Here is a 57671-nt window from a genome sequence, read left to right as displayed (position 1 = left end):
AACTGATCAATCGCAGAGAATTTGACCTTCGCACCTGCTTTGGCGATCACTTCCACTACGATATTGCCAGACAGTTTTTTCGCTTGGTCGCCTTTGGTTTGGAAACGTTCCAAGTAGCTGAACTCACTGTGCTCATCAGCAACGATCAAAATGTGTTTGAAGAAATGCGCTTGGCTATTGCCATTGTGATAGAAAATCGCTTCAAGGGGTTCTTCGATCACCACGTTTTTTGGTACATACAAGAACATGCCGCTATTCATAAACGCCGCATGTGCTGCGGTCATTTTGTCTTCATCCATTGGTACTGCTTTGGTCATGTAGTATTGATTGACCAACTCTGGTACTTCTTTCATTGCTGTAAACAAGTCGGTGAAGATCACGCCTTTGTCGATCAACTCTTGCGGTAATTGCTCAAAGATGGTGGTGTCATCAAACTGAACGAGAGTCGGATGGTTATCCATCGCGTCAAAGGCGGGAACCAAGCCAGCACCTGTCTCCTTAGATTCACTTGCAGGTAAGGTTGGATCGATGAAGCCTGCAAATTCTTTTTCACCAGCAAGTGCTTGTTCGTCGATATTGAACAATGGCCAACGCTCGTAACGCACCCGCTCGATTTTTGGAAACGCAAGTTCATCCACTTTCGCAAGGGCTGCTTGGCGTAATTCCAACATCCATTCAGGCTCTTCTTTTAACGCTGAAAAAACGTTGACTTGTTCAAGATAATCCTGTAATTTTGCCATTTACCTTGCCTCCTTACGCTTCTTCTTCTTTGTAGTCGATCCCTAACTCTTTACTGATCCCAGCATAGCCTTCTGCTTCTAGGCGTTTGGCTAAATCTGCCGAACCGGTCATCACGACACGGCCTTCCATCATGATATGAACCACGTCTGGTGTGATGTAGTTTAACAGACGTTGGTAATGGGTGATGATCAAAGCGCCAAAGCCTTCGCCGCGCATTTCATTGACGCCTTTTGCTACGACTTTCAAGGCATCAATATCTAGACCAGAGTCGATCTCATCCAAAATCGCAAAGGTTGGATCTAGCATCAACAATTGTAAGATTTCATTTCGTTTCTTTTCTCCACCAGAGAAGCCTTCATTCAAATAGCGTTCCGCCATTTCTTCTGGCATATTCAATAAATCCATTTTTTCATCTAATTTTTTCAAGAAATCCATGACAGAGATTTTGTCGTCTTCGTCACGTTTGGCATTGATCGCTGCCCGCATGAATTCCGCATTGGTGATGCCTGGAATTTCACTTGGGTATTGCATCGCCAAGAACAGACCTAAACGAGCTCGCTCATCCACTTCCATTTCCAAGACGTTTTCGCCGTCGAACAAAATTTCCCCTTCTGTCACTTCATAATTCGGGTTGCCCATGATGGCAGCGGACAAGGTTGATTTCCCTGTACCGTTTGGTCCCATGATGGCATGGATCTCTCCAGTTTTTAACACTAAGTCAACGCCTTTTAAGATCTTTTTATCTTCGATTTGGACGTGTAGATTTTTAATTTCTAAAACTGACATTTCTTTCCCTCCAGTATCTTTTCTTTCTCACTATTTTAGACTAATTGAGAATGAACTTCAAACGCTATTCCCGACTTTTTTAAAATATTTCTAATCTGTACATTGGAATTATTATAAAGTATTACATAGAGATAGTACATGGTTATTGTCTGTAATGCTAGAAATTTTTTTGATTTGTTGTAAAAGAGAAAAAGGAATACGACATTGGCTGCCGCATCCCCTACCTTCACTTCTGCTGTGCCCATTCTTCTCGCAAGATGCCATACTTGATGGAATCATAATAGGTGCCTTCCCAGAAACGGACTTTGCGGATCTGGGCTTCTTTGGTCATCCCTAGCTTTTCTCCTAGTTTCATCATGCGGTGATTGCCCGACCACGTGGTATAACCCACACGCTGGATATGAGGCTGTGATTCAAACAACTCATTGATCCACTGGCGAATTGCTTGGCTGCCAATGCCTTGATTCCAAAGGGAAGCATCATAGATGGCTATCCCGAATTCCAACCACTGCTGCAAGGTATTGTCTTCCCAATAAGCGGTCGCGATCCCTACGATTCTTCCTTGATAGCTGATCGCTTTACGTAACGGGTTGTCGATACAGCTAGCGCCAAACCCCGTTCGAAATTCTTCCCACGTCAACACGGGGTCTTGGAAATACGGTCCGTCCCATTTTTTCCATTCTAAATCTGCCTTAGGCCCATAGCTGATCGACCAAAGTTCAGCAATCATTTCTTCCGTAATCGGTTGAAGTGTGACTGTTTCTGCCATCTTCAAGCCCCCCTTTCTCCTAGAAAAGTCGTCTCCTTAAACGGTTCTTCACGCATTGTGGAGAACCGTTTGAGATACAAGTACACGTATTGTGATCGACGATCAGTGCTTATTTCCCGAAAAGCTTTTGGAGAAACCCTTTTTTCTCAGGGACTTCCTTTGTCTCAGTCACCTGAAGCGGTCCAGTTTCCTTCACGACTTGCTGAAAACCACGATTGTCTTGCAGCAACAGACCGTTTAGTTCCAAAATCCCAGTCAGACTGCCAATCATCCGCCGCACCTCTCCCTCACTTTTGCCAAAAAAGCGCTGGTCGTCATTTGCTTCGGCTTCTTCCAAAATGACCAGCAGCTGCTGGATGCTTTGATTTTGTTCACCTAAGACGTACGACAACTGGTCAACTTCCACTGTTGTAGTTGCCGCTGACGGTACTAAATCCGTTACGAGCTTTAAGCTATCTAAATAATCCTTTAAGTCAAAAATGAACGTTTTTGTCGCTTCATTATTCATTAATTGGCTTTGACTCAATTTCCTTTGTAGCGCTTCCAATTCGCTTGAACGTTTAGAAAGTTCGCTTACGATCGTTTCTGTATCCATACGCCACCTCCTAATGACATTGTCCCGTTTTCTCTTGCATCCGTCAAGAATTCGTCGGACTTTTTTCTGTGTTTTACCGATCAGACCTGCCTATTGCTCCTGTTGGTACTTTGTCGGTGCACAGCCATAGCGCTTCGCAAAGAGCCGATTAAAATGGTTGATGTTTTGGAACCCAGATTGAAACGCCGCCTCTCGAATCGTCAGTGTTTCGTTGCTGCGTAAATAAAAAAACTTTTGAAACCGAGCTTGCAATAAATCTTCTTTGGGCGTGGTATGAAAAAACTGTTGATAGAGCTTATAGAATTGGCTTTTACCGATGGAAAGCTCTCGGCTAAACTGGTAAAAATCCCATTGCTGTTCGCAATTGACTAACATTTTCAACCGCATCGCTTGAAACAGTTGATAGTGTTCGTTTTGTGGTTGCGGGATGCTTTCTTCAAAATTGCGTTCAAGTAAGACCAATAGGTTTGTCATATACGCCGCGATCAATTCTTTCGTGTGCCGTTGCGGCAACAAGGATTCATGATTGATCTTTTGGATCAATTTGTTGATTTGTTGAATATTTTTCGGCTGGAACAGTTGGTTACAAGGGATCGCATAGGTTTCTTCGATCACCTGATCCGTTTGAAACTCAACAAAGCTATTAAAAAAATCTTCTTTGCCACGATAATCTTGATAGACGGTTGGAGGAAAAAGAATGCAGCTACCTTTTTCACTAGTTTCTTGATGACCATCTTCAAAAGTGAAAACCATTGGAGACAACGTCAACACGAAAAGATAATGCTTTAAGCCAGAGGGGCGATAAATATGATCGGAAACAGCATTGTGCATTTGAAATCCTGAATAGGTTACGTTCAACTTCTCACTCCTTCCTCCTTGCCTTTAGTATAAAGAAAACGGACAAAACGTCAATAGAATAAGACAGAATGTAGTGTTTATTTTCATGGACTATCGCTACAATGAAAGAAAAGAAAGGGGTTGCAAAATTGAAGAAAACTACGATGTATTTAGACAAACACTTTATTTTGGCACCAGTCGACGAACGGATCTACGGCTCTTTTGTGGAGCACTTAGGGCGCTGTGTGTACAAAGGGATCTATCAACCAGAAAGTCCTTTTGCCGATGAGCAAGGCTTTCGTCAAGATGTCGCTGCCTTGATCAAGCAGTTGAATGTGCCGATCGTCCGTTACCCAGGAGGCAATTTCGTCTCTGGGTATAAATGGGAAGATAGCGTCGGCCCTAAAGAGCAACGGCCAGCAAAAATCGATTTGGCCTGGCGGGTAATCGAAAGCAATCAGTTCGGCTTAAACGAATTTATGGATTGGACCAAGCAAGTCAATACGGCACCGATGATGGCGATCAATCTTGGGACACGAGGAATCGAAGCAGCGAAAAACTTGATCGAATATACCAATTTAAAAGGCGGCAGCTATTATAGTGACCTCCGGCGTGCCCATGGGGTGGCCGATCCTCATGACATCAAACTTTGGTGTCTAGGCAATGAAATGGACGGTCCTTGGCAAGAAGGACATAAGACAGCCGATGAATATGGCCGTCTCGCAGAAGAAGCTGGCAAAGCGATGCGTCTGGTGGACCCAACGATCGAAACCGTCGCTTGTGGTAGTTCTTCTCTCACGATGCCGACCTTTGGCATGTGGGAAGATACAGTATTAAGTCATTGTTACGACCAAGTCGACTACATTTCCATGCACCAATATTATGGCAACCGTAACGGCGATAGCCAAGACTATCTAGCAAGCAATGTCGCAATGGATCAGTTCATCAGTCAAGTCGCAGCAATCTGTGATGCAGTAAAAGCCAAACGCCGAAGCAAGAAGACGATCAATATTTCCTTCGACGAATGGAACGTCTGGTATCACTCAAATGAACAGGATCAAAAAATTGAACCTTGGAGCCAACACCCACCACAATTAGAAGACGTCTATCACTTTGAAGATGCGTTACTCGTCGCAAGCATGATGATCACGATGCTTCATCACGCAGATCGCGTCAAAATCGCCTGCATGGCACAGCTGGTCAACGTGATCGCACCGATCATGACTTCCGATACTGCCGCTTGGAAACAAACGATTTTTTATCCCTATGAAATGATCAGCAACTACGGTCGCGGTCACGTGTTGCATAGCATCCTTCGAGGGGCTGATTTCGATAGCAGCCACGGAAAAGCTTCTTATGTGGATGCCATTGCGATCGAAAACGAAGATGACTATTTGACCTTTTTCTTGGTGAATAAGGATTTGCAGGATGCCAACGAATTCACTTGCGACTTGCGTCAATATGATTCATTGCAAATCGCTACCCATCAAGTCTTGCACCACCCAGACTTGCATGCTGTCAATACCGAAGCAACCCCGAACAACGTTGTGCCCGTCAATGGAAAAACAGCGGAATTGAATGACGGCATTTTGCGTGTCGTCTTGGAAAAACAAAGCTTCCAGATGCTACGCTTGAAGAAAAACGTCAGCAAGTAACGAGCGTATCTGTTTGAGCAAAAAAAAGCAGCAGCCTTGGTGACATCCTGAAAAAACGAGACTTTTAGGAAGTGGAGAAATCCACTCCTTTTTTATGATCCCCCCTGTTCAATTGCTATTTTTCGCATTCTTAACTGATCTGGGCAAAAAGGCGGCAACTGCCAGCTTGTTTTTCAAAAAAAGAGACGACAAAAGAACACCCTGCGGCAGCTAAGATACCGCAGGGTATTCTTGATTCATTGTTTAGCCGTTATAGGCATCAACGATGATTTGTTTCAATTCAGAGATTAGTGGTTCTTTTGGATTTGCTGTTGTACATTGGTCTTCGTAAGCCAATTCAGCCATGCGATCAACTGTTGTATCTAGTGTTTGTTGAGTGACGCCTTGCGCTTTCAAGCTCATGTCGATACCAACAGATTGTCCTAATTCGTAAACAGCTGTTGCCAAGGCTTCAACCAATTCAGCCGTTGTTTTGCCTTTAAGGCCTAAGAATTTCGCAATGTCTGCGTAATCTGTATCGGCACGGAAGAAGTCATATTTAGGGAACATTGCATGTTTTTGTGGGTCTTTGGCATTGTAACGGATAATGTGCGGTAAAAGAATCGCATTTGTACGTCCGTGAGGAATACCATATTCACCACCGATTTTGTGAGCTACAGAGTGACAAATACCAAGGAATGCATTGGCGAAGGCCATACCTGCCATTGTTGAGGCATTATGCATTTTTTCGCGAGATTCCATATCAGGTGTTTTCACTGATTTTTCTAAGTAGTCAAAGACTAATTTGATTGCTTGTAAGCTCAATCCACGAGTGTAATCAGATGCCATTACGGACACATAAGATTCGATCGCATGAGTCAAGACGTCCATTCCAGTGTCTGCTGTAACAGAAGCAGGTACTGACATTACGAATTGAGGGTCAACGATTGCAACATCTGGTGTCAATGCGTAATCAGCTAATGGGTACTTCACGTGTGTTTCACTATCAGTGATAACCGCAAATGGGGTTACTTCAGAACCAGTACCAGACGTTGTTGGGATACAAACGAATTGTGTTTTTTCTGGTTTGTCGATCTTGTATGTCCGTTTACGGATATCTAAGAATTTTTGTTTCGCGCCGAAGAATGAAGTATCTGGGTGCTCATAGAACATCCACATGCCTTTGGCAGCATCCATTGCTGATCCACCACCAAGGGCGATCACTGTATCTGGTTTGAAATCAACCATCATTTTTGTTCCAGCGTAAACGGTGTTTGTTGATGGGTTTGGTTCTACGTCAGAGAAGACTTCGATTTTCACGTCATTTTTACGACGAGCAAGTACTTCACGAACCGTATCGCAATAGCCGAATTGAACCATACCAGGGTCACAAACGATCATGACACGTTCAACGTTTTCCATTTTCTCCAAGTACATTAGAGAGTTCTTTTCAAAGAAGATTTTTGGTGGCAATTTAAACCATTGCATATTATTTCTCCGTTTCGCTACAGTTTTCACGTTGATCAAGTTCACAGCAGAAACATTTCGTGATACAGAGTTTTTCCCGTATGAACCACAACCAAGTGTCAATGATGGAATCATTTCGTTGTAGATATTTCCGATACCACCTTCTGCAGATGGTGTGTTAACTAAGATACGGCAAGCTTTCATGCGTAGGCCGAATGCTAATTGCAAGTCTTCGTTTTCAGTGTGGATCACCGCTGTATGGCCTAATCCGCCTAAATCAAGCATTGCTTCACATTTTTCGAACGCGTCTTCTGTGTTGTTTGCTTTGATCATTGCTAAAACTGGGGAAAGTTTTTCTCTTGATAGTGGGTAATCAGCACCGACACCGTCAAGTTCAGCGATCAATAATTTTGTTCCTTCTGGTACGTTGATGCCTGCTAATTTCGCGATTTCCATTGCTGAATGTCCAACGATTGCTGGATTTACGGCATATTTTCCTTCGTTCATCACGGCATCTTCAAGTTTTTGTAATTCTTTTGCTTTTACAACATAGACTTGATGTGCTTCAAATTCTGCTTTCACAGAGGCATAGACTTCTTTATCAACGATCACTGCTTGTTCAGAGGCACAGATCATTCCGTTATCAAAAGTTTTTGATACGATCAAGTCATTGACTGCTCGTTTCACTTTCGCTGTTTTTTCGATATATGCAGGTACGTTCCCTGGTCCAACACCTAATGCAGGTTTACCAGTTGAGTATGCTGCTTTGACCATGCCTGCCCCACCAGTTGCTAATACGATCGCAATTCCTGGGTGGTTCATCAATAAGCCAGTCGCTTCGATTGATGGATGCTCGATCCATTGCACACAGTTTTCAGGTGCCCCAGCAGCGATGGCTGCATCACGAACGATACGTGCAGCTTCTGCTGAACATTTTTGTGCAGATGGGTGGAAAGCAAAAACGATTGGGTTACGTGTTTTCAAAGCGATCATTGCTTTAAAGATCGTTGTAGATGTTGGGTTGGTTGTTGGTGTTACCCCACAAACGACACCAACTGGTTCAGCGATTTCGATCAAGCCTTTTTGTTTGTCTTCATTGATCACGCCGACTGTTTTGTCATGTTTGATACTGTTCCAAATATATTCTGAAGCGTACATGTTTTTGATCGCTTTATCTTCATAGATACCACGGCCAGTTTCTTCTACTGCCATTTTAGCTAAAGGCATGTGTTTGTCTAATGCTGCCATTGCCATTTCATGAACAATGTGGTCCACTTTTTCTTGATCAAAGTTTTCCATTTCTTTTAACGCCACATTTGCCTTCGTTGCTAAATCGTCGATCATTGCTTGTACGTCGATCGTCACTTCTTTTTCCAATGTCTTAGCCATTGTTTGTCCTCCTAGTTTTTAAACAAGTTTTGTTTGTTAACTACTTCACATACAGATCATACAACATCTTTTTTCGTTTGTAAATAGTTTTTGTGATTTTTTTCACAGTTTTATTAAACTCCATTTAAATTAAGCGTTTTCAAGAGTTTTCAAGGAAAAGAAGTGGACAAAAGTTTTGGTTTTTCTTAAGAAAAATGTCATGTGTTAAGTTGAACAATAGAGAGGTTTACGAAAACACCTTATCCTTATTAAATATAATCATCTGCTCTTTTCACTTTTTCTGTCAAACGTCTTACGATCTGAAAGGATTACTCATAAGAAGGGGCTTCTAATACATCCCATTTCATTAGGCGTTGGCTTTTTGCCGTAAATGTCTCCTGTTTAAACACCTCACAAGCTTTTATTACAAGAGGTGATGCATTTTGTTCATTTAGCTGCTCGATGGGGAAGAAAACTGCTCCCAATGAATCTTGGCCTGTAAATTGGTGAACGTTTTTTTCAAGTTTTCCAACGATTGCTCGAATCTCATAAAAAACACAGATATGATTGTTCATTGTTGTCTCTTTGTATCGCCAAGGATAGAGAAAATTAATTGTTCCTAATTGATGATAGCTAGTGACGGTCATGCCGGTTTCTTCTTTAAATTCTCGGCACAGCGTGTCTTCCAGCAATTCACCTGCCTCCATGCTGCCGCCTGGCAAATCATAGCGGTTTTGATAAGGTCCCGCCTTCTTTTTGATGACGGCCAAGCAGTTGCCTTGAAACAAAATTCCATATACTCCAAATGCGGTATGGTACAACCGAATCCCTCCTAACTTGTATCTATTCTACGTAAATCAAAACAAATCATCAACAGGCTTAGTCGATTTATGTCTTACATCGAACATGCTTGGCTTGATTCATAAAAAAACGACCAGCCAACGCTGATCGTCTTTCTCTTTAAAACAAATCGTCTTGGTCTGCTTCTGTTAGAGGCTTTCCGTGGGCAAGCTGGGAAACAACGTGCGCCATCTTTTTGTAGGAATCATTCAATCCAATCCCGCCTTTTTTCGGCATCTTCAAGATATAGATGTCTTTGGCATAGATTGCCACTGCTGGGTTTTCCTCTGACATCGCTGCAGCCCCTGGAATTCCTTGCGCATTGAATACTTTCGTCAATCCTGCTGCCATTTCGCCAAAATTAGGATAATGCATCGCAGGTCCGCAAAGAACGGCATCGGCATCAAATTTTTTAGCAAACCCCACAAATTTTTTGTTCACCTCTTCTTGATGCTCGTGATAATATTGGTCACCACAATAGAGTGTTGCAACGATTTGTGCGTCTTGCTCTTGAAAAAGTGGATTCAAGGTTCGACCTGGACCAAGGGCAGCTTTTTTGCCGCTTGGCGGCAACTGAGCATTTTCATCACTTCCCATCCCTGCAGTGACATGATTAAGAATCAAAATTATTTTTTTCATGAGCGGTGCCTCTTTTCTTACAGATCATCAAAATCGAAATCATCAAAATTGATTTCCTCTTCTTCTTGTTCAACGGCATCCGCTTCTTCTTTTAGATATTGATTATCTAAGACTTTGATAAACGGATAATAAATAGCCATACCTAAGAGGATCAACAAGACTTGTAAAACAGACGCTTGCCAACCACTGACTAAGAAACCAGAAATAATCGGTGGCGTGGTCCAGGGCAGTTGAATTCCATTGGTATAGTTGACTAACCCAAGATCCATACAGAAGTAAGAGATAATAATATTGATCGTTGGCACTAAAGCAAAAGGAATCAGCAGAACTGGATTCAAGACGATCGGTAACCCAAAGATGATTGGTTCATTGATCCCAAAGATACCTGGTATCAACGATAACTGTGATAGTTTTTTGACCCTTTGGCTTTTACAGACTAAGATCATGACTAAAATCAAAGACAATGTCGAACCGCCCCCGCCAAAGGTCGCGAACATGTCTTGAAATTGACCGGTGATGATGTTAGGAATTTCTGCGCCATTCTTGAAAGCATCTAAGTTTTCAATAGATAATGCCCGTAAGATAGGGTTGAAGACAGCGCCGACCACACTGGAACCATTGATCCCAAAGAACCAGAAAAAATGCAAAAATAGGTAGGCTATGATCATGGCACCTAAAGTATTTCCTAAACTTAACAACGGTGTCTGTAAGAACTTAAAGAGGATCTCTTGCAGATTGCCATAAGACGTTAAGTTGGCTAACCAGTTGGCGATCATAAAAACCGTCACGATCACAAAGCTGGGAATCAATGCCTCAAAGGATTTCACCACGGTTGGGGGAACACCGTCAGGCATTTTGATCGTCCACCCTTTGCGTAATAACGCAACGAACATTCTGGTGGAAATCAAGGCAACGACCATCCCTAAGAACAAACCGCTAGAACCCATCCATCGTAATGGCAGGCTGCCAACTTCATATACTTCCGTAGAGCCTTCTGGTGTGAAAACGGTCGTAAATGGTGTCACGATAAAAAAAGAAACGAGTGAAATAATGGCTGCTTGCATGGCATCAACTTTAAACTGTTTTGCCAAACTATACCCGATCCCACCAACGGCTAAAATCGTCATAATGTCAAAGCTGGCTGTTGCTGGCATATTCAACATCGTTGCCCAGTTGTCTCCCAGCAAACTGCTCATCATCTCGTTCCAATTTGGAATCGGAAAATTGGTCAAGACTAAAAAGAGTGACCCCACGATCAACAACGGTGTGGATAATAAGAAACCATCACGAATTGCAATCAAGTATTTGTTTTCACCGATCGTCTTTGCCATCGGTGTTAACACTTTTTCTAACCAGTTTAAAAATTTCTGCATTTTTCTTCCTCCCATCTGCGTGCTAACTAGCAGATAACACGTAGTCCCCTGTTACTCCAACACTTTTATTACTTTGCTTTGGCTTTTTTGATCAAGCTTAAGGCATCTTTCAATGCTCGTTCGCCATCCATCATGCCGTATGCTTCTGTCGCGATCGTGCCGACTGGAATCCCCATTGGCTCGAAAGTTGCTTTCATTTTGCTATCTAAGTGTCGTACTTGTGGACCTAACAAAATAGCGACGGGTTTTTCTTGTTCGACTTTTTCTTCTGCGTGGATCGCAGGGAATGCTTCGATCGTCAAAGGCATGTTGTGCTTTTTGACGACTTCCATCATTTTATTGACCATGATACTCGTTGACATTCCAGCTTCACAAAACAAATAGATTTTTTTCGTTGCCATATCCATTCCTCCAATGTTTGTTTTTCTCAATCGCGGTTGTTAGACCGGCGCTTTGATTCGTTTTTCATAAGCCTCCAACCATTCTTGCGTGATGGGTTCGATCACGGTTGTCTGCTCAGGACCTGGCGTTGCCATAAAAATAGCAGGCTCTTGCTTGGTGGTTGCGACACTAAAGGTAAATTCTACATTGGTTGCCACGCCCCAGCGCCCCTGTTTATCTAAGGCGATCAGCGAGAAGGCGCCGGCTTTGCCGTAGCGCTTCTTCAATCGCGCTTCAAAGTCGTAAACGGCTTGATCACATGCTTCTTGCGGTGCTAGCCCTGCTCCCATCAAACGGACGATCTCGTAGGAAAGGCAGCCTTTCATCAAGTCTTCCCCTAACCCTGTGGCAGCGGCACCGCCGATTTCACTATCCACATAAAAACCAGATCCAGATAAAGGTGAATCGCCAACACGACCGCTTTTTTTCATAAATAAACCAGAACTAGAGGTTCCTGCTGCCATGCTTTGGTGTTCATCCAGCGCAACTACTCCCACTGTATCGTGGCCGTCATAGGGATTGAGGTTGTTGGCAGCGATCTCTGCTTTGCGCTTTTCCCAAATGGTTTTGGCTCGCGGTGTCAACATCTCTTTGGGCTGGAATCCTTCGGCAAGCGCATAAGCGACCGCTCCTTGGCCGATCCGAAAACTATTGAATTTTTCCTCACTTAGGCGGCGTGCCACGGAAATAGGATTTTCCACATCGACGATCCCAGCGACGGCACCAATTTTGAAGGTATCACCATCCATAAAGGCAGCGTCCATTTCCAACACGCCTTCTTCGTTGGGCAGTCCGCCATACCCCACCGATTTATAAAATGGATAATCTTCCACTGCTTTAATGGCTGTTTCTACTGCATCTTGGCAGGAGCCTTGTTGCTCTAATAGTGCTTTAGCAGCGAGCACGCCATCGTGTGCCATCCGCCATGTAGCAATCATTCCCCACATAAATATCCCTCCATTTTTCATAGCGCTTTCAAGTATATTCTATACGGTATATACTACTATGTCTATACTAAAAAAAGAGTTTCTCAAAAAAAATGGAAAAACTCTTCTTCGTTCGTGTCTTCGCTTATTTTGTCAGTGCTTGTAAGCTGCGCAGATAAATTTCAAGATTCATCCGTAGATCGGCAACCGCCATGTACTCATCTTGGTTATGAGCGATCCCTTTTTGCCCTGGAAAAGACGGACCAAAAGCAAGGATGTTTGGCATCTTGCGGGCATAGGTTGCTCCTGTAGTCGTCACGGGGGTTGGATCATTGCCCGTTACTTGGTGATAGATCGTCGATAGCGTTTGGATTTCGGGGGCATCTTTTGATCGGCAGAACCCCGGAATGCTGCGAAGGATCGTAAGACTTGCCCCTTTTGGCAATGCCTTTTGCACCCCAGCGAGTACTTGTTCCTCCGTTACCGATACCGGATAGCGAAAGGCCACTTCTAACGCTAGTCCACTGGCGGATTTTTGGAGAACCACAGGGGTCAAGATCAACTTTCCTGAATCAGCATCTTCTAGTACCAAATCAATGCCTTCGCCATAGTGCTGCTGGTGAAAACTTTGGGCGATCCACTGCAAAGCTGCTTGCAAGGATGGTGTCGCTGCTAGTTGCGGTGCTGCTTGCTGGGCAAGCTTTGTAATGGCATTGTCCCCTAGCTCAGGGGCATTGCTAGGGGAACGTTTGCCTAGTGCTTCAAAGGACTGGCTGCCTACGGTTACCGATAGGTGGTCTGGTACATGATCGCGGAATTGATCGCCAGAAAACGCCGCTAACAGCTGCTGTTCTTGGGCGGGCAATGGAAAATCAAGTTGCACATTGACGACACCTCGTTCGCCGTAAACCACTGGATACTTGCAGTCTGGCGTAAAACCAAAACGCGGTGGCTGCTCAACCGCTAGAAAATGCGGGATATCCGACATGCCGCTTTCTTCATCTGTACCGAAAATGATCCGCAGCGGTAATTGCGGTTGATGACCAAGGTCTTTCAATAATTTCATGGCAAACAAACAGCTGATGATCGGGCCTTTGTTATCTAAGATCCCTCGGCCATAAAAGTTGCCGTCTTTTTCAGTTAGTGCAAAGGGTGGGTAGCTCCAGCCAGAACCTGCCGAGACGACATCCAAGTGTCCTAACACACCGATATAGTCGGTATCCGTTGGTCCCCAATGGGCATAGCCGATCGCATCATCAATGACCGTTGTTTGAAACCCGTATGCTGCGCTTTTTTCCATGACGTATGCTAACACTTCTCGTGGTCCTGTGCCATAAGGCGCATGAGGCGCCGGCTCACCTTTGACGCTTGCAATCTGCATCACCTCGCTCAAAAGTGTGAGAAATTCTGACCAATTGGCTTCAATACTTGCTGTGAGTGGATCCATTGTCTTCACCTCTAAAGGATTGATTTTATTTTTGACGCACTAATGTATTTTTGAAGGTATATTTGTCTGCTCGGTAATAGGATGTATCGTATAAGATCGGTTTGGCTGATGCGGAATAGGTCATCGAATGGACCAAAAGCATCGGTTCCTCTTGAGGCACCTGCAAAAGTTTCGCAATATCGGCAGGACTTTTCACAGCTTCCACCTCTTGATGGGAATAACCAATCTCGATGTTGGCTTCAATGACTTGATACAAAGACGACTCTAATTGAGCTTTCGTGAGTTCTGCGGTGTCTTCTTGCAGATAGCGTTTCAGTACGTAAAGATTTTCCACCGTCATCGGCTCATCATCAAAGTAACGCAAGCGCACCAAATAAACGATCGGTTCCTTGGCGTAATCGCCAAACAGCTGCCCAATCTCTATCGGGAGCTCTTTGACGGTTTCGATATGCAAAACTTCCGTACGGGTCTTTTTCCCTTGGATCTTTGCAGTTTCAGTAAAACTTTGGAGCCCGCCAGAGCCGCTTGGGATCTTGGGCTGTTTCATGACATAGGTTCCTTTGCCTTTTTCTTTCACTAACAAATTCTGGCCAATCAATAGATCGATGGCTTTGCGCACCGTTAAACGGCTGCACTGAAATTCCTCTGCTAAATCATAATCGGAAGGAAGCTTTTGGCTCGTCACGTACGTACCTTCATGAACCCGTTGCGCAATCTGCTGGGCAACTTCTTGAAATACTGCTTGTTTTTTCAACGTCTCTCCTACTTTCTTTCACTTTGCTACCATTCATAAAACGATCGATTGGCACTGACGCCAGAAGAAACACTGACAAACGCTTGTTCATCGATTCCTTGGATCATGCCTTCGACGGTCTTGAGTTCTCTATGGGAAATGACCAGTAATAATAGTTTTTTCTGTTGATGATCAAATCCACCTTCGACATCGTTGATGACCGTGATGCCTCGCTGCAAAGCACATTGCAACGTCGTAATGACGGGTTCTGCTTTTTCTGTAACGACCAGCAGCTGCACACGCCGCTGTTTCAGGTTGACGTAGTCGACCATCCGCCCACTGATGAAGAAGGAAATGGCACTATAAAAAGCATAGGGCCAGCCAAAGATCAGCCCAGCTGCTAGCTGCAAACTGACATTGAAGCCGATAAAGAAACTGCCGATACTTCTACCAGTGGCTTTTTTCACTAAAATCCCTAAAATATCAAGCCCACCCGTTGAAAAATCGTCGTTCAATGTCAAGCCCACCGACACCCCGTGCAGCAATCCGCCGAACACGGCACAGATCACCGGATCGGTCGTTAAAGCAATGACCGGTACCACCTTCATCATAACAGAAGACAGGACGACGGTACAAACCGTCATGATGGTAAATTCTCGATCGATTTTGACCCAAGCAACCGCTAACAATGGCGCATTAAAAAAAAGCACCAAAAGCGGGATCGAAAGCTGCAGGTTCAACTGCTCGTCTAAAAGCTGCGACAACAATTGCGACAAACCAGTGATCCCACTCGCATAAATATTTCCCGGCAGCCAAAAGAGATTTAAAGCAATCGACGACAACAATGCATAGATCAAAGCAACAAGCATTCGTTTTCTATAACGTGCCATGTTTTTCCTCCTCCACTTCGATTTTAGTATATATCATTAAGTATATACTGTCACGCAAAAAAAGCAGGCGAAATGAGGGGAAAAGCAGGAACGAAGCAATGTAAAAAAAAGCCAAAACCAAGGAGTAAAACGTTGGTACCAAAGGTTTTTTAAGATTTTTTTAAAGCGAGTAAATCACTTGAAATTCGCTAAAAAATGAATAAAATAAAAAGTGTAAAAACAAAAGAATAAAGAAAGGATGATTCTTATGACACATGAGATTGTGCCACGCCGCTCAGATTCATACAGTATGACACCTTTTGATTTCTTTGAAGATTTTGGCCGCAGTTTTTTTGATGGGTTTACATCGAATCTGATCAAAACCGATATTCACGAGAATGACAAGGAATTTCTCGTTGAAGCAGAACTGCCTGGCATCCCTAAGGAAAATATTCAAGTAACCTATGAGAATGGGGTTTTAACGATTACGGGACAACACCAGACGGATCATGCGACCGAAGATGAAAAAGGACGTCTGGTTCGCAGCGAGCGCAGCTTGACAAGCGTTCGGCGACAATACCTGTTAGAAAACGTCAAAGAGGATGAAATCAAGGCCTCTTACGCTGAAGGAATTTTGAAATTGACGTTGCCAAAAGACCAAGGCAAACAAGCGTCAAAGAAACTGATTCCGATCGAGTAACGAAGGCAATCAAAGCACCGCAGCAAAACGAGCGATCTCTGTTTTGCTGCGGTGCTTGTTTTATTTTAGAAACTGTCCGACTACTAAAAAAACGCACCATCGCTTCTGAGAAAGCGACGGTGCGTTTGTGCTTATTCTTTGGTTTCGTCTTGGATGCTCGTTGCGTCTTCGACATCAGCTGGTTCGATTTGTGTTTCAACGGATGCAACAGTTCCAGGTTTCACTGTGCGGATCGCTGAACGATCAAACTCTAAGAAAATTCCTTCACAGTCGATGATCACGGTGCTTTTTTCTGTGTTGACTTCAGAAAGAACGCCGTGGAGTCCGCCGATGGTTACGACTTCATCGCCAGCTTTCATATTTTCTAAAAGATTTTTACGCTCTTGCTGTTGTTTCTTTTGTGAACGACTCATAAAGAACCACATTGCCACTAAAGCAACCAGCATAAAGAGCATTGGTAAAGATTGTGCCATTTTTTTCACCTCGATTTATTTTCTTTCCTATAAGATACTTTATCAGAATTCCTCTATTATTCCCACCATTTTAGTAGAGAATGTTAGAAATTCCTCGCATTTTCCTTGTTGAACCCATACTCTTCAATAAAATGCTCACGGAACTCCAACAAGTTGTCATCCATGATGGCTTGACGGACATTTTTCATCAGATTCAATAAGAAGTAGACATTGTGGTAAGACGTCAAACGCATACCAAAGGTTTCATCACATTTGATCAAGTGGCGGATGTACGCACGAGAATAGTTTTTACATGTATAGCAATCACACTTCTCGTCAATTGGTCGAAAGTCACGGGCATATTGCGCATTTTTCACGACTAAACGACCTTTTGAAGTCATACAGGTACCGTTTCTTGCGATCCGTGTTGGTAAAACGCAGTCGAACATATCGACACCGCGAATCACGCCATCGATCAAGGAGTCAGCTGCCCCAACGCCCATCAGGTAACGTGGTTTGTTTTCTGGAATGCAAGGAGTTGTAAATTCCAACACGCGATTCATTTCCGCTTTTGGTTCGCCAACTGACAGGCCGCCGATGGAATACCCTGGGAAGTCCATACTGATCAAGTCTTGGGCACTTTGCTTGCGCAAGTCTTCAAATCCTGCACCTTGAATGATCCCAAACAAGCCTTGCCGATCTGGATTGGCATGGGCTTTCAAGCCACGCTCCGCCCAGCGAGACGTCCGTTCCACCGATTTTTTGACGTAGTCATAGCTTTCATCAAATGGCGGACACTCATCAAAACTCATCATGATATCTGACCCTAATTTGTTTTGGATATCAATCGCTTTTTCAGGAGATAAAAACATTTTCGATCCATTCAAATGGTTTTTGAAATGGACACCTTCTTCGACGATGTTGCGCATTTCGGCTAATGAAAAGACTTGGAAGCCACCTGAATCTGTTAAGATCGGTTGATCCCAATTCATAAATTTATGTAAGCCGCCTGCTTCTGCAACAATGTCTTCTCCTGGACGTAACCACAAGTGATAGGTATTGCTTAAAATGACGCCTGCACCCATTTCTTTCAACTCTTCAGGGGCAAGGGTTTTGACCGTTGCTAATGTGCCGACTGGCATGAACATTGGCGTTGGAAAGGTTCCGTGAGGCGTGATCAGTTCGCCTAAACGGGCACCGGTATGCTTTTCTTTCTTTATCAGACGATAACGAATGGCTGGTTCCGTCATTCATTTCCCTACTTTCTCTCTATACTCGATTAACTGTGCAACGCTATCTATGATAAGGGTTGCCCTTACATTTTGCAAGGAAGTTTAAAGAAACTAAGAGTATTTTCTCCTAGTCATGCGAAACATCTATTACTTTTTTTTGAAGATTTAGCGAAAGTTTGCTATCATGTTATTTATATTGAAGGGAGGTTTTTTGAAATGAAATCAAATAGAGAACTAAAAGCAGAAGCAAAAGCAATCCTGCGAGGACGCTGGAAAGACAGTGTTTTGATGTGTATTGTACCGACTTTGATCTCGATCGCTATCGCATTCGTCATTATCGTCCTTACTGTTATTCCATTGTATCAAAGCGGTATGTTCAATGATCTTGGTTCTACCGATGCAGTCAATTCCGCTAGCGGCAGTGGTGGCAGTGGCGGCGGCGGTTTGATCAGCGGTCTATTTTCTGCCTTATTCGGTGCTGGGATCTCTTGGACTTTCCTTGATCTTTTACGCGGTAAAAAACAGTCGATCCAACCCTTTTCTGATGTCTTTCGTGGCTTCAGTGGTGCTTTCGTGTTAGGGATCATCGTCATTTATATTTTGTCGACTATCTTCACGACGTTGTGGACATTCCTGTTTATCATTCCTGGGATCATTAAAGCTTATTCTTATTCTCAAGCATATTTTGTCTTTTATGATACCTATGAAGAAACGGGCATGCGGCCAGATTTTCTCAGCTGCATCACAGGTAGCCGTCATTTAATGAGAGGCTACAAAGGTCAACTGTTCATCCTTGATCTGAGCTTCATCGGCTGGCACATTTTGGCCATCATGACTGCAGGAATCGGCTACTTATGGCTGACACCTTACATCAGTGCAACCAAAGCAGCGTTTTATGACAATCTGCCTAAACGAGCACTTGCTTAAAAGATCGGTTCGCCGGTCTTTTTTTTGAGGAAAACGACCTTTTTCTTTTGCAAACGCTTTCGTTTCGTGTTATAGTATACGTGTAAGGAAGGTAGCAACTCTGTTGGTGGTTTTCGTAAATATCGCAAACTCAATCTACTAAAAGTTGTTGAACGTACAAGTTTCACCTAGTACCAAACGTGTAAAGTAACAAGAAGAAAAACGTAACAAGGATCGAACATTTCCATATCGAAAAATGATACGTCTCATTTTGTATCTGAATACACGAAACATGTGTAAGTTTGTAAATGAAAACAAATTTTCGAGAAACATTGCTTTGCATGGACCACAAAAAGCGACCACCACTTATACCTTCCTCTAGTAGTAAGCTGGGCGACAAAAAAGCAGTTCTAAAAGTTGAGAAATTGTTTCAACTTAAAGAGCCGCTTACGTCGCTCAGTTTTTTTTGTTTATTTTAAGAACATCGCATCGCCAAAGCTAAAGAAGCGATACCGCTCATCGATGGCATGTTGGTAGGCAGAAAGTGTTAGGTCGCGTCCTGCAAAGGCACTGACTAACATCACTAAGGTTGATTTTGGTAAATGGAAGTTGGTAGAAAAAGCTTCCACGATTTTAAACTGATAGCCTGGCGTGATAAAAATACTCGTCCACCCACTATCGGCTTTGATTTGCCCATCAAACTTGGTCCCAATGGTTTCTAGTGTACGGATCGAAGTCGTTCCGACTGCAACGATCTTGCCACCATTTGCCCGAACCTCGTTCAATTGCGCAGCAGCTTCTTCTGTCAAACGGTAAAATTCGCTGTGCATCTCATGATCAGCGATATTATCGACACTGACTGGACGAAACGTTCCTAAACCAACGTGCAAAGTCAGATAAACCAGCTTGACGCCTTTTGCGGCGATCTGCTCCAGCAATTCTGGGGTAAAATGCAAGCCGGCAGTTGGTGCGGCAGCTGAGCCGTTTTCTTTGGCATAAACCGTTTGATAGCGGTCTGGGTCTTCTAGCCGTTCTTTGATGTAAGGCGGTAACGGCATTTCGCCAAGTGATTCCAGAATCTCTAAAAAGATTCCTTTGTATTGAAAACGAATGATCCGGCCGCCGTGATCGAGCTCTTCTTCCACCACTGCCTCTAATCGTCCGTCGCCGAAGGTGATCTTCGTGCCGACTTTGGCTCTTTTGGCTGGCTTGATCAAGGTTTCCCACGTATCCCCTTCAATATTATTCAGTAAAAGGATTTCCAGATGGGCACCTGTTTCTTGTTTTTCGCCATAGATACGAGCTGGTAGCACCCGTGTATCATTCATCACCAAGGCATCGCCGGGTGCCAATTCATCAATGATGTTATAGAAGTGCTTGTCCTCAAATTTGCCAGTCTCACGGTCAACCACTAATAAACGGGAACTTGAGCGATCGCTTAATGGCGTTTGGGCGATCAGTTCTTCCGGTAATTCAAAATCAAAATCTTCAGTTGTAAGCATGTTGTTCCTCTCTTTCCCTAAATTCTTCTCTATTCTAGCATGTTTTTATAAAAATTGAAAAAACAGCTTTTAATTCTGCCCTTTCTTAGAAAAAATTAAAGAGACTGCTGCCAAGGCGTTCTACAAAAAAGCACCCCTTTTCCCAATGAAAAATAACGACATATTTTCGCCGTTTCTTTTCCCTATGCATCGCTCCTTAATTTGGACTTGCTTATGGCGCTATTTTCAGTTTTGTCTATACAATTATGAAAAAAATGGGCAGATTATTTGAATAACACGTGACTTTTCGGCATACTTATTACAGATTATAAGCCATTATTCAGATTGCTTAAATAAAAATAGAGGTGACATCATGATTGAGTTTCAGCAGGTATCCAAAATTTACAAAGGTGGTAAAGTCGCTGTTGAAGATGTGAATCTTTCCTTTGAAAAAGGCGAATTCATTTGCTTCATCGGGACAAGTGGTAGCGGAAAGACGACTTGTATGCGGATGATCAACCGTATGACGGATCCTTCTAAAGGAAAAATCTTGATCAATGGAAAAAGCGTTACAGAGATCAACCCAGTGGAATTACGCCGTCAAATCGGCTATGTGATCCAAAGCATCGGTTTAATGCCTCACATGACGATTCGGGAAAACATCACATTGGTTCAAAAATTGTTAAAAGTCAGCCAAGAAGAACGCAACAAAACTGCCGAGCGCATGATCGACTTAGTGGAATTGCCACGAGAAATGCTCGACCGTTACCCCAACGAATTGTCTGGAGGGCAACAGCAACGGATCGGTGTTGTCCGTGCCTTGGCAGCTGACCAAGATGTCATTTTAATGGATGAGCCTTTTGGCGCACTAGACCCAATCACTCGTGACTCCCTACAAGATTTGGTCAAAGACTTGCAAGAACGGCTTGGAAAAACTGTCGTCTTTGTTACCCATGATATGGACGAAGCATTGAAGCTTGCTAGCCGCATCGTGATCATGAGTGAAGGAAAAGTCATTCAATTTGATACACCAGAAAATATTCTGCAACACCCGGCAACACCGTTTGTGGAAGAATTGATCGGTGAAGACCGCTTGTTACAAGCAAAACCTGACACGACGCCAGTCAAAGACGTAATGTTAAATACCCCGATCGCTATCACACCAGAAAAATCCTTACAAGAAGCGATTCACTTGATGCGGGAAAAACGGGTCGATACCTTGCTGGTTACCGACAATAGCAACGTGCTAAAAGGCTACATCGATGTCGAATCCATCGACCGCAACCGTGGTAAAGTTACTAGTGTCGGCGATATTTTGAACAAAGATGTCTTTTTCGTTCGCGAAACCGCCTTGTTGCGGGATACCTTGCAACGTATCTTAAAACGCGGCTTAAAATATGTGCCGGTAGTAGATGCCGACAAACATTTAGTTGGGATTTTGACCCGTGCTTCCTTAGTTGATATCGTTTATGACGTGATTTGGGGCGATGAGCCATCGATCATGGAAGCCATTGAGTCGGCGAAACCTGAAGAAACTGAGGAGGTCTAGCGCATGCAAAGCTTCTTTAATGAATATGGCGGCCAATTGGTCACCAAAAGTCTTGAACATTTGTATATTTCCTTTGCGGCTTTGCTCTTAGGGATTCTTGTTGCCGTACCGATCGGTGTGATCTTGACCCGTTTCCCCAAAGCAGCAACGGTCGTGATCGGCATCACCAGTGCGCTGCAAACCGTGCCTTCTTTGGCACTATTGGCATTGATGATCCCGATTTTAGGTGTCGGAAAAGTCCCTGCTATCGTCGCTCTTTTCATTTATTCCTTGTTGCCGATTTTGCGAAATACCTACATTGGAATGAAAAAAGTCGATTGGAATTACCGCGATGTTGCCAAAGGGATGGGGATGACCAACTTACAGTCGATCATCAGCGTGGAATTACCCCTAGCGATCCCAACGATCATGGCAGGGATCCGCTTATCGGCCGTCTATGTTTTAGCCTGGGCTACCTTGGCTTCTTACATTGGTGCCGGTGGACTTGGTGATTTGATCTTTAGCGGACTAAACAATTACCAACCGCCTTTGATTTTTGCTGGGACGATTCCAGTGACGATCTTTGCTTTATTAGCTGACTGGTTACTGGGTTTGTTAGAAAACAAACTGACACCAGCTGCCTTAAGGGGGGATGCGTAATGAAAAAAACTTCAAAATTAGCGCTGTTGTTTTCCTTAGGTGTCGCTTTACTGTCCGGCTGTTCCTTTCCCGGTTTAGCCTCGACTTCTGATGAGAATACCGTGGCGATCACAGGTGGGATCACTTCCGAAGCCCAAATTCTTGGCGCGGTGGTTGCCGGTATGGTCGAACACTATACGGATAAAAACACAACCGTCATTAACAACTTAGCAACAACGACCATCAATCACCAAGCAATGATGAATGGCGATGCGTCGATCTCAGCTGCCCGCTACACAGGCACTGACTTGACCACGACGTTAGGGTTGGAGCCAGAATCTGATCCGCAAGCCGCCTTTGACAAAGTCAAATCAGAATTTGAGCAACGGTACCAACAGACTTGGTTCCCTTCTTATGGCTTTGATAACACGTATGTCTTTCTTGTCAGGAAAGACACTGCCGAAAAATACGGATTGGAAAAAGTCAGTGACTTGAAAGATGTCGCAGATCAATTGGTCGCAGGGGTCGATACCGCGTGGATCACACGGGTCGGCGATGGGTACGATGGCTTCCAGAAAGCCTATGGATTCTCTTTCCAAAATATCCTACCGATGCAGATCGGTCTTGTCTATGATGCTGTTGATAACGGAAAAATGGATATCGTTTTAGGGTACTCAACCGACGGCCGGATCGGCAGTTACGATCTCGTGATGCTAGAAGATGATCTAAACTTCTTCCCGCCTTATGATGCCGCACCGATCGTCGATGACAAATTATTGGAAGAAACACCTGAAATCGGCGATGCCCTGAACAAATTAGCAGGCAAAATCGATACCGAAAAAATGCAAGAATTGAATTATCAAGTGGATAATGACCTTCTAGAACCAACGGTAGTTGCCGAACGTTTCTTAGAAGAAAATAATTATTTCGAAGGAGAGTGACGAAATGGCAGACATGAATTTATTCCAACAATTTCTTTTCTATTTTCAAGAAAATGGCGGCTATGTTTTTGCCCAGTTCATTCGTCACTTCTTGATTTCAATCTACGGGGTACTTTTTGCCTCGATCGTCGGCATTCCAATCGGGATCTTGATTTCTAAAAAAATGCGTTTGGCAGATTGGGTGATTCGTTTCGCCAATATCATCCAGACGATTCCATCTTTAGCGATGATCTCGATTTTAATGATCGGCATGGGCTTAGGTGTGAATGTCGTGATTTTAACGATTTTCCTTTATTCTTTGTTACCGATCATCAAAAATACCTATACCGGCATGCGCCAAGTCGACCGCAATACGTTAGATGTCGGCAAAGGGATGGGGATGACTAGCTGGCAGCGATTGTATATGATCGAATTGCCATTGTCTGTTTCGGTGATCATGGCAGGGATTCGAAACGCCTTAGTCGTGGCGATCGGTATCACCGCCATTGGCGCTTTCGTTGGTGCTGGTGGACTGGGGGACATCATCATCCGCGGAACCAATGCGACAGATGGAGCATCGATCATCTTAGCCGGTGCTTTACCAACTGCCTTGATGGCAATCATTACGGATCTTGGGCTAAGCTTTATTGAACGCCGCTTAGATCCCGCCAGCCGTACGTCACGCTAAACTTATTGGGAAAAAGCAAAAGCCGTTGTGACCATTTATTGGTCGCAACGGCTTTTTTGGTTCGGTCATTTTTCAGAAAAGCATCGCTTCAGCCGCTTCCCTTTTTAGGGTTAACGCCCTGCTCTTTTTTGCTATTTATCCATTCCGTATACTTCGACTTCATAGATTCGGGCTGCTGAGTCTGCTCCTTGTGTTGGTTTATCAATACTGATTTTTACATATTGCACCTTCTTGACGGCAAACGTATTGGTGCTATTGCCTGCTTCATTTTTCAACGTTCGTGAAACTGGCTCATAGTCTTTGCCGTCTTCACTGACGAGCACCGTATACGCCCGCGTATTCATGTCTGGGCCTTCTCCACCAGCTTCCGCATGGGCGAGGCGTACTTCACTGACCGTTTGTGGTCGACCGAGATCGATCATCAACTCATGAGGCGCATTGCCTGTCGCACACCACTTCGTACTCAAATCACCATCGAGGGCAAAAGCTGGTGCTTCGGCATCATTGACAAACGATGAAGCAGTTGCTTCGGCATCTTTTGAAAGCAGCAGCAACTCTTTCGGCGCATCAGCAGAAATCGTGATCAATCCCGCCATTTCCAGAGGGGTCTCTCCTGCTTCGTTTTTGGCAACAAGCGTGACTTTGTAGGTACCTGGTTCCGAATAGGTCACTTGGGGATTTTCTTCTGTACTGCTGGTGATATCGCCGCCTTCAAACGTCCATTCAAATGCTTCGGCATTCGCAGATGAGGTATTCGTGAAGGTGATCGTTTCCCCCGGTGCCGCTAAGGTTTTAGAGGCTGTAAAGGCTGCTTTTGGCAGCTGATTGTTCGGCCAAGTGATCTCCACCGTATCGGATAGCTTGCCGCGATTGCCATAGCGATCCACTGCCACCACCGCGAACTTGGTTTTCGTCCCTTTTGGTCGTTCAACGGCATTCAAATAGTGGTTGGTTGCTGGCGTAGCTGCTAAGAAAGAGCGTGAGCCGTCATCGTTCAATTGGTAGACCTCATAAACCGCAGCTGTCTTGTCCTTGGCAGCTTCCCACGTTAAACGGACACCCGCATAGTTGCCCTCTTCTTCATCAAAGAGCACATCCTCAACCGTCAATGCTTCGGCAGCGAATTTCTCCGCTTTCTGATCTCCGATCGTTAATTGCCCTAGATTCAACTCATAGACATCACTGGTTTCTTTCGTGGTTATGTCATAACCGATCGCTGTCACTTCCCCTTTGATGTCTTTCAATGAGTAAGTGATCGTCGTCCAGTCTGTTGCGACCTCTTTGTCTCCTTTGATCGTTTGTGTTGAACCATCAGCTAAAGTCACGACCAAATCAAGAGCTGTCGGTACCGTTGCTTTGACAGTCGTCGTCAACTTCGTCTTTTTCGTCACAGGAAATGCTGTCTGATACAATTCCATGTGACTGGTACTGCCTTTTGTCATCTGTCCACGTAGTTTCAGTGCATTTCCGCCATTATAGGCATCCGCATAATTGATTGATACAGCCAAATCATTGTCTTTTCCATGGTCAAAGACCCAACGATAGGTCGGCAAAACAGCTTGCAAACTTCGGTTGTTCCAATTGCGGCTGGACACTTTTTCTCCCTCGATAAAATAGTTGTAGCCATTCCCAAAACTAAAATTCGTCACAAAAGGCAGCTCTGTGATAGCGGTCTGTTCCAGGGCATACGTGGAGATCCCAGGCCACTCTGTCGCTTCTGGCAGCTGGCTTTCCCGAGGATCGCCCGTGTTATTGACCCAAAAAGCATTCTCTTTGCTTTGGAAATCATCCGGCGTACTAGCAGAAGAATAGGTCCAGCTAGGCACATACAGGCCCAATGAGGTATAAGGAACGCCTTTTTCATCCGTAAACAGATCCCAGCGCACAGGCGTTGCATAGCCATTTTCTTGTACATCGATCCCAGCAAAAAGATCGTAAGGATCGACACCGATTTCACGGGCTTTTTCATTGGAGGCCTTCAACAGCTCTTTGTCCGCCAGTTTGTCAGTGGTCCACCAGAAATTCAAGAACATACTATCTGCCAATGGGTTCATCTCTGCATCCACCAAATAGGCTTTGTTCTTATCCGTCAAAGCGTTTTGCCAATCCATTTTCCCATCACTCGTCATGGAATCATACCACATGATCTCTAAATGCTCGTCGGCTTGTTCTTTGAATTGGGCGATCAATTCTTGCATTGCTTTGGCGTGGCTTTCATTTAGTCCTTTACCATCAGCCCCCGATTGTTCGACACCTTCCGCTGCATCATCAAAACTAGTGACCGCCGTATCGGTTTCTTGATTGATGAACCAGCCATCAAAGCCATACGTATTGGCAACTTCGATCATTTTTTCTACGATCGGAAAGTTGCCGTCCTCATCCTTAGCTAAAAACGTATCTAGCCATTCCAGCTTCCCACCATGGGCAGTTTGCGGAAAGAAGATCGTTCCTAAAACCGGCACGCCATTCCTATGAGCAGCATCCGTTACATCAGGACTTGGCGGTACGATGATCCCTTCGCCAGAAGAGCCGCCCCAATAAACCAATTGATCGATGTATTGCCAATAAGAAAAGACATTGGCATCAAAGGTATTGATCCCACGTGGTGCATTGCCGCTCGTACTGCTATTCATAATCGAAAGCGCCACGACTTTGGTTTCTGCCGTTTGCGTGTCATTCATCTTCGGCAACGTCTCTTTAGCTGCCCGCTGCGCTAATGGAACAACGCTGGTATTGTATTTCGCATCTGGATCTTTTTCAAAAGACCATGCCAACAAATCCTCTGGGAACCAATAAGACGACTCCGGTTGATTGTCCATCGCTTTTTCCAACGTACTTTTGGCTGTTTCTTGGTAAACGACTTTTCCAGTTGTCTTCGCCTCACTTTGGGTGCAGCCACCGATTGCCGTTGCCGCTGCCAATACCAACAAAGATGCGCCAACTTTACTGATTTTCCTTGTCACACTTCTTCCTCCTTGTTTTACATAAACCCGCCAACATTCCTACACTAAAACAATAACGCTTTCAAAGACCGGAATATAGGAACAAATTAAAGAAATCATGCAACAAATCCAAGAAGGTTGAGTTTAGAAAAAAAAAGAGCCTCCTTTTTGGGAAGCTCTTGGTCAACTAGCTAAAAAATCAGCTCTTCACACTTCATTCATAATGTGTCCATGCAGAATAAATTTCCACAACTTTATTTTCCTCATCAACTTTGTAAACCACTCGATGTTGCCTATTCAGCCTACGTGAATATCTGCCTTCATGTGTAGGTCTCAGCTTTTCAAAAGACTGCGTGGGCATATATGGATCTTCCTTCAAGGTCTGAATCACTTCTTCAAACTGTTTCTTTAAATTCGATTGTTTGATTTTCCTTAGATCCACTTTCGCAGAGTTTTTAATTGCGACTGTATAGTTACTCATCAAAGAGCTTCCCAATCAATATCATCAATATCCGTAAAGCCACTGTCGTCTTTTTCGCGGTCTCGTACTTTGTCTAGAGTACCTGTTTGCTCAAGAAAAAGGGTTTCTTGAATCGCTCTCCAGTCTTCTAGCCCAATCAACACAGCATTGTTTCCACTACGATCACTAATAATCTCAATTTCAGTATGGTTTTCATTTACATCTTTCAATAACTGATAAAAATTTTTGCGAGCAGTGCTAGGATTCATCGTTGTATTAGCCATTGCCTCTCCTCCTTTTCTTGATATAATTATAGCGTACCTGATTGAGTACGTCAAAAATACAATAATGCACTTATATACAGTGAACTTTTCCCGCTATTTTCACATAGAAAAAAGAGCCTCCTTTTAGGGAAGATCTTTGGCCCTGCTTACTTCTTACACCTTTCCAACGAGCGGCAGCCAAACGCGTATTTCGCCTATGCCCCGATTGCCCCATAAATGGTATGGGATCAGTTGCCACGTACGAGGTATGACCGTTTCCGCTCGTTCTTCGTAAAGGGTTGTTCCCGACCATTCTTCGCTTTGGTAGCCTTTGATCGCCAAACGTAAAGTAGTTGGCAACAACGTATCCTCTTTCGAAAAGGTCGCCTCCAGCGCCTGTGGGTCGATGCGGCAACGCCAGAGTGCTTGACCATTGTCGGCTTCTTCTATGCAATACACGAAGGGGCCACGTTGCAATGCGACTTGATTGATAGCTTGAATAACTTGAGGATTCGCACGCAGGATTTGCAATGGTTGTTCAAAACGGATATTGGCCGTCACGTTTTCGACTGCCTCAAAGATGATTACCTCGTTCGTCTCCTGCCATTCGTGTTCACTCTCGATTTGAAACTTACTTAGTCCGTTAGGTTTGTGGATGATAAGCGTCTTTGGAATGCCTTGATAGCGAATCGTGAGGTCCTCTGTAAAAGGAAACCCGCCCGTTTGTTCAAACGTAAATTGATCAGGTTCTTCTAAACGGCTTGCTACAAATAAATTCACGTAAAGCTTCTCTTGATCGCAAGTGTAAACCAAGCGTTGCAGCGAAGCGACCATCCGTGCAAAATTCGGCGGACAACACGCACAACCGAGCCAATCGGGTCGTTGGGCTTTGACGTGACCTTTGCCAGGATTTTCTTGATCTCGTTGGGGATTGACCTCCAAAGGATTCACGTAGAAAAAGTGTTTGCCGTCAATTGCCGCACCAGAAAGGACGCTATTATACAACGCTCGTTCCATCGTCGCTAAATATTTTGGTTCCTTGGTTAGTTTGAACAGCTCAAAAGAAAATTGGACCAATGCAATAGCTGCACAAGTTTCACAATACATCGTATCATTCGGCAAATCATAGGGACCGACAAAGGCTTCCCCGTGAACGGTTGAGCCGACGCCACCGGTCACATACATTTTCTTACAGGCGATGTCTTCCCAAATCGCTTCGCAAGCATCGATTAATTCTTGATATTGGATATGCTGGGCGACTTTTGCCATCCCGCTTGCCATATATAGCACTCGTACCGAATGACCTTTGGCTTCATGCTGCTTTTTAGGTTGATCGTAGGCTTGTAAATAGGTGAGGTCTACCCTTGGCGTTTCATCCGATAAGCCATCCGCTTGGTTTTTCAAAATTTCTTTTTCGTAAAAGGCAGGATCTTCCCCACGTACTTCAAGAAAAAAATCAGCTAATGTCAAATAGGTTTGTTTACCAGTGTATTCATACAAACGCACCAGCGCCAATTCGATCTCTTGATGGCCATCAGCACCTTGAATTTTTTCAGGCTCCCGCCCAAAATGCGTGCAAATATTGGCGATATTTTTCTCTGCCACGGTCAGTAATTTATCCTTGCCTGTCGCTTGATCATAAGCGATAGCCGCTTCGACTAAATGCCCGGCACAATAAAGTTCATGACTGAAATACAACTGACGGTATTTTAACTTCGGTCGGGTCAATTGAAAGAAGGTATTTAAGTAGCCATCCGCTTCTTGCGCCGCAGCAACTAAGTCAATCACTTCATCTACTGTCTTTTCCAATTGCGGATCGCTAGTATTCAACAAGCTATACCCAGCCGACTCGATCCATTTGTAGACATCACTATCTTGAAAAAACCAGCCAAAATGTTCCCCTTCCATTTGCCCTGCAGCGATGCGAAAATTCGCCAGTGCATGGCTTTTCCCAGCTGGCAAATTGGGATCTTCTCGTTCTGCTTGAACATCTACATCGATTTCATCATTTAGGACTTGGTATTGGTAAGGAATCGTTTCTTTGCGAACAAGCTCTTGGTATCCTTGCCAAAACTCGTCCGTGAGCTGGATCTTGTTTAATGCGAATTCTTTCATTTCGTTCTCCTGTTCTTTTACTTTTTTATGCTTGATCATTCAATTCATATTTACTTCATTAATAAAAAGTTCGGATCATCTCCTGTGATATGTTGCCCTGCCTCCTCTTTGATCGTTTGCTTATATAAGAGCTGGTAGGCTTTAGGACTCATGCCTTTTTTTTGTTTAAAGGTATTGGTAAAGTGCTGCCTACTGTTGAATCCTGCTTGAGCGGCAATTTCGACGATTGGCAGCTGACTATTGCTTAGTAAAAATGCTGCCTGCTTCAGACGCTCACTAGTGAGAAAATGGTTGACCGTCACTCCCAGTTGCTCATGAAAGAGTTTATGCAAGTAGGCTTTCGTAATCCCCACAGCCGCTGCGATTTGGGAGACTTGAATATCTTCATCAAAACGCTGTTGAATATAGTTGACCGCAGCGTTCACATAGCAATTGCCCCGTTTGGTTTCTTTCGTACGTAATGAAAAGGCTAATTCCATCAACATCCGCTTAAACAAGAGCTCGATCGTAAATTGCCGTTCAGCAGACGGTTGCTCTTGAGTATCATCGATCATTAGCAGCTGCAGCAATGACTTGATCGCTTGTCCAAATTGGCGGACATCGCGACTTTTCGCGTAAGGCTCATTCAATTGTACATTTCCTTTGATGTATGCAAAAACATCACGAACACAAAGGCCGGACGGTGTCTCACTCAGAAGAAATTCAATATTCAGTAAGGTGCAGGAATCTCCTTCAACGAGTAAGGCGTGTTCCACAAACGCGTTTATGAAAACGAAATCATTTCTTTCCAGAACAATTACTTGATCTTGCACCTTTATCTTACACTTCCCTTTGGTCACAAACATGATCTCACACGCTGGGTGTTGATGTGGATCCATGGAAAAACGCTCAAGGGCAACACTATAGTATGCTGTAATCTTCGCATAGTTTGTTTCTTGTGGAAACACCATTGATCAACTCCTTTTTCATTCGTTGACGATTTCTTTCTTTTTTATTTCTAGTAGACAAAACTTTCCCTCTCTTTTTTATTGCTTACTATACTATAAGAAAAACGTACTAGGAGGAAATCAATGTCTTTTTTACATTTTGCACAAACACCCCCAATGGGATGGAATTCTTGGGACTGCTATGGCGCTTCTGTAACCGAAGCAGAAGTGATCGCCCATGCAGATTTTATGGCAGAGCATTTGAAAGCTTATGGTTGGGAGTACGTCGTCGTGGATATTCAATGGAGCGAACCAGAAGCAAAGTCTACAAGGTACAATGATTTTTATCCGTTGTGTATGGACGACTATTCTCGCTTGATTCCTGCTGAGAACCGTTTCCCTTCAGCAAAAGATGGCGCTGGTTTCAAAAAACTTGGTGACTATCTGCATCAAAAAGGGCTGAAGTTTGGTATCCATATCATGCGCGGCATTCCACGACAAGCAGTTCATCAAAATACGCCGATCAAAGGAACAGATAAACGGGCACGGGACATTGCTATGAATTCAATCTGCCCTTGGAATTCCGATATGTATGGGGTCGATGTTTCATTGCCTGAAGGACAGCTTTATTATGATTCTTTGCTCGAATTATATGCTTCTTGGGGTGTTGACTTTATAAAGGTGGATGATATCGGCGATTCGAAAATTTACGGTGATGCCCATAAAGCAGAAATCAAAGCGATTCGCCGTGCGATCGATCGGGTCGAGAGATCGTCCTTTCTTTGTCTCCCGGACCAGCTGCCCTCAAAAATGGTAGTTTCTTTCAAAATCATGCCAATATGTGGCGCTTGACGGATGACTTTTGGGATCATTGGGACGCCCTTTACGCCATGTTTGACCGAGCAGCAGAGTGGGCACCTTTCGTCCGTCCAGGTAACTGGCCTGACTGTGATATGCTGCCGTTGGGTCATATCGGCATTCGGGCAGTTGATGGTGGCGGTGGTGATAGCTGGACACGTTTTACGGAAGACGAGCAATACTTATTGATGAGTTTATGGACGATCTTCCAATCTCCATTGATGTTCGGTGGTACTTTACCAGACATCGATCCCTTTACGTTATGTTTATTGACGAATACTGAAGTCTTAGAAATGTATCGAAGAATCCATACGAAAAAAGAGTTCTATCGTGATCAAGAGTGGATCATTTGGGAGGCGTTGAGCGACACAGCCGTCTACTATGCCATTTTCAATGTTTCTGATCAAACGCAAACCATCCCAAAATCGATCGCTGCTTTACTACCAATTAAAAGCGGCACTGAGTTATGGCAACAAAAAGAACAAACAATTGCCGATGCTGAGGTTCCTACTCATGGTGTCCGATTATTAAAAGGCAGTATTTAGTAAAGCCGGCAGCAGCATACGTTTATAAGCAGCACAATGCAACCTACTCATTGTGCTGCTTGTTTTTTATTCTTCGTACATTTTTCGACCAAGAAACGCAACGCCTTGATCATTGATTCCAGAGAAAAACAACCTTTCTTTTTGGTCGATGTACTCATAATATGGGACAAATTCGTTTTCTCCCCACAAGTAACTTCGTCCTTCTTTTTTTAATGCTGTTATTTCTTGCAGTTGAGAAGATATAACTTGAGATTCATGATCAAATTGGATGATTTCCCACTTTCCTAACAGAGTTTCCTGCTCTGGCATTCGTGAAACACTTCCTTGATAGATTGAAGCAGAGATTACTGGCCAGCCTGATTCCAGCCAATAGAGTTTACGTATTTGTAAATGGAATTGGTCACTGAAGGGTTTTCTCCGTGCATGATGCACAACGAAGCTTTCTTTATTGGATTGCGTAAAGATCGAGTTATGACCAGGAGCGTATACAACTGGTTATTCTGAGAACTGATAGCTGCCCAGCAGTTTAGTCCCTACTTCGGTGGGCGTCTTTTCTTGATCCGTCATGGCCGTACCATGCCAGTCCAGATATGGCCCTGTAATTTCTTTTGCTCGGGCGACACGGATATTATACGAATCGTTAAGGGAGTCGAAAGAAACAAACAAATAATAATAATCGGTTTCAGGATGATAATAGATAAATGGGCCTTCAATAGCAGTATCAACTGTTTTCGGACGAAAAGCAATCCGTTGACCATAGCTCTTTTCTTGAAGTTTTCCAGTTTCTTTGTTCAATGGAGCAATATAGATTCCGCCAAAAAAAGAACCATAGACAAACCACTGCTCACCTGAGCGGTCAAAAGCAATATTGGCATCGATCGCGTTATGCTGTGCAAGAGTAGCATTGGTTTTAACAACCTCTCCTTGATCTTCCCAAGGGCCCAAAGGATCTGATGCTGTAGCTAAGCCAATAAAAGAAGTGGTACTGCCGAATGTCGAAGCAGAATAATACATACGGAATTCGTCCTTATAGCGAATAACTTCCGGTGCCCATAGTCCTTGAGCCTTGCTCCATTTTACTGCTGGTTCAGGCATTTCTGACAATGCCTGTTTCTCAAATTGCCAATGGATCAAATCTTTTGAACGACGAATTGGTACACCAGCCGTTTTGGGCTGTTGTGTGTCCGTTGAATATAAATAAAAGGTGTCTTCATGTTCAATAATCGTAGGATCATGAACCCCATTGATCGCTGTCATGTCTTCCCTCATCTCCTAATTGATTTATGCTATTTTATAAAAACAGGACAGCTACTTGGCGAGCTGTCCTGTTTGTTCCCACATTCCTGCAGGACAGTTTTTCTTAGCTAAGTTTGCGCGAAACCGATAAAAGCAACCGCATTTGGTACAGGTATGATTCAATCGCAGTGGACAGGTCTCACAAACAGCGATTCTCCTACTGACGATCTCCGGCGAAGCCAAGTCGCTTTCTAAAGAAAGTTGTTCTGCAATCAAGGATTCAATGTCTTCCTGTGCTGCTGCAGCATCTTTCACTTCGCATCCTTTACAAGTCATGGGTCAGACGGTCAATGAGATCGTTAGAACACTCATTGCTGGCACCCGCAAGCTGACTTTGTTCTCTTTGACATCGTAAGCGGTGAAGTCTTGGATCACCACATCTTCAGGATGATCAAAATCATTGTGTGCGTTCATTTTGTCCCCCACGATATAACGAGCTTCTTTCACTTCATTGATCGCTGTTTCCAGGGAGAAGGTTAATTCTTCCGTGCCTTGGGTAGCAAAATTACAAACCGATAGATGGATCGTATCTTCTTTTTTCGAAATCGTATACGTAATGGTATCGCTGCTGGTTCCATGGCTATCAATGGTTTCAGCATCTTGATGGACTTTGTACAAATCAAAGACATGATAGCTTGGGGTTTTCACCATTTGTTCGCCATCTGTCAAAATCATCGCTTGCAGGACATTGACGGTTTGTGCGATATTTGCCATATGCACTCGCTTGGCATGTTTATGGAAAATATTCAAGGTGATCGCTGCGACCATGGCATCACGGATCGTATTTTGTTGGTATAAGAAGCCTGGATTCGTCCCAGGTTCTGCTGAGAACCAAGTGCCCCATTCATCAACAATGATTCCCACACGCTGTTCTGGGTCATACTGGTCCATGATCGCGCTGTGGCGGGTCAATAATTCATCCATGTAGGCTGCTTTTTCACAGGTCACTTGCCACTCTGCCTCATCAAATTCCAAGGCGCTACCTTTTTCTTCCCAGCCTTGCGGATGAACGTAGTAGTGCAAGCTTAGGCCGTCCATCAACCAATGGGCGTTTTTCATCAGCGTTTCTGTCCAATGATAGTCTGCGACATTCGCTCCGCCAGCAACTTTGTAGATTTTTTTGTCACCGTATTGGCGGACATAGGTTTGATAGCGGCGATACAGATCCGCATAGTACTCTGGCCGCATATTGCCGCCGCAGCCCCAGTTTTCGTTTCCTACGCCAAAGAATTTCATTTCCCACGCTTCTTCATGGCCATTTTCTCTGCGAAGATCAGCCATCGGAGAAATGCCATCCATCGTGATGTATTCCACCCATTCCGACATTTCTTGCACCGTTCCGCTGCCGACATTGCCGTTGACATACGCGTCACATTCCAGCTGCTTGATCAATTCAAAAAATTCATGGGTCCCGAAATGATTGTTTTCAGTCACGCCGCCCCAGTGCGTGTTGACCATCGTTTTGCGGTTTTCTTTAGGACCAATCCCGTCTTTCCAATGGTATTCATCGGCGAAGCAGCCGCCTGGCCAACGCAGCACAGGGATTTGAATGTTTTTCAGTGCTTCAACCACATCGATCCGCATCCCATTTTTATTTGGGATCGGCGAATCTTCTCCAACGTATAATCCTTCATAGATACAACGGCCTAAATGCTCTGCAAAATGACCGTAGATATATTTGCTGATCGTTGTTCCTGATTTTGTGTTTTGAATGTTAATCATCATTGTTATACTCCTATTCTTTGATTCCCCAAATGGACTCATTATTATCGCCAATCGTTGAGAACGTTAATTTTTGCTGCTCAAATTCTGTTATTTCCTGAGTTAATAAAATTCCTTTGAAGGTAGCTTCTTCAAAAGTCAATGCCAAGTATCCCGCATCGTACGTCCAAGTTCCGGTCAGGTCACCAGTAACGCTTCCATCTTTTTGAAGCTCGATCGTCTGCGTTTTTAGCATGGTCGTTCCATTGTCGGTACCATGGTTAATGATTTCATAGCGCCCGATAATGTCATCTTCTGTCAAAGCATCCGCTACTTGTTCATTGCCTCGATACTCGTAGGGTGCTGGAACTGGCCAGCCTTCCTCATTCATATACATTCTGTTGACCCGCACTTCATGGGCTTCGGTTCCATTGTTAAAGCGCGTATGGTACACCAAGGACCACTGACCATTCTCATCGATGATCGCCGAATTGTGTCCCGCTGCTCGATACCCCATTTGTTGAAACGAGAATTGGTAGTTGCCAATCAATTTGATGCCGTAGTTTGAATTTTGGTCCCCTTGTTCGAAGATTGGGCTATTTCCTTGGGCATCAAGGTAAGGACCTTCTGGTTTTTCAGCGCGAAACAGTCGCATATTGTAACCACCTTTTGCTGCTAAACCACCGTAAGTGACGAATAGGTAATAATAATCGGTTTCCTCATCATATACAATATAGGGACCTTCTCCTGATTGATGATAGCCGCCAAAAAGCTTGATCCCGAAATAGCGATCAATGATACGCCCATCTTCCGTCGTGCTATCTTCCCCAGGATACATTGGTTTTCCAGTGGCTGGATCAACTTCCAATAAAAAGATACCGCCAGACCAAGAACCATAGGTCATCCATAGTTTCCCTTCTTCATCATAAAACAACGCTGGATCAATGGCGTTTGGCGCATAATCGGTGTTATACGTCAGACCATCTTCGATCGCCCAGTTTTCACTGAACCCACTGATTTTCCCCTCTTTGATCAATTTGGCCAAATGGGTATTTTGATAGTTGGTATTGCGTTCACTACCATCTGTCGAATCTTTTTCTGTAAAACCAGAATAGATTACGGTATCCGCATAACTATAGGGTCCTTCGATCGTTTTAGCTACGGCCAATCCAATCGCTGAACGCCGCCAAGTAGAACTAGCTGAGTAGTAGAGCATGTAGGCTCCCTTGTCTCCATTTGACCATTCATAATCAGCATTCCAAATGACATCTGGTGCCCAAAGGCTGTAACCACCTTGTGAATCGGCATCATCGTAGCCTGCCCATTCAAAAGTCTCAGCTAGATTTTCTTTTGTGTTACCATAGATCATATTGTCTTCCATTGATTCATATTCGTGAGTGAAAGGCACTTCCCAAGTTTGTAAATCTTCTGTTTTCGCTTGGGCGAGATGCGAACCAAATACGTAAAACAGCTCTTGGTCACCAACATGAATAGAAGTAATCGATGGATCGTGAATCGACACTCGATTTTTTGTCGTTGTTTCCCACTCCTTTTGTGAAAGTTGCTCAGCAGCATCTCCTGTTTGACAGCCAGCAAGAAATAAACTAGTAAAAAAAACGGACATGGTTAAACAGAGCATTTTTCTTTTTGTATTCATTTTTTCCCTCTCTTTTATCTATCCTTTGACTACACCGGGTTCGCCAAAATCAGGTAATCCATTTTTTTTCCAAGTAAACGGTTGGACATACGCATGTCGATTGGGATTTTCTAAAGGATTACTGTAATCATTTTTTTCTGGTCTTGCATGATACACTAAGATATCTTGTTTCCCCTCCTCATCGACTGTAAAGGAGTTATGTCCTGGTCCGTATAGGGAATTTTGTTCAGAACTTGAAAAGACTGGTTCCTTCAACTTATACCAAGAATACCCATTCAATAAATCACTATCCTCATCTGCCCACAACAGTCCCATCGCGTAGTTTTCATCCGTCGCACTGGCTGAATAAGTAATGATCACTTTTCCATTTCTAATCAAAGCAGCTGGAGCTTCGTTCACTTTGAAGCCGATTTTTTCCCATTCATAATAAGGAATGCTCAGCAGAATCTGCTTTCCTTTCAATGTCCAAGGGTTTTCCATCTCTGATAAATAAAGATTGGAATTGCCTGGAATGTTTGGATCTGCTTGTGCCCAGACATAATACAATCGGTTCCTGTGTTCAAATACCGTAGCATCTAAACTGAAACTCTCAAATTGCGTCTTGATCTGTCCTTTTTCTACCCACTCGCCTGCAAAGGGATCTTCATTCGCATTTTCGATCGCAAACATCCGATGATGGTGCTGATCATTTCTGACTTCGCCATGATCTGCAGCAGCAAAATAGATGTACCATTTTCCTTGAATAAAATGAATCTCTGGTGCCCAGATCAGCTCACTCATGGGGCCTTCGGCATGAGCCGTCCAGATGGCTTTTACTTCACCGTCAGCCAGTCCTTTCAAGGTTTTCGCACGCCTTAATTCGATTTCCTGATACCCTGGTTTTGATCCAGTGAAGTAATAATATCCATCGGTATGCTTGTATATCCATGGGTCTGCACGTTCTAATACAATCGGTTCCAAATAATTTTCTGCCATAAATTCTACACCTTCTTAAAAAATTCCATTTTCCGTTTTTAGTATTTTTATTGCTTTGTTTTTAGACATATACATCGTCGTAGCTAGTAAATAGAGGACGACACCGATCACATCATAGATGATCAAATGGATGATGACACAGGCGATCATCCAACGTATCGTTCCTTTGTTTATTTGTTTGTCTCGCATATTCTTTGCGTTGATACAACTGATAACGCCCATCAAAATCGTCGCTAACGCAACGATCATAACTACCTTCGATATCATTCCTACCAGACTTGACTGCAAGTATTCATACTGATTTTGATTTTGAAATGCTGCGATCCCTTGTTCTTCAAACCAAGGATAATACCCAAACATCGTTACGAGACCAATACAGACATCCCAGACCGCACTGGCACGTAGTAAATTTCTTTCCAATTTTCGATTCATGATCTTCACTATCCTTTTATTCCTGCATTTAAGTTCATAGATTCAATGAAGTATTTTTGAGCAAATAGAAACAGCATGACGGTTGGAATGATCGCAATCAATGCCGAGCCCATCAATTGACCAATCATTCGGTAGTTACCATAAATGTCTTGTAGCAATAGCAAACCGGCTGTAATCGGCATTTTACTAACATCCGTATACACGATCACTGGCCACAAGAAATCATTCCATGAGCCCGTGAAAGAAAAGAGGCCTGCAACGATCAACACAGGTTTGATCAAAGGAACGATGATCTCTGCAAAAATTGTAAATTCATCTGCACCATCCATTCGTGCTGACTCGTCAAATTCAAGCGGGATACCTTTCATAAACTGTCGCACAAGAAAGATATTTCCCATCCCTGCTAAGCCTGGAATGATCATGGCAAGAGAAGAGTTGACCCAGCCGAAGGTTTCAATGATTTTGTAAGACGGGATCAAATTCACTACGCCGGGAAACATCGAGATCCCCATCAAAAGATAAAAGATACGATCACGGTATTTAAACCGCATTCTGCCATAGCCATAAGCGGTCACTGAAACAACGATCACAACTAAAACAGTGTGCGTGACTGCGATAAACATTGAATTCCATAACCACTGCATAATTGGTGCAGTAGACGTATTAGTCAAAATCGCTACATAGTTATCTAATATCCAGTTTACAGGTAATAAACGAAACCCAGTGGAGACGATTTCGGTTTGAGAACGAAAAGAAGTGGCGAAGCTAAAAATCAATGGAATAACCCAGATGATACATAAAACGATCAGAAACAAATATGCGATGACCATACTAGGTATATGTTTCTTTTGTGTATTCATTTTTTTGCCCCCTTAAGTATTGCTTCTATCTAAAAGAAAATATTGAAATACGGACACACACATAATGATCAATCCTAAGATGACTGCCATCGCCGAAGCCATTCCTGCAATTGATTCTCCTTGACTAAAAGCCAGTGAGCGGATATACATCATCAATACAGTCGTGCTTTGGTTTGGACCTCCACCTGTCATCATCAAAGGCTGTGCAAAGACATTAAATGCTCCAGCAGTTGTCATCACGATCGTATATAACAGTGGAAAGCGAATAGATGGCAAGGTCACATTCAAGAATTTTTGAAACGCTCCCGCTCCGTCGATCTCTGCCGCTTCATAAAGGTCTTCATTGACACCCGCTAAAGCTGAGCGATAAATGATCATGTTACCACCGATCGCTCCCCAAATGCTGACAACAAAAATCAAGATCCATGCATAGGGTTGTCGCGAAGCCCAAGAGAAATCGAACCCAAAAATATTATTGACGGCACCTAATCGAGAGTGGAAAATCAATGACCAGATCAAAGAACCTGCTGAAACAGAGATAAGACCTGGAATATATAGAATTGCTTGAAAAAGTCCTTTCAGCTTCACTTTTTTATGTTGCAATGCAGCTGCAATCATCAGTGGAATGATGATTTGTAACGGCACCATGATCAAAACGAAAATAAAGGTATTTTTCAAACCATTCCAAAATTGGGTATAGAATGTCGAGGAACTATCAAACAATAATGTTTTATAGTTGCTAAAACCGACCCAGACTGGATCAGAGATCAAATTCCATTGCGTAAATGAAGCATAAATACCATAGATCGTTGGAATACATACAAAAATAATAAAGAGTACCATGTGTGGTCCAATGAATGCGATCGATGCCCAGTTAATGCTCTTTTTTTTCATTCCTTTCATTCCCTTCTAAAAATTGGAAAAGGGGATAGAATTATCCCCCCTTCACTTATCTAGCTACTTCTGCAATCTTATCTTCGACATATTGTTGCATCGTTGCTAATCCTTCATCCATATCTAATTCACCGTAAGCGATATCTGTACTATAAACATCTAATGCTTCTAAGACATAAGAGAAATAAACGTAGTCAAAGATGTAAAGTGTTTCTTCTTCCTCTGGTGTAGAAGTAAAGAATGATTGTGGGTATTGTTGGTAATCATCACTTTCTAAAATATCTTTACTTGCAACGATTTGTCCGGCTTTTGCCCATTCGATCGAGTTTGTACGAACAAATTCTAAAAATTGTGCGATTACTTCTTCTTTTTCTTCTGTTCTGCTTTCACTCTTCAACATGCCAAACATATGAGAAGCTGCTCGGTTAGTTGCGATGTCATCTGAAGTCGAATAAATATTTGTTACACCCCAATTCAAGCCCTCAACCGCATCATGAGCGGTGGAAGTCCAAGTACCATCTGTTGATAAGAGTACGTTTCCGCCTTGGAACATCAAATACCCATCTTCTCCATAAGGTGTCATCAAACCTGCATCTGTTAACGCTTTAATTTTTTCTAACGCTTCTTTCATTTCTGGCGTATTCACCGTCGGGTTCCCAGCATCGTCAGAAATTGCGCCACCTAAGTTACGGATTTGCGCTAAGATAACCCAAGAAAGTAACGCATTATTTACGACATAATCGCCTTCTTCCATCTGCCCTGCTAATGACATCATTTCATCAAACGTCACGATGTTATCGTCTAGCCAAGAAGTGACATTGTATTTTTCTAAAAGATCTTGATTGTAATACATGGCACTGGCATGGATATCTAATGGGATCGTATATTGAGTATCGCCGATTTTTCCTGCATTCCACGCTGTATCTAAATAATTGCTTTCTTCTAACTCAGGTTGATAAGAAACCAGACGATCAACCGGATCAATAATATCGGAATTGACAAATTCCTCTACTTTATAAGAATGCATCAAAGTCAAATCTGGAATCCCACTTTTAGAACTAACAACCGTACTTAATTTAGTATACATATCAGACGTGATCACATGATTGATTGTATAATCGGAACCTGATTGTTCATTGAATTCATTTACGATCTGATCCATATAAGCGCCATCATCACCGGTAAGGGGTGACCAAAAATTAATCGTGTATTTTTCTTTTTCCGCTGCCTGATAACGATTAAAACCAATAAGGGCAACTGCAACGACTGCAACTAAAGCACCAATAATAATAAGTTTCTTCTTCATGTTTTTCCCTCTTTCATAGAAATTGAATTTTGGTCTTTGAAGCCGAACACGCCTATCCTCCTTCTCTTATTTGCTATCCCAGCATTTATAATTGCATTATTCATTTCTAGCGTTTGCAAACACTTTCAATTTACAAATAAATCATAACTTGATTTGTAATCGCTGTCAACAATATTTTGATTAATTTATTCAAGATAATATCTATATTAATTAATAATTATATTAATAACTAACGAAATAAACAACGCTATTTACACAAATTAGCAAATATGTTAACATTCAAGTAAATCAAACAGTTTATGCGGAGGTGACACGATGCAATTAGAAATCAATCAAGAAGCATTGCCTGTCTATGAGGCACTTGCCAGTAATGTGCGAATCAAAATCATTCAATTGCTGGCTAAAAACAAGATGAATGTCAAAGAGTTGGCACAAGAGTTAGGCTTAAGTAGTGCCATCGTTACGATGCACATCAAAAAATTAGAGGAAGCCAAAATCATCAAAACAGAGCGTGTGGGGCAAAAAAAGATTTCCAGTTTGAGAGTGGATCATATCGATATCAACTTTCCTGAGAAAATCTTTAATGCCTTTGATACGAAAGAAACGGCGATACCGATCGGTCATTATACAAATTATTCGGTAGAACCAACGTGCGGGCTTGCTACTTCAGCTGATTTTGTGGGAATGGTGGATGAACCGAAATTTTTCATGGATCCCCGACGAATGGATGCCCGCATCTTGTGGTTTACGAAAGGATTTGTCGAATACCAATCGCCAAACTTCTTAGCAAAAGAAGAAAAACTCGAAATGATGGAGATTTCAATGGAGGTTTCGTCTGAATTTCCTTTTTCCAATAACAACTGGCCGTCAGATATCACCTTCAGCTTAAATGGTGTGGAGCTTGGTACATGGACTAGCCCAGGGGATTTTGCAGATATTCGCGGCAAGTATACACCGGATTGGTATCCAGACAATCTCAATCAGTACGGGTTATTGAAGACGATCCGCATCATGGATCACGGAACCTACATGGAAGGTGTTCCTCTTTCCGACATTACGATCAAGGATATACCTGCCTACGAAGATACGTGGCATTTAAAAGTGGAAGTCAAAGAAGATGCCGAGCATGTCGGCGGTTGTACCCTCTTTGGCAAGGGGTTTGGGAATTACGATCAAGATATCAAACTAAAAATGTTTTATAGCTAAAACAACTAATAAGGAATTGTCTATTAGAACGAAGCTGCATATAAAGTCGCTTTTATTTCGTATCCCAAAAATTAGTCTAAAAACTGATTTCCAGTAAGGCCTGTCCTACTGAATAAATAATTCAAGAATTTAAACTATTTAAATTTATTTATTACAGGGTTTTAAATGAAACCGTAACGCATCTATGCAAAGTTGATTTATTCTTGAAAAATAAGTTTTCAAGTTAAACCTTCACCTCAGCAGCTTTATCCATGATCTAAAAATTTCAATCCAGTGGTTAGACAAAGTGCGTTTCTTGAAAGAGTTAGACTCTTTTCAGTATTCAAGTAAACAAAAAAAAGAGTTGATCAGCATGTCTCCTTTTGAAGACACCGATCAAACTCAATCACTCATATTCAAATCTAGCATTGCTTAGATTATTACCTTGTGACTAGTAAACTATCGCTCATCTATTGCGTATATTTTTTTAAGAAAGACACGATGTTTTTTAGTACAGCCTCACAGAAGAAAAGACTGCCGCCGTGATCCGCATTATCTATAGCATAAAATTCAGCTGTTACTTCATACGATTGACAGTGAGCAAATAATTCGACACTTTGTTCAAATGGCACCACTGTATCAAGATTGCCATGCATGATTAGTAAGGGGGCTAATTGTTTATTTTTCTTCAGGTAATAAGGTACAGATGCTTTTTCAGCTTCTTCTTTATGATCTTTTGGTATTTTCCCACCCAGTAATTGACTCTCGGGACTTTCAATATGAGTATGGTCTACGGAAGAAGGGTAATCAGCAATCGTCGTTAAATCTGAAACTCCATATAAATCGATACATCCTCTAATTGGTGGTAAGGGAGTTGTCGAAGAGTCTAACAAAGGTTGATTCCAAGTTGCCCAACACAATAAAGCAGTGTGTCCCCCGCTGGAATCACCTGATAAAAACAAGTTCGTTGTATCTATAGAGTATTCTTCAGCTTTTGTCATTAAAAAACGAATTGCTTGCTTACAATCTTCCACTTGCTTTGGGAAAATCCCCTCAGGAATCGGAGTATACTCGATAATAGCCACAATATAGCCATTTGTTACCACTTCTTTTAAATCTAGCAAATGATTATTTAGATTTTGCTTCATCCATGCAGATCCTTGGATATGAAAAACAAGGGGATATTTCTTCTTTTTGTTTTGCTGTTCGGGAAACATCATGCGGATACGTCTTTTTTTACCATCTTGGGTTTGATAATAGCTGTCTTGTGCTTCGATTTTGCCTCGAATATTTTTAGGATCTCCAGGGATTATTACCATTCCGTCGATCTTTGCTCGAGACTTATTCACCATACTGTTATTCTTGGAACTCATTTCTTCCTCCATCATTTCGACTTTAACTAATATTGTTTCAAAAATAGCGCTTTCTCGCGCTCTTGTCAATCTCTTTTATTTTCTAAACTCACAAATTTTTCCTTAAACAGATTGAAAAAATTGTTACTAGAAAGCCTACATACAGTTTCTATAACTTTCATATTTATTTCCCGCAATGAAAGAGCGACTTTCGCCCCTCCTCAATCGCTTCTTAGCTCTGCAGCATCAAGGAAAACGAAAAAAGCTGGTTGATCCTACAAAGGATCAATCAGCTTTTCGTTATTTCTTCAAATGGTAACTGTACGTACTTACAATGATGTTCTCACGCCAAGAGAGTCTGAAACGCAAGCGCAGGCTTGTTTGGTTGTGCAAAATATTTTGCCAGCGACGTCTTGGGACAAACTGTGGGATGATGACGGTCGTTGTGTAATTGTGTTTGGCTGCATTGCGGCTGACTAGATCCACATAACGCAAGATGGGGTTTTCAATCGAACGATACGAAGAATGAACGACGGAGAAACGCACGTCTGGGAATTTTTGCTTAAATTCTTGTTCGATCTCTTTTTCTTTCTTCACATCTTCATCCAACGAGACGTGCATCGCCACGACATAATCACCAATCGATTGGGCATAGTTCAATGCGCCGATATTTACTCGGGTAACATTTCCGACGAGAACGATCACGGTATTTCCTTCATAGACATGCAGTGCTTCTTGTTTTTCCAATCGCAGCTGTTCTGCGACTTTTTTATAATGATCATGGATCTTGTAAAAGATATACAAGAGGATCGGCATGATAATGAAGAATGGCCAAATATCGCCTAAGCGATACACGAACAAGATGGCAATGATCGCAAAAGAAATCAAAGCCCCAATGATGTTGGCGATCGATTTAAAGAACCAGCCTTTGCCTTCTTTTTTCCATTTGACGACCATTCCGCTTTGGGATAGTGCAAAAGGAATGAATACCCCGATAGAATACAACGGAATCAAACGCTCGGTCGATCCTTGGAAGATAAACAATAGGACGATGGAACCAGCAGCTAAGGTGATGATCCCGTTTGAGTAGCCGAGACGATCCCCACGGTCTTGATACATGTGTGGCATATATTTGTCTTTGGCTAAGTTATACGCCAACACGGGGAAGGCTGAAAATCCGGTATTTGCGGCAACTGCTAAAATCAGCGCTGTGGCAAATTGCAAAACGTAGTACATAAACCCATGACCAAAAACAGCAGAGCCGATTTGAGATAGGACGGTCACTTCTGCTTCTGGTACGATACCGTACCAATAGTTGATAAAAGTGATACCGACGAAGAAGAACCCTAAGATCGCAGCCATGATCGTCAAGGTCCCAGCTGCATTTTTCGCCCGTGGTTTTTTGAAAAACGGCACAGCGTTACTGATCGCTTCGACCCCTGTCAAAGAAGAGGAACCTGATGAGAAAGCCCGTAAAATCAAGGCCACGGATACCCCAGGTACAACCGCTCCCGGTAGTGCGGTTGCATTTAACGGTTGCGCACCAGTTACGATGTTGTACAAGCCGACCACGATCAAGACTGTGATCACTGCGATAAAGGTGTAGACAGGAATCATTAAGAAGCTAGCTGATTCTCGCAGCCCTCGCAGATTCATCATCATGATCAAGAGTACGATCACGACAGAAATGGCCACTTGATGGCCGAACAACGCTGGCACAGCAGAAGTGATGGCTTCCGCCCCTGCTGAGACGGATACTGCTACTGTCAGCATATAATCGATCAATAGAGAGCCGCCGGCAATCAGGCCCGCATTTTTCCCTAAATTTTCACTACTTACTACATATGCCCCACCGCCGTGAGGGTAAGCATGAATGATCTGGCGGTAAGACAAGGTCAATGAAATCAAAAGAATAATAACAAAAGCAGCGATCGGCAATGAATACCAGATAGCAGCAGCGGAAAGTGCCACTAATACGACAACGATCTGCTCTGTCCCATAAGCAATCGAAGACAAAGCATCAGAAGATAGCAACGCAAGGGCCGCCGTCCGGCTCAGTTTTTGTTCATCATTCTCTGCGGATTTCAATGGACGTCCGACCAACAAACGTTTCAAATACTCCACTTTTTCTACACTCCTTTTCATGAAAAAATCCTTCGTTAAACTTGTAACGATATCCTCACAAATATTGAATTATCAAGACTGTATGCTACTCTTGTAACCGCGAAAAGTCAATGAAAATCAGATGAAAAAACGACCCTTTTTCCCTCTTTTGATTATTAGAAATTTCACGTGATGGCACAAAAGCAGAAAGAACAAATGCTCTTTCTGCTTTAAGATTTTAGTGGAAGAAATGACTTTCTTTGGAAATGTCACTTAGTTTCTTCGTAGAGTTGACTAGATAAGGATACGCGTACGTACCGACGATCCCAAAGACTAGGAACAAAATCGTTAAAATGATCAACTGCGGGATAGCATTTGGCCAATAGATCCCACCGGCTGATTCTCTTAACAGATTGACCGCATGGGTAAATGGCAGTAGCGGATTAATGAATTGGAAGAACTTCCCAGAGACTTGGATTGGGTAGTTTCCTCCCCCACCTGAAATGGAGAGAACCAAAATAATGATGGCGATCCCTTTCCCGAGGTTGCCGAACAGTCCCGCCAGTACGTAGACGATCATCATAAAGGCGAGTCCGACGAGTAATGCGAAGAAGACACTGTACACAGGGTTGTGGACATCGACGCCTAATAAAAACATATTTCCTAGGGTCACGATCAAACTTTGGGCGACTGCCATCGTCAAGAACGTCAGCATTCGTGCCACAAAGGTTTCACGTTGGGTAAAGCGTTTTTTGTCTTTCTTCTCTAAATGATACTCCGTTGTAGCGACACTTGACAACAATAATGCCCCTACCCACAAACACAATGCGGTATAAAATGGTGTGCTAGCTGAACCATTGTTGGCGATTGGGTAGATTTCATTGCTTTTTAATTCCACTGGTTGTTTGAAGAAGTCGGCTTCATCCGTGGCATCAAGTTTCAATAATTTGATGACTTCCCCGAGATCGACTTCATTTTCGCCTGCTCGGATCGCATCAGCGGCTTTGTGGATGCCTGCTTTGATACTTGGCCAATCGTTATTGATTAAATCAACGGCCGCATCCAAGGCTTTTTCAACTTCTGGCAGTTTTTCATCCACCATCGCCATCGTAGAACTGATTTCTGATTTGATGGTTGGCCAATCGTTTTGCAAGAAGTCTACGGCCAACCCTAATTTTTCTTCTACAACTGGCAATTCGTTGTTGTAAAGGTCGGCTCCTTTGTTGATGGCATTGACGATCTCATCCATGTGACCATTCAGCATCGTATTGGCATCGTGCAATTCTTGCTTGATGGCAGGCAATTCTTTTTGGTATTTTTCCAAAATCGTCACGGCATTGCTGACCACTGATTTGGTGGAAGACAGCAACGAGTCAAAATCGATCTCTTGGGCTTTTTTCAAGACATCTTCGGCGGTGGTGATGGTTTTGATTAGTTCAGTTAGAATGTTGTTGATGGTTGCAGTGATTGAATCAACATTGATGCTGTTCATAAGATCAGCAATGTTTTGAGCAGCTGCGGTAACTTGATCGAGATACGCTGTAATTTCATCAACAGACCCATTTTGAACAAGGTTATTCAATTGCGATAAGCGGTCAGATAAAACTCCTAGCGATGTTTTAGCATTGCTTAGTTGCGTAATGATACCTTCTAAATCGGCGTTACTACCGGAATTCTGAATATTGGTTAAAAAGGCAATCAAGGAATCCAAGGCTGCTTGTTGTTGCTGGATGTTCTTTTGAAAGTCAGTGATCGTTGCACTGATCGCTTGACGCTCTTCATCCGTTAGTTCATTGTCAGCGAGTGCTTGACGAATCGTACTTGTCAGCCCAGCAGTGGTGGTTGCCACTTGACTGATCGACTGAATCGTCACCTTCACACTGCTAGAAATACTTGGCAGGGCATCTTGCAACTGTTGCGCCCCATCTTTGGTCGCTGTGGCGAAGCTGGCGGCTTGGTCGCCTAGTTGTTCGATCTGTGGTAACGCTGCTTGAACTTGTTCGATGACTTGCAGTCCTTGTTTGGCGGTATCGATGCCGTCCGTCATGGTGCTGGCAATGTCATCAAAATCATCATCGATCATCTTCAATTGTTTGCCGGCATTTTGGATCTCTGGGATCTTTTCTTGCAAGGTCAAAATGATGCTGGCTTCTTTCTTCAATGTCGGCAGCTTATCGTTTAGGCCAATCAGCTTTTCCCCCATGGCATCCACTTGCGGGATATAATCGGTAAATTCTTCGGCTTTTGCGATCTTTTCTTTGATTTCTGGAAACTTATCGTGCAAGGTGACGATCTCTTTCGTATAACCGTCGATCGTAGCCAAATTGTCATCGGTATCTAAGATCATGGATTTGACTTTGTTGATGCTGACTAAGTTGGAATCAATGTCATAGCCGATTTCATTGAAGACTTTTATTAACGTGGAACTGGCAGTCTCAATAAAGTTTTGTGAGATTTCTTCTTGAAGACTGCTGGCTCCTTTTTCGGTGATTTTTGGTGCGATGGCATTGATTTTTTGGTTACTGTAATACTCGATCGTCGGTTTTTCAATTGTCCCGCTGGTAAAGCTGATCAGATCATCTGAAAAATCAGCTGGCAGATAAATACCGGCGTAATATTTTCCTGATTTGACCCCTTCTACCAAGTCCTCTTTTGAATCCACGAAACGCCAGCCTAACTGTTTGTTATCATGGAGGGTGTCGATGACTTCATCACCGATATCGATATGCTTGCTTTGAAATTCTGCCCCTTTATCCGCACTATACACGGCGATTGGCAATTCACTGGTGTTGCCATATGGATCCCAAAGTGCTTTGATATTGAACCACGCATAAAGCGAGGGCAAGATCATTAAGGCAATGATCAAAAATGCAGAGATTGGATTGCTGAAAATTCGTTTCCAGTCCAGTTTATATAAATAGAAAACATTCTTTAGTTTATTCATTTTTTTCTTCCCCCACTAGTTCTTCGTCGAAGGATAATTTACCATGTTTTTCCCCCGCCGCCAACGGCTACGATCGACCAAGAAAAGTCCTTTTGACAAATGGACGTTTTTGTCAAAATGAAACCCCTTTACTTTTTGTTTTTTTTCGCTTATTGTTAAACTTTCTTTAACTTTACCATGATGGCGAAAAACAAACCACTCATATCCTTTGAACTGTTTTTTTACCGGTCTTTTCTTCACAAAAAAAGCTTCCTTTTTCTGCAACGAAAAGGAAGCTTTTTTAGGTGTTATTTCAGTTGATCCTTTGCCAATAAATCATACACATATTTCAGTGAGGTGGCTTCGCCATATAACTGAAGTCCGGCCTTCTCTTCTGGGGAGTAGACTTGATCAAAACTTTGATCGGGAATCAACACGACATCGATCTCCGCACGTGTCGCAGCTGTTGCTCCCACAAGAGAATCTTCCATGACTAATGCTTTTTCTGCTGCGACTTGCGCTTTTTCTAAAGTCAGCAAGTAAGGTGCTGGATCAGGTTTATGGGCGGAGACATCATCGCCAAAGGTCTGATAGTCAAAGGCCTGCAACAAATCGAAATGCGCCAACAATTCAGAGGCTCTTTTTTTCATCGTCGAGGTGGCTAGTGCCGTTTGGAAGCCTTTCTCCCGAGCCAATGCGATGGTTTCTTTCGCATAGGGTTTGGTTTTGAAGGTGCCATCGGTTATTTGCTGGGCAATATAGACTTCCCGTTCTGCTCGTAATTCCTGCACCCGCTGCTGACCACCTACGAGGTCGGCTAGTTTACTAGCCGTCTGTTGCCAACTTTGACCACGCCAACCAAAAATATCAGCGGCTGTAATCGGAAGCTGATACTTTTTAAATAGAGCCAACCACCCATCAAAATAGACTCTTTCAGTATCGACTAACAATCCATCAAAATCAAAAATCAAAAGTTCTTTCATAAACGCTCCTTCGTTTTGCTAAGATTTTTTCCTCACTCACTGGGGATCAAGACATCTCCCGACTTTTATCAGCAGCTACTTGCACTGCTTTGATGACAGCCGCACGAAAGCCATTTTCCTCTAATGTTTTGACTGCTTGGATCGTTGTGCCTCCAGGCGAGCTGACACGATCCTTTAAAACACCTGGGTGTTCCTTCGTCTCTAGTACCATCTTCGCTGCGCCTAATACCGCTTGAGCAGCAAATTCATACGCCATCGGTCGCGGCATTCCTTCTGCCACTGCTCCATCTGCCAAAGCTTCAATGAACAAATACGTGTAGGCTGGTGAAGAACCACTGACACCAATGACTGCATCGATCATGCTTTCTGGTACTTGCTCGGCTTTCCCAAGGCTTTCAAAAAGCTGTTTGACTTCGTTGGCTTCGGCTTCCGTTACTTGGCCGTTGGGGCTGATAGAAGACATGCCTTCGCCAACAAGTGCGGGGGTATTTGGCATGACCCGCACGATTTTGTGCGCACCGATGATTTCTTCCATTTGCGCGATCGTCACACCCGCGGCAATGGATACTAGTAAATGTTCCTCAGTCAATCCTGCTTTTAAATCAGCAAGCAAGCGGGGAAAGACAAAAGGTTTGACTGCTAAGACGAGGATCTCCCCTTTTTCGGTGACATCTGCTAGATTAGTTGTCCCAGTGATCCCAGTTTCTTTTTCTAATTGTGCCAAAGTCGGCTCGTAGCGATGGTTATAAACCAAGATCTCTGCTGGTTCATACAGCTTTGCTGCAATCAAGCCGTTGATGATGGCTTTTGCCATGTTACCGGCTCCTAAAAAGGCGATTTTTCTCATGTATTTTCACGCTCCACTTCTGATTTTGGTACCACTTTTTGCTAAAAAAGCCTAATCAATGACTAGGCTTCAAACTCGATCATATACGGATGCAAGGCGGTGTTATAGATCCCTTCTGTATATTCTACCACTTCTCCTTGTAGATCATACGAATAACGGGTTCGTTTCAAGGCAGCGACTTCCGGTGTGATCATAAACTTCTGCTGCTCTTCGGTCAATGTCGTCGCCACAAACGCATCTTGAAAGCGATCGATGATCATTCGATGTTCATCCAATAGGCGATACAATGATTTTTCTTCAAAGACCTCAATGGAGGTTCCCTTTAGTTGCTTTGGCAAATGGTACTCATAGTAAATAAAGGGTTGGTGGTCAAAATAGTACATGCGACGTAAACGCATGACTTCTTTGCCCATCAAAGAATACGCAGGGTGTTCCGGCGCAAGTTCGACTAATTCATAGCTGAGGTTTTTCTTTGTGTATTCCTTGCCGGTCTTTTCAAGCAATTGGCTAAACGTCGTGCCTTTTGACAGCTTGTTGTAGGGGCGATTGCTTAAAACCGTCGTCCCACGTCCGCTGCGTTTTTCCACATACTCATCTGCCGCTAACAATTCGATGGCTTTGCGGACAGTGATCTTGCTGACATTGAAGGTAGCTTCCAATTCTGTTTCCGTCGGTAAAAATGAACCAATCGGGTAGCGACCCGACATGATGTCTTCTTTGAGCTTATCGGCAACATCACGGTAAAGAATGTGTTTGCGTTTCATTGCTATCTCGCCTTTCTCTCATTGGATTGGTCTTGTTCTCCTTATTCATCAAAGGTAGGAATGTCTTCTGGTTGCGGCTCGATCAAGACTTTCCGCGGCTTGCTGCCTTCAGAAGGTCCTACGACGCCTTGATCTTCTAATTCATCCACTAACCGAGCTGCTCGGTTATAGCCGATACGAAAACGTCGCTGCAAGAGAGAAACGCTGGCGGTCTGCATTTCCACCACAAGAGCTTTGGCATCTTCGAATAGCTCATCTTGCGGTTGTCCGCTGCTGCCAGCACTCGTTTCTTCCTCAGTGACCATCATTTTTTCTTCATAATTGGCTTCTTGCTGATCTGTCACGAATTCAACCACTCGTTCGACTTCTTGGTCGGAAATAAAGGCCCCTTGGACCCGAATCGGTTTGTTCTCACCCATCGGCAAATACAGCATGTCGCCGCGTCCCAGCAGTTTTTCGGCTCCGTTCCCATCAATGATGGTCCGCGAATCGACACCGCTGGAAACAGCAAACGCCATCCGTGATGGAACATTGGCTTTGATGATCCCTGTAATGACATCCACACTTGGTCGTTGCGTTGCCAGGATCATATGGATACCCGCTGCCCGTGCCATTTGCGCCAAACGAATGATGGCATCTTCGACTTCGTTGCTGGCAACCATCATCAAGTCAGCTAACTCATCGACGATCACCACAATGAATGGCAAGATTGGACGATTTTCGCCATCTTCTAAATTCTTATTGATCACTAAATCGTTGTAGCCAGTAATATTTCGGACCCCAGTTGCCGCAAATTTTTCGTAGCGTTCTTCCATTTCCTTGACCACTTTTTGCAACGCTTGCGCCGCTTTGCGGGGATTGGTCACAACGGGTGTCAAGAGATGGGGAATCCCATTGTAAACATTTAATTCAACCATTTTCGGGTCGATCATCATCAATTTGACTTCATGGGGTTTTGCCCGCATCAAAATACTGGTGATGATGCCGTTGATGGCTACGGACTTCCCGCTCCCAGTCGATCCGGCAATCAAGAGATGGGGCATTTTCGTTAAGTCTGCCGTTTGGACACGACCAGAAATGTCGCGTCCTAAAGGGACTTCTAATAGTTTATCTGGATGATCTGGTTGGGCTTCGATCACTTCTCGGAATGAAACCATGCTGACTGCGCTGTTTGGAACTTCGATCCCAATCAATGATTTCCCTGGGATTGGCGCTTCCATCCGGACATCTTTGGCGGCCAAGGCTAAGGCGATATCATCGGTCAACCCGACGATTTTGCTGACTTTGACCCCTACTGCTGGTTGAACTTCGAATTTGGTTACTGCTGGTCCTAAGCTGGCTTTGACGACTTTTGCGTCAACACCGAAGCTTTGGAAGGTAGTTTCTAACACACCGATATTTTGTTCGATCTTTTTGTACTCGCTGCTTTGATCCGTTGAAGGGATCGAATCGAGTAATTGCGCTGAAGGCAATTCATAATCACGATTTTCAGCTTCTTCCGAAATCTCAAATTCCAATACTTCACCATCGTCATCGAGGATCTCCCCGTCTTCATTGACCTTTTTGCTTGGTCCCGGTTTGTTTCCCGCTGGATGTGGTGCTTGAGCGGCCTCTGGTCCCGCCGCTTGCGGCAGTTCCTGGAAGTGATCGATGGGTACAAAGCTTAGCTGCTCTGGTTCAAAATCAGCTGGCGCTTGCATCTGCTGTTCTTTTGCTGATTTTTCGTCTTCTGTCATTGGTCGGACTTGATTTTTTTCTTTGATCTCCGCCATGACTGCTGCTCGCTCGGCTTCTTTTTTGGCTTCTTTCGCCGCTTGTTTCTCTGCTGCTCGTTCCGCTTTGCGGGCTTCTCGTTCGGCTTGCTTTTCTGGAGAGCCTTCTAACAACCGCTGCAGCTTGTCACCAGCTACTTGCAGGTGCTCCACTAACTCGTGGCTGCTCATTTGGCTGAACAAGAACGCCCCGATCAGCATGAGTAAAACAGCGATGATGTAGCTGCCGATCTGGGAAACAAGAAAATAGGTCGCCCCATAAAGCATGGCGCCAATCATTCCGCCCCCGACATTTTGGGTCACTTGGCTGCGCCGGATATCGCCTAACAGCGTCATCCATGTCGTTTGGAAGATATTGGCTTGTTCTCCCACCACATTACTAAAGATTTGCGCATGGAGGATGATCAGTAAACCAAAATACACCAATACACAGCCAATCACTCGCCGAATACTCTTAAATCGAGCATCGGTCGTTTTGATCGCTAACCAGACACCATAAGCGGCTAGGGCAACACTCAAAAATTGGTACGTGTTTCCGCCAACGATCCGAAACCCGTTGGCAATCAAGGTTCCTAAAAAACCTAAATGGAAAAAGCCAAATATCGAAAACAAGACAAAGAGCAGGCCGACGCCGACCAGCATTAATTTCTCTTGCTGTTTTTGTTGTTTTTTTGTTTTGCGTTTCTTTGCGCGTTTTTTTTGCGCCATTTCTATCCCTCTTTTCATCTTTCCCTATTATAACGAAAAAAGAAGGCGAACAAAAGTTTTCCTGTGAGAAATTTTGGTTAGGTGCTAGAATTTACGCGAAAATTTCTTAAATGATGAAAAAAACACCAGCTGCTAAGCAGCCAGTGCCTCTTGTTGACTTGTTTTTAGTTTGGTGTGACGTCTTCGCCAAACCACTTTTCAGAGATTTCAGCAAAGGTACCATTGTCTTGCAATTCTTTCAAACCATCATTGATTTTATCTGCCATGGCTTGATCGTCTTTCCGCACACCTACAGCAAAATCTTCTGCTTCAAAAGGGCTTTCGATTTCGTTGAAGTCAGCGGTTTTGCCTGTTTGAGTCAAATAATATTCTGCGTAGACGCGGTCGATCAAAAGACCGTCGATCCGACCGTTTTCTAGATCGATAAAGGCTTCATTAAAGCTGGCATACAAGGTTGCGTCATTGCCGTCTACGAGATCCTTCAAAACTTCCGGTTGGTTATTGAAGGTCTCATAACCAGAAGAACCTTCTTGGGCACCTAAGACTTTGCCCTCCATATCATCAAAGCTAGTAATGCCGCTTGATTTCGCTGTGACTAAGACTTGTTTGTTTTCCATATAAGTATCTGTAAACAATACTTTTTCTTCACGAGCTGCGGTCTTGGTATACCCGTTCCAGATCATATCGATGGTGCCATTGCTTAGTTCGGTTTCTTTCATGGACCAATCGATTGGTTGAAATTTGACTTTGGTTCCTGTTAGATCCAAAATAGCTGTGGCTAAATCCACATCAAACCCAACGATGTTGCCTTGGTCGTCTTTAAAGCCCATCGGTACGAAGGTATCGTCTAGGCCGACGATCACTTCTTCTTTGTCAGCGGCACTGGTTGTGGTGTCATTGCTGCTGCCGCACGCCCCTAATAAAAATACACTTGCTGCTGCGATTCCCGTCAATAGTAATTTTTTCATTTTGTTCTCCCCCTTATTCTCCTGCTACTTTTAATAATTGATCGCCGATATTTTCGGCAAAAACCAAATCATGGGTCACCACGATCTGGGTCACTCCTTCTTTTTTCAGATCCAAGATCAGCTGTTCGACTTGCTGTCTCAAGCCTGGATCTAAGGCGCTGGTAGGCTCGTCATAGGCCAACACTTTGGGATTCATCGCCATCGCTCGTGCGATAGCCACCCGTTGCCGCTGCCCCCCGGACAATTGGAAGGGGTATTGGGCTAGTAGGTCACTTAACCCTAGTTTTTCTGCCAACTGTTCGGCTTTTGCTGTATACGCGGCCTTGTCTTGTTTTAGCACCATTTTTGGTGCCAAAGTGATGTTTTCAAAAACCGATAAGTGGGGAAACAATTGGAAGTCTTGGAAGACGACACCGACGACTTGTTCTTGTTCCTTTGTGTCGGTGGGATCAAAGGCTTTGCCATCCAGTAAAAAGCTTCCAGAATCGATCGTTTCTAACCCTGCTAGTGTCCGAAGCAAGGTGGTTTTCCCGCCACCGGAAGGACCGACCACCGCTAAGATACTGCCGTCTTCGATCGTCAAGTCTAGCTGATCGATGACTTTTTTAGCGCCAAATGATTTTGATACTTGTTTTAGTTCTAACATACGTGGTTCCTCCTAACGGTAATAGTCCAGTTTGGTCTCGATTTGTTTTAACAATAACGTAAAGACGCCTGTCATCACCAAGTAGATCAAGCCGACCCCAACTAACGGAAGTAAGGTACTGTCTCGCTCCATGGCGATTTTCCCGATTCGCATCACGTCTGACAATCCTAAGATGTAAACGAGGGATGTGTCTTTGACAAGATTGATGACTTCATTGCCGACAGATGGCAGGGTGATCTTGACGACTTGTGGGATGATGATTTTTTGGATCGTTTGGATTGGGGACAAACGCAAGACTTTCGCGGCTTCGTACTGTCCGGCTGGAATCGATTGGATCCCCCCACGGAAAATCTCAGCAAAATAAGCAGCGTAATTGATAATAAAGGCGATCAAGGCTGCTTCAAAGCGGTCAAAGACGATCCCTAAGATCGGCAGACCGTAGAATACGAAGATCAACTGTAGCAATAAAGGCGTTCCTCGCATCAACCAAACGTAGACTTGCACGATCAATTTCAAAATACGCAGGCGACTGGCTAAAACAAAGGCCAACAAGATGCCTAAGGGAATGGACCCGATTAAGGTCAGTGCGAACAATTTAACGGTGATTCCAGTTCCTGAAATCAGTTGGGGCATAACATTGACTAAATACTCAAACATGGTGACTTCCTCCTTGATAGGTTTCAATTTCGATTAGCAGCGATACAGCTTAGCGACGGCTTCTCCGACGCTTATGTGGCGCTGCACGTTGGCTGGTGAGGGCAACTGGCAAATTTCATTTTTCTAAAAAAGAAAAACAAAAAAAGCGCACACTGGCATTTGCCAGAGGACGCTAGATACGTGGTTCCACCTCAATTTGCCTTTCCTTCACAGGAAAAGGCCTCGTGCAGTCTTTGTGATCCTTCCACTTTCGGTTTTCGGTGAGCCGCAAAAAAGAGAAAAAAAACGTCCCCTAGCCATTACAGCTAAAGGACGTTATCAACGCGGTTCCACCTTTGTTTATCAGTGCTTCACAGCAACTGAACTCAGAAAGTCATCAATCAATGACTGCTGCTGTAACGGGCAAACCCGGTCTCTCCTACTTTTCTTTCGGAAAAACGACTCCAAGATGTGTTTCACAACCATGCGTTATCTCTTTGCACCAACCAGAGACTCTCTTCAAACAGCAAGCCTTGCTACTCTTCTTTTCGATGTCTGTTTCATTAAGTTGTGTCTTACTTTACTCGCTCTTAAAGAAAATGTCAAACATTTTTTCTGAAATTTTCGAAACTTTGTCGCATGCACCGATTTCGAGGAGAAGATTCAGGGAAAAGAAGACGCAACTGCTTAACCGAAGTACGCTTCAGCTAAGGCTTGTCCTTGCTTGATTTTTGCCCACTGCTGTTCGGTCGAAAGCTCATTGCCGCAGTCACAAGAGGCAAAGCCGCATTGATGAGAAAGATAAAGCCGCTCCTTAGGAATGATTTGGCTGGCTTTGTCTAATAAAGCGATCACTCGCTCTTCATCGTCTAATGTGGCGGTTTTGCTGGATAATAAGCCTAAGACAACTTCCACTTCTGGACGATCTTTCAGCGCTTCTAAAGCCGAGATATCACCGGCACGGTCATCGTCCCACTCTAGGAAAAAGCGGTCATAATGCTGATCACGCAAGAATTTTTCGGCGATCGCTTTGTAAGTACCGCTGGCTGCCGCGCGGCTTTGGTAATTGCCGCGACAATTGTGGGTCCAGACTTTTAATCCTAATTCGTGGGCGTAATCAGCGACTTCGTTGTTGATCGCCACGAATTCATCTGCTAACGCTTCTAAGCCGTCATTGCCTTGGGTGAAGAAGCTCTTGTCATTGTCTTCGGCGAATAATTCCCATAAACAATCATCGAACTGAACGATCTCACCACCTGCTTCTCGGTATTCCTGCAAGAATTCTTTGTAGGCGTTAAGCAGCCCTTCCCGCAAGGCTTCTTTCGTTGGATACACCTGACCTTCACCAACGAGGTCGTTAAAGACAGTCAGCTCGGTAAAGGCGTGGGCAGCCCCCCAGACGGTGATTTTGACTGGCAGGTCGCCAGCTTGGCGTTTGGTTTCTTTAAACAACGTCAAGTAATGATGGTTTTTGCCAGATAATGGTTCTGTGATTCGGATGCCGATGTCTTTACGTGTCTCAAAATGTCCACCGTCCAAATCT

Annotated in this window: 50 protein-coding genes, 2 pseudogenes and 1 other annotated feature (2 of these 53 running past the window's edge); of the genes and pseudogenes, 9 read left to right on the top strand and 43 right to left on the bottom strand. The window is 43.6% G+C overall.

Translation table 11 applies throughout. The features are described from left to right. The 5 genes from sufD to A5870_RS16010 all read right to left on the bottom strand — a co-directional run. Positions 1-740 carry the 5' portion of a Fe-S cluster assembly protein SufD gene (sufD, locus tag A5870_RS16030; RefSeq protein ID WP_015508910.1) on the bottom strand. It extends 601 nt beyond the left edge of the window, so only the first 740 of its 1341 coding nucleotides appear in the window; the start codon lies at positions 738-740; its stop codon lies beyond the left edge, outside the window. A gap of 13 nt (positions 741-753) precedes the next feature. Next, positions 754-1527, bottom strand: a complete 774-nt coding sequence (sufC, locus tag A5870_RS16025) for a Fe-S cluster assembly ATPase SufC (protein WP_005232112.1) — start codon at positions 1525-1527, stop codon at positions 754-756. Positions 1528-1753: 226 nt separating this feature from the next. Then, complete coding sequence (locus A5870_RS16020; protein ID WP_010748768.1) at positions 1754-2296, bottom strand: GNAT family N-acetyltransferase; 543 nt, start codon at positions 2294-2296, stop codon at positions 1754-1756. Positions 2297-2405: 109 nt separating this feature from the next. After that, positions 2406-2891, bottom strand: coding sequence for a hypothetical protein (locus A5870_RS16015; RefSeq protein WP_086293930.1), 486 nt, complete (start codon positions 2889-2891; stop codon positions 2406-2408). 90 nt (positions 2892-2981) lie between these two features. Continuing rightward, positions 2982-3749: a helix-turn-helix domain-containing protein gene (locus A5870_RS16010; RefSeq protein ID WP_086293929.1), complete on the bottom strand. Its 768-nt coding sequence runs from the start codon at positions 3747-3749 to the stop codon at positions 2982-2984. Between the two features lie 101 nt (positions 3750-3850). Here A5870_RS16010 and arfA point away from each other — a divergent pair, with 101 nt between their 5' ends. Then, positions 3851-5383, top strand: a complete 1533-nt coding sequence (gene arfA / locus A5870_RS16005; RefSeq protein WP_086293928.1) for an arabinosylfuranosidase ArfA — start codon at positions 3851-3853, stop codon at positions 5381-5383. 243 nt (positions 5384-5626) lie between these two features. On the opposite strand, the gene adhE is transcribed toward arfA, so the two are convergent. The 9 genes from adhE to A5870_RS15960 all read right to left on the bottom strand — a co-directional run bounded on the left by adhE (position 5627) and on the right by A5870_RS15960 (position 15486). Next, positions 5627-8218 (bottom strand): bifunctional acetaldehyde-CoA/alcohol dehydrogenase, encoded by a 2592-nt coding sequence (adhE, locus tag A5870_RS16000; protein WP_086293927.1) that lies wholly within the window; start codon positions 8216-8218, stop codon positions 5627-5629. A gap of 308 nt (positions 8219-8526) precedes the next feature. Then, on the bottom strand, positions 8527-9018 hold the full coding sequence (locus tag A5870_RS15995) for an NUDIX hydrolase (protein ID WP_086293926.1): 492 nt from the start codon (positions 9016-9018) through the stop codon (positions 8527-8529). A gap of 139 nt (positions 9019-9157) precedes the next feature. Beyond that, positions 9158-9676: a GrdB-related putative oxidoreductase gene (locus tag A5870_RS15990; RefSeq protein WP_086293925.1), complete on the bottom strand. Its 519-nt coding sequence runs from the start codon at positions 9674-9676 to the stop codon at positions 9158-9160. A 17-nt stretch (positions 9677-9693) separates the two neighbouring features. Then, on the bottom strand, positions 9694-11049 hold the full coding sequence (gene celB / locus A5870_RS15985) for a PTS cellobiose transporter subunit IIC (RefSeq protein ID WP_005227350.1): 1356 nt from the start codon (positions 11047-11049) through the stop codon (positions 9694-9696). A 68-nt stretch (positions 11050-11117) separates the two neighbouring features. Further along, complete coding sequence (locus tag A5870_RS15980) at positions 11118-11450, bottom strand: PTS sugar transporter subunit IIB (protein ID WP_005227348.1); 333 nt, start codon at positions 11448-11450, stop codon at positions 11118-11120. Positions 11451-11489: 39 nt separating this feature from the next. After that, positions 11490-12437 (bottom strand): N(4)-(beta-N-acetylglucosaminyl)-L-asparaginase, encoded by a 948-nt coding sequence (locus A5870_RS15975; RefSeq protein ID WP_086293924.1) that lies wholly within the window; start codon positions 12435-12437, stop codon positions 11490-11492. Positions 12438-12561: 124 nt separating this feature from the next. Next, positions 12562-13863 (bottom strand): Sapep family Mn(2+)-dependent dipeptidase, encoded by a 1302-nt coding sequence (locus tag A5870_RS15970; RefSeq protein ID WP_086293923.1) that lies wholly within the window; start codon positions 13861-13863, stop codon positions 12562-12564. A 25-nt stretch (positions 13864-13888) separates the two neighbouring features. Then, positions 13889-14617 (bottom strand): GntR family transcriptional regulator, LSA1692 subfamily, encoded by a 729-nt coding sequence (locus A5870_RS15965; RefSeq protein WP_086293922.1) that lies wholly within the window; start codon positions 14615-14617, stop codon positions 13889-13891. Positions 14618-14643: 26 nt separating this feature from the next. Continuing rightward, the gene (locus A5870_RS15960) at positions 14644-15486 is read right to left on the bottom strand and encodes a YitT family protein (RefSeq protein WP_005227341.1); all 843 of its coding nucleotides are present in this window, start codon (positions 15484-15486) and stop codon (positions 14644-14646) included. Between the two features lie 247 nt (positions 15487-15733). Here A5870_RS15960 and A5870_RS15955 point away from each other — a divergent pair, with 247 nt between their 5' ends. Further along, positions 15734-16165, top strand: coding sequence for an Hsp20/alpha crystallin family protein (locus A5870_RS15955; protein WP_086293921.1), 432 nt, complete (start codon positions 15734-15736; stop codon positions 16163-16165). Between the two features lie 131 nt (positions 16166-16296). Here the strand turns inward: A5870_RS15955 and yajC are convergent, their stop codons facing one another. Together yajC and tgt are read right to left on the bottom strand one after the other, a co-directional pair. Then, on the bottom strand, positions 16297-16638 hold the full coding sequence (yajC, locus tag A5870_RS15945) for a preprotein translocase subunit YajC (protein WP_005232170.1): 342 nt from the start codon (positions 16636-16638) through the stop codon (positions 16297-16299). Between the two features lie 83 nt (positions 16639-16721). Continuing rightward, positions 16722-17867, bottom strand: a complete 1146-nt coding sequence (tgt, locus tag A5870_RS15940) for a tRNA guanosine(34) transglycosylase Tgt (protein WP_086293919.1) — start codon at positions 17865-17867, stop codon at positions 16722-16724. A gap of 198 nt (positions 17868-18065) precedes the next feature. Here tgt and A5870_RS15935 point away from each other — a divergent pair, with 198 nt between their 5' ends. Continuing rightward, the gene (locus A5870_RS15935) at positions 18066-18776 is read left to right on the top strand and encodes a DUF975 family protein (protein ID WP_086293918.1); all 711 of its coding nucleotides are present in this window, start codon (positions 18066-18068) and stop codon (positions 18774-18776) included. A 449-nt stretch (positions 18777-19225) separates the two neighbouring features. On the opposite strand, the gene queA is transcribed toward A5870_RS15935, so the two are convergent. Next, positions 19226-20257, bottom strand: coding sequence for a tRNA preQ1(34) S-adenosylmethionine ribosyltransferase-isomerase QueA (gene queA, locus A5870_RS15930; RefSeq protein WP_010748742.1), 1032 nt, complete (start codon positions 20255-20257; stop codon positions 19226-19228). Positions 20258-20609: 352 nt separating this feature from the next. On the opposite strand from queA, the gene A5870_RS15925 reads away from it, so the two are divergent. From A5870_RS15925 to A5870_RS15910, 4 genes are read left to right on the top strand one after another with little or no spacing between them, the layout of a single operon-like run. Continuing rightward, positions 20610-21785 carry a betaine/proline/choline family ABC transporter ATP-binding protein gene (locus A5870_RS15925; protein WP_005227327.1) on the top strand — a complete coding sequence of 392 codons (1176 nt, stop codon included), beginning with the start codon at positions 20610-20612 and terminating at the stop codon, positions 21783-21785. A 3-nt stretch (positions 21786-21788) separates the two neighbouring features. Then, positions 21789-22424 carry an ABC transporter permease gene (locus A5870_RS15920; protein WP_016609633.1) on the top strand — a complete coding sequence of 212 codons (636 nt, stop codon included), beginning with the start codon at positions 21789-21791 and terminating at the stop codon, positions 22422-22424. Further along, positions 22424-23344 (top strand): osmoprotectant ABC transporter substrate-binding protein, encoded by a 921-nt coding sequence (locus A5870_RS15915; RefSeq protein ID WP_086293917.1) that lies wholly within the window; start codon positions 22424-22426, stop codon positions 23342-23344. The genes A5870_RS15920 and A5870_RS15915 overlap by 1 nt, the downstream gene beginning before the upstream one ends. 4 nt (positions 23345-23348) lie before the next feature. Next, the gene (locus tag A5870_RS15910; protein ID WP_005227316.1) at positions 23349-24011 is read left to right on the top strand and encodes an ABC transporter permease; all 663 of its coding nucleotides are present in this window, start codon (positions 23349-23351) and stop codon (positions 24009-24011) included. Between the two features lie 131 nt (positions 24012-24142). Here A5870_RS15910 and A5870_RS15905 read toward each other — a convergent pair whose 3' ends face one another. The 5 genes from A5870_RS15905 to A5870_RS15885 all read right to left on the bottom strand — a co-directional run bounded on the left by A5870_RS15905 (position 24143) and on the right by A5870_RS15885 (position 30741). Then, a complete protein-coding gene (locus tag A5870_RS15905; protein WP_086293916.1) occupies positions 24143-26974 on the bottom strand; it encodes an endo-beta-N-acetylglucosaminidase in 2832 nt (943 codons plus the stop codon). 193 nt (positions 26975-27167) lie between these two features. Then, positions 27168-27434 (bottom strand): Txe/YoeB family addiction module toxin, encoded by a 267-nt coding sequence (locus A5870_RS15900; RefSeq protein WP_002294198.1) that lies wholly within the window; start codon positions 27432-27434, stop codon positions 27168-27170. Beyond that, complete coding sequence (locus tag A5870_RS15895) at positions 27434-27697, bottom strand: type II toxin-antitoxin system Phd/YefM family antitoxin (protein WP_086293915.1); 264 nt, start codon at positions 27695-27697, stop codon at positions 27434-27436. Before A5870_RS15895 ends, A5870_RS15900 begins: the two co-directional genes overlap by 1 nt. 153 nt (positions 27698-27850) lie before the next feature. Beyond that, a complete protein-coding gene (locus tag A5870_RS15890; RefSeq protein ID WP_086293914.1) occupies positions 27851-29791 on the bottom strand; it encodes a glycoside hydrolase family 127 protein in 1941 nt (646 codons plus the stop codon). Positions 29792-29841: 50 nt separating this feature from the next. After that, positions 29842-30741 (bottom strand): helix-turn-helix domain-containing protein, encoded by a 900-nt coding sequence (locus tag A5870_RS15885; protein ID WP_086293913.1) that lies wholly within the window; start codon positions 30739-30741, stop codon positions 29842-29844. Between the two features lie 120 nt (positions 30742-30861). Here A5870_RS15885 and A5870_RS15880 point away from each other — a divergent pair. Next, positions 30862-32120: pseudogene (locus A5870_RS15880) on the top strand (alpha-galactosidase). Between the two features lie 66 nt (positions 32121-32186). Here A5870_RS15880 and A5870_RS17820 read toward each other — a convergent pair. The 9 genes and pseudogenes from A5870_RS17820 to A5870_RS15835 all read right to left on the bottom strand — a co-directional run bounded on the left by A5870_RS17820 (position 32187) and on the right by A5870_RS15835 (position 41241). Continuing rightward, a pseudogene (locus A5870_RS17820) lies at positions 32187-33377 on the bottom strand (arabinan endo-1,5-alpha-L-arabinosidase). A gap of 51 nt (positions 33378-33428) precedes the next feature. Next, positions 33429-33692, bottom strand: coding sequence for a DUF6171 family protein (locus A5870_RS15870; RefSeq protein ID WP_086293912.1), 264 nt, complete (start codon positions 33690-33692; stop codon positions 33429-33431). 3 nt (positions 33693-33695) lie between these two features. Next, the gene (locus A5870_RS15865; protein ID WP_086293911.1) at positions 33696-35141 is read right to left on the bottom strand and encodes an alpha-N-arabinofuranosidase; all 1446 of its coding nucleotides are present in this window, start codon (positions 35139-35141) and stop codon (positions 33696-33698) included. Between the two features lie 10 nt (positions 35142-35151). Further along, positions 35152-36774, bottom strand: coding sequence for a glycoside hydrolase family 43 protein (locus tag A5870_RS15860; protein ID WP_086293910.1), 1623 nt, complete (start codon positions 36772-36774; stop codon positions 35152-35154). Positions 36775-36792: 18 nt separating this feature from the next. Then, positions 36793-37749 (bottom strand): glycoside hydrolase family 43 protein, encoded by a 957-nt coding sequence (locus A5870_RS15855; RefSeq protein ID WP_086293909.1) that lies wholly within the window; start codon positions 37747-37749, stop codon positions 36793-36795. A gap of 15 nt (positions 37750-37764) precedes the next feature. Next, on the bottom strand, positions 37765-38181 hold the full coding sequence (locus A5870_RS15850; RefSeq protein WP_170924064.1) for a hypothetical protein: 417 nt from the start codon (positions 38179-38181) through the stop codon (positions 37765-37767). A gap of 8 nt (positions 38182-38189) precedes the next feature. After that, complete coding sequence (locus tag A5870_RS15845; RefSeq protein WP_005227285.1) at positions 38190-39041, bottom strand: carbohydrate ABC transporter permease; 852 nt, start codon at positions 39039-39041, stop codon at positions 38190-38192. A gap of 12 nt (positions 39042-39053) precedes the next feature. Then, on the bottom strand, positions 39054-39944 hold the full coding sequence (locus tag A5870_RS15840; RefSeq protein WP_170924063.1) for a carbohydrate ABC transporter permease: 891 nt from the start codon (positions 39942-39944) through the stop codon (positions 39054-39056). Between the two features lie 46 nt (positions 39945-39990). Then, positions 39991-41241 (bottom strand): extracellular solute-binding protein, encoded by a 1251-nt coding sequence (locus tag A5870_RS15835; protein ID WP_008376109.1) that lies wholly within the window; start codon positions 41239-41241, stop codon positions 39991-39993. A 315-nt stretch (positions 41242-41556) separates the two neighbouring features. Between A5870_RS15835 and A5870_RS15830 the strand changes: the two genes are divergently transcribed. Further along, positions 41557-42447, top strand: coding sequence for an ArsR/SmtB family transcription factor (locus A5870_RS15830; RefSeq protein WP_086293906.1), 891 nt, complete (start codon positions 41557-41559; stop codon positions 42445-42447). 449 nt (positions 42448-42896) lie between these two features. On the opposite strand, the gene A5870_RS15825 is transcribed toward A5870_RS15830, so the two are convergent. The 12 genes from A5870_RS15825 to A5870_RS15765 form a co-directional block, all read right to left on the bottom strand. Continuing rightward, entirely contained in the window at positions 42897-43799 is a 903-nt protein-coding gene (locus A5870_RS15825) for an alpha/beta hydrolase (RefSeq protein WP_170924062.1), read from the bottom strand. A 279-nt stretch (positions 43800-44078) separates the two neighbouring features. Then, positions 44079-45902: an APC family permease gene (locus A5870_RS15820; protein WP_086293904.1), complete on the bottom strand. Its 1824-nt coding sequence runs from the start codon at positions 45900-45902 to the stop codon at positions 44079-44081. A gap of 217 nt (positions 45903-46119) precedes the next feature. Further along, positions 46120-48825, bottom strand: coding sequence for a YhgE/Pip domain-containing protein (locus A5870_RS15815; protein ID WP_086293903.1), 2706 nt, complete (start codon positions 48823-48825; stop codon positions 46120-46122). Between the two features lie 15 nt (positions 48826-48840). Then, a complete protein-coding gene (locus A5870_RS15810) occupies positions 48841-49065 on the bottom strand; it encodes a hypothetical protein (protein ID WP_223347157.1) in 225 nt (74 codons plus the stop codon). Between the two features lie 47 nt (positions 49066-49112). After that, complete coding sequence (locus A5870_RS15805; protein ID WP_086293902.1) at positions 49113-49787, bottom strand: HAD family hydrolase; 675 nt, start codon at positions 49785-49787, stop codon at positions 49113-49115. A 46-nt stretch (positions 49788-49833) separates the two neighbouring features. After that, complete coding sequence (gene proC, locus A5870_RS15800; RefSeq protein WP_086293901.1) at positions 49834-50634, bottom strand: pyrroline-5-carboxylate reductase; 801 nt, start codon at positions 50632-50634, stop codon at positions 49834-49836. Positions 50635-50696: 62 nt separating this feature from the next. Beyond that, a complete protein-coding gene (locus A5870_RS15795; RefSeq protein WP_005232219.1) occupies positions 50697-51398 on the bottom strand; it encodes a GntR family transcriptional regulator in 702 nt (233 codons plus the stop codon). A gap of 41 nt (positions 51399-51439) precedes the next feature. Continuing rightward, the gene (locus A5870_RS15790; RefSeq protein ID WP_086293900.1) at positions 51440-53878 is read right to left on the bottom strand and encodes an FtsK/SpoIIIE family DNA translocase; all 2439 of its coding nucleotides are present in this window, start codon (positions 53876-53878) and stop codon (positions 51440-51442) included. A 164-nt stretch (positions 53879-54042) separates the two neighbouring features. Further along, positions 54043-54846: an amino acid ABC transporter substrate-binding protein gene (locus A5870_RS15785; RefSeq protein WP_086293899.1), complete on the bottom strand. Its 804-nt coding sequence runs from the start codon at positions 54844-54846 to the stop codon at positions 54043-54045. A gap of 13 nt (positions 54847-54859) precedes the next feature. Beyond that, on the bottom strand, positions 54860-55492 hold the full coding sequence (locus tag A5870_RS15780) for an amino acid ABC transporter ATP-binding protein (RefSeq protein WP_005227272.1): 633 nt from the start codon (positions 55490-55492) through the stop codon (positions 54860-54862). 12 nt (positions 55493-55504) lie between these two features. Continuing rightward, complete coding sequence (locus tag A5870_RS15775) at positions 55505-56149, bottom strand: amino acid ABC transporter permease (protein WP_010748717.1); 645 nt, start codon at positions 56147-56149, stop codon at positions 55505-55507. A gap of 305 nt (positions 56150-56454) precedes the next feature. Then, positions 56455-56689, bottom strand: a binding site (T-box leader). Positions 56690-56815: 126 nt separating this feature from the next. Next, positions 56816-57671 carry the 3' portion of a cobalamin-independent methionine synthase II family protein gene (locus A5870_RS15765; RefSeq protein WP_005227269.1) on the bottom strand. It continues 299 nt past the right edge of the window, so 856 of the gene's 1155 nt are visible here — the last part of the coding sequence; its start codon lies beyond the right edge, outside the window — the gene reads right to left on this strand; the stop codon is at positions 56816-56818.

The sequence above is a fragment of the Enterococcus sp. 2G9_DIV0600 genome, from assembly GCF_002140615.1.
GTDB classification, from domain to species: Bacteria; Bacillota; Bacilli; order Lactobacillales; family Enterococcaceae; genus Enterococcus_D; species Enterococcus_D innesii.
The sequence above is the reverse complement of the archived record's forward strand: the minus strand, read 5'-3'. Positions and strand labels throughout refer to the sequence as shown.

Bases quoted from the DNA above. Each gene is read 5' to 3' on its own strand.
- A5870_RS15935 (WP_086293918.1), top strand. From the start codon at position 18,066: ATGAAATCAAATAGAGAACTAAAAGCAGAAGCAAAAGCAATCCTGCGA.
- A5870_RS15910 (WP_005227316.1), top strand. From the start codon at position 23,349: ATGGCAGACATGAATTTATTCCAACAATTTCTTTTCTATTTTCAAGAA.
- A5870_RS15835 (WP_008376109.1), bottom strand. From the start codon at position 41,241: ATGAAGAAGAAACTTATTATTATTGGTGCTTTAGTTGCAGTCGTTGCA.
- A5870_RS15955 (WP_086293921.1), top strand. From the start codon at position 15,734: ATGACACATGAGATTGTGCCACGCCGCTCAGATTCATACAGTATGACA.
- A5870_RS16015 (WP_086293930.1), bottom strand. From the start codon at position 2,891: ATGGATACAGAAACGATCGTAAGCGAACTTTCTAAACGTTCAAGCGAA.
- A5870_RS15860 (WP_086293910.1), bottom strand. From the start codon at position 36,774: ATGAATACAAAAAGAAAAATGCTCTGTTTAACCATGTCCGTTTTTTTT.
- A5870_RS15830 (WP_086293906.1), top strand. From the start codon at position 41,557: ATGCAATTAGAAATCAATCAAGAAGCATTGCCTGTCTATGAGGCACTT.
- A5870_RS15805 (WP_086293902.1), bottom strand. From the start codon at position 49,787: ATGAAAGAACTTTTGATTTTTGATTTTGATGGATTGTTAGTCGATACT.
- A5870_RS15885 (WP_086293913.1), bottom strand. From the start codon at position 30,741: ATGGTGTTTCCACAAGAAACAAACTATGCGAAGATTACAGCATACTAT.
- queA (WP_010748742.1), bottom strand. From the start codon at position 20,257: ATGCTTACAACTGAAGATTTTGATTTTGAATTACCGGAAGAACTGATC.
- tgt (WP_086293919.1), bottom strand. From the start codon at position 17,867: ATGACGGAACCAGCCATTCGTTATCGTCTGATAAAGAAAGAAAAGCAT.
- A5870_RS15795 (WP_005232219.1), bottom strand. From the start codon at position 51,398: ATGAAACGCAAACACATTCTTTACCGTGATGTTGCCGATAAGCTCAAA.
- A5870_RS15790 (WP_086293900.1), bottom strand. From the start codon at position 53,878: ATGGCGCAAAAAAAACGCGCAAAGAAACGCAAAACAAAAAAACAACAA.
- A5870_RS15825 (WP_170924062.1), bottom strand. From the start codon at position 43,799: ATGAGTTCCAAGAATAACAGTATGGTGAATAAGTCTCGAGCAAAGATC.
- A5870_RS15855 (WP_086293909.1), bottom strand. From the start codon at position 37,749: ATGGCAGAAAATTATTTGGAACCGATTGTATTAGAACGTGCAGACCCA.
- A5870_RS15870 (WP_086293912.1), bottom strand. From the start codon at position 33,692: ATGACTTGTAAAGGATGCGAAGTGAAAGATGCTGCAGCAGCACAGGAA.
- A5870_RS16020 (WP_010748768.1), bottom strand. From the start codon at position 2,296: ATGGCAGAAACAGTCACACTTCAACCGATTACGGAAGAAATGATTGCT.
- A5870_RS15890 (WP_086293914.1), bottom strand. From the start codon at position 29,791: ATGAAAGAATTCGCATTAAACAAGATCCAGCTCACGGACGAGTTTTGG.
- A5870_RS15990 (WP_086293925.1), bottom strand. From the start codon at position 9,676: ATGAAAAAAATAATTTTGATTCTTAATCATGTCACTGCAGGGATGGGA.
- A5870_RS15775 (WP_010748717.1), bottom strand. From the start codon at position 56,149: ATGTTTGAGTATTTAGTCAATGTTATGCCCCAACTGATTTCAGGAACT.
- A5870_RS15785 (WP_086293899.1), bottom strand. From the start codon at position 54,846: ATGAAAAAATTACTATTGACGGGAATCGCAGCAGCAAGTGTATTTTTA.
- A5870_RS15970 (WP_086293923.1), bottom strand. From the start codon at position 13,863: ATGGATCCACTCACAGCAAGTATTGAAGCCAATTGGTCAGAATTTCTC.
- A5870_RS15865 (WP_086293911.1), bottom strand. From the start codon at position 35,141: ATGATGATTAACATTCAAAACACAAAATCAGGAACAACGATCAGCAAA.
- A5870_RS15815 (WP_086293903.1), bottom strand. From the start codon at position 48,825: ATGAATAAACTAAAGAATGTTTTCTATTTATATAAACTGGACTGGAAA.
- adhE (WP_086293927.1), bottom strand. From the start codon at position 8,218: ATGGCTAAGACATTGGAAAAAGAAGTGACGATCGACGTACAAGCAATG.
- A5870_RS15900 (WP_002294198.1), bottom strand. From the start codon at position 27,434: ATGAGTAACTATACAGTCGCAATTAAAAACTCTGCGAAAGTGGATCTA.
- A5870_RS15960 (WP_005227341.1), bottom strand. From the start codon at position 15,486: ATGGCACGTTATAGAAAACGAATGCTTGTTGCTTTGATCTATGCATTG.
- A5870_RS15980 (WP_005227348.1), bottom strand. From the start codon at position 11,450: ATGGCAACGAAAAAAATCTATTTGTTTTGTGAAGCTGGAATGTCAACG.
- A5870_RS15975 (WP_086293924.1), bottom strand. From the start codon at position 12,437: ATGTGGGGAATGATTGCTACATGGCGGATGGCACACGATGGCGTGCTC.
- sufC (WP_005232112.1), bottom strand. From the start codon at position 1,527: ATGTCAGTTTTAGAAATTAAAAATCTACACGTCCAAATCGAAGATAAA.
- yajC (WP_005232170.1), bottom strand. From the start codon at position 16,638: ATGGCACAATCTTTACCAATGCTCTTTATGCTGGTTGCTTTAGTGGCA.
- arfA (WP_086293928.1), top strand. From the start codon at position 3,851: ATGAAAGAAAAGAAAGGGGTTGCAAAATTGAAGAAAACTACGATGTAT.
- celB (WP_005227350.1), bottom strand. From the start codon at position 11,049: ATGCAGAAATTTTTAAACTGGTTAGAAAAAGTGTTAACACCGATGGCA.
- A5870_RS15850 (WP_170924064.1), bottom strand. From the start codon at position 38,181: ATGAATCGAAAATTGGAAAGAAATTTACTACGTGCCAGTGCGGTCTGG.
- A5870_RS15895 (WP_086293915.1), bottom strand. From the start codon at position 27,697: ATGGCTAATACAACGATGAATCCTAGCACTGCTCGCAAAAATTTTTAT.
- A5870_RS15780 (WP_005227272.1), bottom strand. From the start codon at position 55,492: ATGTTAGAACTAAAACAAGTATCAAAATCATTTGGCGCTAAAAAAGTC.
- A5870_RS15925 (WP_005227327.1), top strand. From the start codon at position 20,610: ATGATTGAGTTTCAGCAGGTATCCAAAATTTACAAAGGTGGTAAAGTC.
- A5870_RS15845 (WP_005227285.1), bottom strand. From the start codon at position 39,041: ATGAATACACAAAAGAAACATATACCTAGTATGGTCATCGCATATTTG.
- proC (WP_086293901.1), bottom strand. From the start codon at position 50,634: ATGAGAAAAATCGCCTTTTTAGGAGCCGGTAACATGGCAAAAGCCATC.
- A5870_RS15915 (WP_086293917.1), top strand. From the start codon at position 22,424: ATGAAAAAAACTTCAAAATTAGCGCTGTTGTTTTCCTTAGGTGTCGCT.
- A5870_RS15840 (WP_170924063.1), bottom strand. From the start codon at position 39,944: ATGAAAGGAATGAAAAAAAAGAGCATTAACTGGGCATCGATCGCATTC.
- A5870_RS15920 (WP_016609633.1), top strand. From the start codon at position 21,789: ATGCAAAGCTTCTTTAATGAATATGGCGGCCAATTGGTCACCAAAAGT.